Source organism: Enterobacter sp. K16B (assembly GCF_020216105.1).
Lineage (GTDB): Bacteria > Pseudomonadota > Gammaproteobacteria > Enterobacterales > Enterobacteriaceae > Enterobacter > Enterobacter sichuanensis.
This window is the reverse complement of the sequence record NZ_JAIWJZ010000024.1, coordinates 56,196-112,775: the sequence shown is the minus strand read 5'-3', so window position 1 is coordinate 112,775 and position 56,580 is coordinate 56,196. Positions and strand designations below refer to the sequence as shown.

Sequence of the window (56,580 nt, the reverse complement as noted above, 5' to 3'; positions counted from 1 at the left end):
GAAAGTACCTGATAAAATTTGCACGATAACATCACCAAATACGAAAATAATATAAATGAGTTGTATTGATACCCATCATAAAATTTAAATTGAATCATTTATTGCCGTAATAAATAACGGTGAAAAGGTTTATTTATTACATGAATGTATATTTAAATTACTCCATTGGTTTGAATTGCGCAGCCTTGCAATGTACATTGCTATAACCACAAAAATGATATGGATAAGTTATGCAGGCCGATGATTATTTAAAGATGAAGTTCCAGAGCGACAGACAGTTGGCTCTTTATGGACAGCAAGGTGTTGCCGGGACATGGAAAGCATTAAAGGGGATAGGTACTGATATATACTCAGGAATGGAGCGTGTAAGTTGGTACTCATCATGCTTAATCCCCAGCTATCACGATGTATGCGATGAGCTTCTTTCAGAGGAAAAGAGGATGTACCTCTCAATTCTCTCGCTGTACCGTTATCGCAATGTAATAGCATACATGCTTTATCTTTATTTTGAGACTATTATCGCCGACTCTGAAAATGGAAATGAGAACAATCGCGTTCGCGAGACGGACTCAAAAGTAACCGGATTAGTTAAAAACATCCCGACAAGCAAGGCAGCGCGTTTAGCGATAGCATGGGCGCTGGCTAAATACCTTTCGGAATCTGGCATGCTTTCAGAAATCGTCGTCGAGCGGCTTGCACGCCGTGTACCTAACATTGTCATGGCATTTCAACTGATTGGCACGGAACAGAAGTGCGCGCTTGCTGCCCGTCGCCTGAAAACGCTGGACCCTAAGTATTACGCCACTCTCTATGCTGCACAACTGGAGATGCTTTACTACTTTTTTGAACCTTTCCTGTCTGAACTCATTAAGAAGGTGCAAATGGGGTTCTATGAAGATTTCGATGCGATTTATAACGACTTAAAGGATTAATAAGATGTTTAAGAGTCTGCTATCAATTCTATTTACGGATATTTTATTTCCCGTTTATATTTTTGCGTGCGCCTCTTTGTTTCTGTGGTTGATGCCTGACCACTGGGTATTACTCACATTCATCGCTATAGTAGTATTTATTATTGTCCATCCGATAATATTCGGCCGCTTTGATAAATACGATTGAACGTTTTAAAAAGGAGTTTTTATGTCAAATCCGGCTTATTTATTTCTCACAGATGAAAATGGTTCACCTGTGGTTGGCCCTTGCCTTGTCTCAGGGCGTGAAGGTGCAATTGAACTCAAATCACTCACTCACAATGTCAACATCCCCGTCGACGGGAATACCGGGAAATTGACGGGCACGCGTATACACATGCCCATCATGTTTCAGAAAGAATTTGATCGCGTAACCCCACTTTTATTTCGCGCGCTGAGTACGGGAAGAACGCTCCAGTCAGCCACCATTAAGATGTATCAGATTAACGAGGCTGGTTTAGAACAGGAATATTTTAATATACACCTTGAGAATGTGAAAATAACTTCAATCACACCAGACCTGTATCCCGGCGCAAACACCGGAACACACCTTGAAACGGTTCTGATACGCTATGAGAAAATCACCTGGAAGCATTGCGACGGGAATGTCGTCTATAGTGACACCTGGAATGAGCGAGCAACATACTGAAACGTGATCCCTGACGCATTTTTGCGCAGATGAAAATATTTCCATTGTCACGCTGAAAAACCTGTGTTTGTATAAATCCACTCAATGATTCCAAACACAGGTCCCCAATGACTGCATCCATGAACACCGCGACCCTACTAAAAACTGCGCAACCAGCCGCAGTGGTCGTCGTGCGTGTGGTGGTGGTCGTCGGCAATGCGCCGTAGGGACTGGATCAACACACGAATCCAAAACCCCGCCGGCGCAAACCGGGCGGGGTTTTTCGTTTAGGACCCTCCCCGGAACGTCGGCCCAGAAGAAAAGGACTGGAGCATGGCAAGTTCGGGCACAACATCCACCAGGACGCGTTTTACTGGCGCGCAGTTAATCGTTCATTTACTGGAACGGCAGGGCATTACCACGGTTGCGGGCATCCCGGGCGGCACGGTGCTGCCGCTGTATGACGCGTTAAGCCAAAGCACGCAGATCCGCCACGTGCTGGCGCGCCACGAGCAGGGCGCAGGCTTTATCGCTCAGGGGATGGCGCGGACCCAGGGCAAACCGGCAGTCTGTATGGCCTGCAGCGGCCCGGGGGCGACTAACCTGGTGACCGCCATCGCCGACGCGCGTCTCGACTCCATTCCGCTGATCTGCATCACCGGCCAGGTGCCGTCTTCAATGATCGGTACCGATGCGTTCCAGGAAGTGGACACCTACGGCATCTCTATCCCCATCACCAAACATAACTATTTAGTTCGCGACATCACCGAGCTTCCTCAGGTTATCAGCGATGCGTTTCGTATCGCGCAGTCCGGCCGCCCGGGCCCGGTGTGGATAGACATTCCTAAGGATGTCCAGACCGCAGAAATTGAGATCGATGTTCTGCCGGAACCGGGCGTGCGTGCCCCCGCGCCGGAATTCAGCGCTGAGAGCGTGCGCGACGCCGCCGCCATGATCAATGCCGCCAAACGTCCGGTGCTCTATCTGGGTGGCGGGGCAATCAACGCCGCGGATGAAATCCGTCAGTTCGCTGAAAAAGCCAACCTGCCCACCACCATGACCCTGATGGCGCTCGGCATGCTGCCAAAAGCGCACCCGCTGTCCCTGGGCATGCTGGGGATGCACGGCGCACGCAGCACCAACTACATCCTGCAGGAGGCGGATTTATTGATTGTTATGGGCGCGCGTTTTGATGACCGGGCGATTGGCAAAACCGAGGAGTTCTGCCCGAATGCCAAAATTATCCACGTGGATATCGACCGCGCTGAGCTCGGCAAAATCAAACAGCCGCACGTGGCAATTCAGGGGGATGTGGCGGAAGTACTGACGCAGCTGATCCCGCAGACGGACGCAATCGACCGCGCCGACTGGCGTCAGATGGTGGCCGATTTGCAGCGCGAGTTCCCGGGTGCCATCCCAACCGAAGGTGACCCGCTGAGCCACTACGGGCTGATTAACGCCGTGGCCGCCTGCGTGGACGACAGCGCGATTATTACCACCGACGTTGGCCAGCATCAGATGTGGACCGCGCAGGCTTACCCGCTGAACCGTCCGCGCCAGTGGCTGACCTCTGGCGGCCTCGGCACCATGGGGTTCGGCCTGCCGGCGGCAGTCGGGGCGGCGCTGGCAAATCCGGACCGCAAGGTCATCTGTTTTTCCGGTGACGGCAGCCTGATGATGAACATTCAGGAGATGGCCACCGCCGCCGAAAACCAGTTAGACGTGAAAATTATCCTGATGAACAACGAGGCGCTGGGGCTGGTACACCAGCAGCAGAGTCTGTTCTACAAGCAGGGCGTGTTTGCCGCGACCTATCCGGGGATGATTAACTTTATGCAGATTGCCGCCGGTTTTGGCCTGCACACCTGCGATCTGAACGCCGAAGAAGATGCCCACGCAGCGCTGCAGGAGGCGATTTCGCGTCCGGGCCCGGCGCTGATCCACGTGCGTATCGACCCTGAACAAAAAGTGTATCCGATGGTGCCGCCAGGGGCGGCAAATACTGAGATGGTGGGGGAATAAGCCATGCAGAAACAACATGAAAACGTCATTCTGGAACTCACCGTCCGCAACCACCCTGGCGTCATGACCCACGTCTGCGGGCTGTTTGCCCGCCGGGCGTTTAACGTGGAAGGCATTCTTTGTCTGCCCATTCAGGGCAGCGAGCACAGCCGCATCTGGCTACTGGTTAATGACGACCAGCGTCTGGAGCAGATGATGGCGCAAATCGACAAACTGGAAGATGTCACCAAAGTGGCGCGCAACCAGTCCGATCCCACCATGTTTAACAAAATTGCGGTGTTTTTCGAATAGATCGCTTAAGGTAAGCCTCTTTCGCTCTTGTAGGCCGGATAAGCGCAGCGCCATCCGGCTTTTCAGACCGCAGGAATAGACATGACCACCATCGCTCTCATCGACGACCACCTTATCGTCCGCTCCGGATTTGCCCAGCTTTTAAACCTCGAACCGGATTTTCAGGTCGTGGCCGAGTTTGGCTCCGGTCGTGAAGCGCTGGCGGGCCTGCCGGGGCGCGGGGTGCAGGTGTGTATCTGCGATATCTCGATGCCGGATCTCTCGGGTCTTGAGCTGTTAAGCCAGCTGCCGAAAGGGATGGCGACGATCATGCTTTCGGTCCACGACAGCCCGGCGCTGGTGGAGCAGGCCCTTAACGCGGGGGCGCGCGGATTCCTCTCTAAACGCTGCAGCCCGGACGAGCTGATTGCCGCCGTGCGCACCGTTTCCACCGGCGGCTGCTATCTGACGCCGGATATCGCCATCAAGCTGGCGGCCGGACGCCAGGATCCGCTTACCCGGCGCGAACGTCAGGTGGCAGAGAAGCTTGCCCAGGGCATGTCGGTGAAAGAGATTGCCGCCGAGCTGGATCTGTCGCCGAAAACCGTCCACGTTCATCGCGCCAACCTGATGGAAAAACTCAACGTCAGCAACGACGTTGAGCTGGCCCGCCGCATGTTCGACAGCTGGCAATGAGTCCCGTCTTTTCGCGGCTGATCGCCGTCGTTGCCAGCTTCTTTATCTTCTCCGCCGCCTGGTTCTGCCTGTGGAGCATCAGCCTGCATCTGGTGGAACGCCCGGAGCTGGCGGTACTGCTCTTTCCCTTTGGCCTGCGTCTGGGGCTGATGCTGCAATGCCCGCGCGGCTACTGGCCTGTTCTGCTGGGCGCAGAGTGGCTGATGCTGGTCTGGCTGGCGCAGGAAGTCTCCCTCGCGCATCTGCCCTTATTGATGACCGGAAGCCTGCTCACGCTCCTCCCGGTTGCGCTTATCTCCCGCTATCGCTACCAGCGCGACTGGCGCACCCTGCTGCGCCAGGGGGCGGCGCTGATTGCCGCCGCGCTGCTGCAGTCCCTGCCGTGGGCGGGTGATAAGGAGATGCTTAACGCGCTGCTGCTGACCCTGACCGGTGGTCTGACCCTTGCCCCGACCTGCCTCGTCATCTGGCACTACCTCACCAGCACCGTCTGGCAGCCGCTTGGCCCGGCGCTGGTCTCACAACCGGTGAACTGGCGCGCCCGGCATCTCATCTGGTATCTGCTGCTGTTTGTGGTGAGCCTGTGGCTGCAGCTTGGCCTGCCCGCCGAACTTTCACGCTTTACGCCTTTTTGCCTGGCGCTGCCGATCATCGCCCTGGCCTGGCACTACGGCTGGCAGGGGGCATTGATCGCGACCCTGATGAACGCCATCGCCCTGATTGCCAGCCAGACCTGGCACGATCATCCCGTGGACCTGCTGCTCTCCCTGCTGGCCCAGAGCCTGACCGGATTGCTGCTGGGGGCGGGCATTCAGCGTCTGCGCGAGCTGAACCAGTCCCTGCAGACCGAGCTGGCACGCAACCGGCGTCTGGCGGAGCGCCTGCTGGAGACGGAAGAGAGCGTGCGGCAGGAGGTTGCCCGCGAGCTGCACGACGATATCGGCCAGACCATCACCGCCATCCGCACCCAGGCGGGCATTGTCCAGCGTCTGGCGGCGGAAAACGCAGGCGTGAAGCAGGGCGGAGCGCATATCGAACAACTCTCTCTTGGCGTGTACGACTCGGTGCGACGTCTGCTGGGCAGGTTGCGTCCGCGCCAGCTCGACGATCTCTCGCTGGAGCAGGCGGTACGCTCTCTGATGCGTGAGATGGAGCTGGAAAGCCGCGGCATTGTCAGCCATCTCGACTGGCGCATCAATGAAGCCACCCTGAGCGAAGGCCAGCGCGTGACGCTGTTCCGCGTCTGTCAGGAAGGGCTGAACAATATTGTCAAACACGCCAACGCCAGCGCGGTGACGCTGCAGGGCTGGCAGCAGGATGAGAATATCAGGCTGGTGATTGAAGACGACGGCTGCGGCCTGCCACCGGGCTCCGGCCAGCAGGGCTTTGGCCTGGCGGGCATGCGGGAGCGCGTGAAGGCGCTGGGCGGCACGCTGAGCATCTCCTGCACCCACGGGACGCGCGTCAGCGTCAGCCTGCCGCTAAGGAGCCACCATGTTTAAAACCCCGGCTAACGCCGCGCCGATAGGTAACAAAGCGGAAATCGACGCCCGCTACCGCTACTGGCGTCGCCATATCCTGATCACCATCTGGCTCGGCTACGCGCTGTTCTACTTCACCCGCAAAAGCTTCAACGCCGCCGCGCCGGAGATCCTCGCCAGCGGCGTAATGACCCGCACCGATATCGGCCTGCTGGCGACGCTGTTTTACATCACCTACGGCTTGTCGAAGTTCTTCTCCGGCATCGTCAGCGACCGCTCCAACGCCCGCTATTTCATGGGCGTTGGGCTGATTGCCACCGGCGTAGTGAATATCCTGTTTGGCTTCTCCACCTCGCTGTGGGCCTTTGCCCTGCTGTGGGCGCTGAACGCCTTTTTCCAGGGCTGGGGCGCGCCGGTCTGCGCCCGTCTGCTCACCGCCTGGTACTCGCGCAACGAGCGCGGCGGCTGGTGGGCTGTCTGGAACACCGCGCATAACGTCGGCGGGGCGCTGATCCCTATGGTGGTCGGCGCGGCGGCGCTACACTACGGCTGGCGCGCGGGGATGATGATTGCCGGCGGTCTGGCGATTGTCGCCGGGCTGTTCCTCTGCTGGCGGCTGCGCGACAGGCCGCAAACCGTCGGCCTGCCCGCGGTGGGCGACTGGCGGCACGACGAGATGGAAATGGCGCAACAGCAGGAGGGGGCGGGGCTGACGCGAAAAGAAATCCTCACCAAATACGTCTTGTTAAACCCCTATATCTGGCTGCTCTCGCTCTGCTACGTGCTGGTCTACGTGGTGCGTGCAGCCATCAACGACTGGGGCAATCTGTACATGTCCGAGACGCTCGGCGTGGACCTGGTCACCGCCAACTCCGCGGTGACGATGTTCGAACTGGGCGGGTTTATCGGCGCGCTGGTGGCGGGCTGGGGCTCGGATAAGCTATTCAACGGCAACCGCGGCCCGATGAACCTGATTTTCGCGGCCGGGATATTACTTTCCGTCGGCTCGCTGTGGCTGATGCCGTTCGCCAGCTACGTGATGCAGGCGGCGTGCTTCTTCACCACCGGTTTCTTCGTCTTCGGCCCGCAGATGCTGATCGGCATGGCGGCGGCTGAGTGTTCGCACAAAGAGGCGGCGGGTGCGGCGACGGGCTTTGTCGGGCTGTTTGCCTACCTCGGCGCGTCGCTCTCCGGCTGGCCGCTGGCGCGGGTGATCGACGTCTGGCACTGGAGCGGTTTCTTCGCGGTGATCGCTATCGCGGCAGGGATCTCTGCGCTGCTGCTGCTGCCGTTTTTGCACGCGCAGTCTCCGCGCGAGGCGAGCGAAGCGTGATGCGCCTCACTTTTTCGCCCCGAGTGGCGCAAAACTAGGAAATTTTCCCGGTTTTACCTGGACGCTGTCTCAGGCATCTCTCCCGGCTGATTTTTACAATGCCTGCCATTCGCAGGTAAAAATCAGCTCAGGAGCAAACCATGCTGGCCTTCCTCAATCAGGTGCGCAAGCCGACCCTGGATCTGCCGCTCGACGTGCGGCGCAAGATGTGGTTCAAACCGTTCATGCAGTCCTATCTGGTGGTCTTTATCGGCTACCTGACCATGTACCTGATCCGCAAAAACTTTAATATCGCGCAGAACGACATGATCTCGACCTACGGGCTGAGCATGACGCAGCTGGGGATGATCGGTCTGGGCTTCTCCATCACCTACGGCGTGGGGAAAACCGTTGTCTCCTACTACGCGGACGGCAAAAACACCAAGCAGTTCCTGCCGTTTATGCTGATTCTCTCCGCTATCTGTATGCTCGGCTTCAGCGCCAGCATGGGCGCAGGCTCCGTCAGCCTGTTCCTGATGATCGCCTTCTACGCCCTGAGCGGTTTCTTCCAGAGCACCGGCGGGTCGTGCAGCTACTCCACCATCACCAAATGGACCCCGCGGCGTAAGCGTGGCTCGTACCTCGGCATGTGGAACATCTCCCACAACCTCGGCGGGGCAGGTGCGGCTGGCGTGGCGCTGTTCGGTGCAAACTACCTGTTCGACGGCCACGTGATCGGCATGTTTATCTTCCCGTCGATTATCGCCCTGATTGTCGGCTTTATCGGCCTGCGCTTCGGCAGCGACTCCCCGGAATCTTACGGCCTTGGCAAAGCCGAAGAGCTGTTCGGCGAGGAGATCAGCGAAGAGGACAAAGAGACCGAAGAAAACGAGATGACCAAATGGCAGATCTTTGTTGAGTACGTGCTGAAAAACAAAGTGATCTGGCTGCTCTGCTTCTCGAATATCTTCCTGTACGTGGTGCGCATCGGTATCGACCAGTGGTCTACCGTGTATGCCTTCCAGGAGCTGAAGCTTTCTAAAGAGGTGGCGATTCAGGGCTTCACCCTGTTTGAAGTGGGCGCGCTGGTCGGCACGCTGCTCTGGGGCTGGCTCTCGGATCTCGCCAACGGTCGTCGTGCACTGGTGGCCTGCATCGCGCTGGCGCTGATTATTGCTACCCTGGGCGTTTACCAGCATGCCAGCAACCAGTACGTTTACCTCGCGTCCCTGTTCGCGCTCGGCTTCCTGGTGTTTGGTCCCCAGCTGCTGATCGGCGTGGCGGCAGTCGGCTTCGTTCCGAAAAAAGCGATCGGCGCCGCCGACGGGATTAAAGGCACCTTCGCCTACCTGATCGGCGACAGCTTCGCCAAGCTGGGTCTGGGGATGATCGCAGACGGCACGCCAATTTTCGGCCTCACCGGCTGGGCGGGCACCTTTGCCGCGCTGGATGCGGCAGCCATCGGCTGTATCGTCCTGATGGCGATGGTTGCGGTGCTGGAAGAACGTAAAATTCGCCGGGAAAATCGCGCGCAGAAATTAAAAATAGCCTGAGTGTGCAGGTAACGTCTTTGCCCGGTGTGTGATGCCGGGCTTTTTTGTATTAACGCCCCCGGCGTTAATGCCTTATATCCCCTTCTGCAAGGTCTTTTCTGTTCACTATTATGGCATCGCCCGCTGTTGACGCCCTGCGTTTCCCGCTATGATGAGCGGCTATTCTAAGGAGAACGCATGGTCTGGATAATGCTGGCAACGCTTGCCGTGGTGTTTGTGGTTGGGTTTCGTGTCCTGACCTCGGACTCCCGCCGCGCCATCAAACGCTTAAGCGAACGGCTGGGGATCACCCCGATGCCGGTAGAATCGATGATCGACCAGTTCGGTAAAACGCCCGGCAATGAGTTTATCCGCTACCTTGAACGTCCTGACGAGGCGCATCTGCAAAACGCGGCACAGGTGCTGCTGATCTGGCAGGTCTGCATCGTCGACGGCAGCGAAGAGAACCTGCACACCTGGCACCGCATGCTGCGTAAAGCCCGCCTGGCCGCGCCAATCACCGATGCACAAATCCGCCTGACGCTCGGCTTTATGCGCGAGATGGAGCCCGATCCGCAGGAGCTGAATGCCTTCCAGTTACGCTATAACCAGCTCTTTCTGCCGGAAGAGGGGGTGTTTTACCTGCATTAAGCCGTTTTTCCGCACAGGATATTTTGAGCGTTAAGAATCTTTTCTCTGTTTTCATTGAGGCGGGTGGCGGCATAGATATCTATGTTTAACCTTTTTGCCTCCGCGTCCGTGAGTTCACGGTAGCAAAGTCCTTCCTGATTAAAGGTGCATTTCGACTGAGGCAGCAGCGCAAATCCTTTCCCTCTTGCGATACGGCTTAGCATCACGAGGGTATCATCCGGTTCTTTTATCCGCTTCAGCGGCGTTTTCAGCGTATCAAAGTAGCTTTCGCATTTGTCGTAGAACGACGGGTTGGCACTTCTGGAAAACCAGAAAATGGGTAGATCGCTAATATCCTCCAGCGCGACTTTCTCTTTCAGGCTGGCAGGATGTAAAGAGGGCATTGCGATGAGCAACGGTTCCTGGCAGACCCATCGGTATTGAACAATGTCTTCATGACCCGTTCCTTTTTCACCGGTCAGCACCAGATCCAGCATATTTTTAGACAAACTTTGCAGCAGTTGGGCAGAAGTCAGGTCCGGCGTTTCGACATCATCTCCTGCGTTCATTTTTTGAAGCTGGGTATTCACGGGTTCAATATATTCAAAATTAAGCGTCCGCGTGAGTCCGATTCTCAGGCTCGTTTCAGAAGAGAGAGGATCTTCTTTTAGATTACTGATGTCTTTAAGTATTTTTTCTGCCTGAACAACCAGCGCACGACCTGCTTCAGTGAGGCTAACGTCATGCGTGCTGCGGCTGAACAACTGACGTTTCAGCACCGCTTCAAGGCACTTTATCTGACGCGTCAATGGCGGTTGAGTCATGCGTAGACGTTCGGCAGCCTTACGGAAATTCAGTTCATGTGCAACAGCGAGAAAGCATTGTAATTGTTTGATACTGGGCAGGTTATTGCTGATTAAATGTTCTGCTGTGGCCATACGTGAGTCCTGAATGCGAAAAGGTATTTAGTCTTTTTTCGATTTCGATATTACACGCTAAAAGCAGGCAGCAAAACCTGTTTTAACAGTAATACAAAAAATATATTACAAATTTAACAATTCCAATTGTTTCCTTTATTGATAAATTTCTATCCGAATCCTCACTCAATCAATATTCGGAGTAATTATGTCGTCTAAATATGTACTGGTATCACGCTTCCCGTTAAAAAATGCTTTTTCTGAAAAAGAATTCACTTCATTAAAAAGCAATGAAAACGTTCGCTACTATTCCTGTGAAGAAAACGGTGTTAATGAATTGCTGGAACTGCGCGCATTCAACGATATTAAAGAAATTGCGTGGGTTGAGAGTGAAATGGAATCCATGTTCCATCGTTTCTCTGACGTTCTTTCTGCCGATATTCGTCGCGAATTACTTAAGTTTGTTGAATCCCCGATCGATAATAAAAAGAACTTACCCGAATCAACTTATATCCAGCTTCGTCACGTTGAAGTGCCTGCACATAACTATCAGCAGTACCGTCAGTGGCGCGATGAAACCATTTTTAATGTGGTAAGAGATAACAAAGACAAGATTGAAAGTTTCGAAGCGTTTCATTCTCTGATCAGTGGCGTTCCGGGCGTAATGTTTATCTCCTCATTCAACGGCGATAAAGCAGCCTATAAAGAAGCATTTACCAATGCGCGTTACCAGGAAATCATTCAGCAGGCCGGCGACAACTTTATCACTGGCGGCAATGACGGCCTTTATACGCGCATCTACCGTGCTTGCTGTTGTTGAGGAACAATGCATGAACTGTAAAAAGTTGGTTGTTGTTGGCGATAAATTTAATGAATTTGCCAACGGTAAAGATGTACTGACTATATCTCAGCTTGAATTATTGACTCAGATCCCTGCGAATATCATTGATAAAGAACACGAAATTATTGTTGGGCAGGGCGTGCGCAAGGATTTTGCCGGGAAAGTAATTTCAAACCAGGCAAGAAACGCTATTCATGGCAATAAACTAAAAATGTGCTCTCTGGAAAAACTGGTTAGCGACAAAAAAAATGCACATTGCCATAAAAAACTGGAACAGAACATACTTATAGGACCTGCGGAACAGGCTGAACATAATCCCGACCTTTATGCGATGCCTCTGTTAATCGACGAGCGTTGCGAATTGATGGCGGATCACCAGACGGGCCAGCATATTCAGGGAATGCTGCTGGTTGAAGCCAGCCGCCAGGCCTTTATCGGCGTCACCGAAGAGTTTATTTACAAGCAGGAAAGTGGGCGCTATTACGTCATTAATAGCATGGCAATCAATTTTTCCAGTTTCCTGTTCCCTTTACCGGCGCTGGTCCATTTTGAATTTCTGGAAAAAGATATTAACGACCGCCGGGGGCGTTTCAAGGCTCAGGTACGCGTCACGCAGCACCAAACGCTTTGCGCGACAATGGATGTGTCGTTCACCGTCTATCCTTCCGCCCTGATTACAGAGAAAGAAAAATCTCTGGCTGAGGTTGCCATGCAGGCGGCCATCGTTCAGCAGCAAGGGGTGGCTCAGGGGGTAACGCATGCCTGAATTACGTAGCCAGAAATACCGTCTGGCTGCAACCACGCAGGGGCCGCTTTACCCCCCTGCGGAGGTCATGGACGGGAAGGGTAATTTTGTCGTGGTTGGCATGGTGCCCGGGGATAACGGTTTGCAGTGGCGAAGCGTCATTGTCTCACCGGACAGCGCGCTTCCGGCATTTGGGGAAATTGCGCCCTATAACATTCTGTGTGATATAGAGAAAATGCCCAAGGACGCGCTGAAGGACATCATTCTTCATACTCTTCCTTTACCCATTCCGATGAACAACTATCGGATGATTTTCTCACCGGAACAGCGGCCGCACGCCAACAAAGAAAAGAGGCCGAGCGTGCCGCTTCATGACGGCTATATCGCAGATTATCGCAGCAGCGATGGAAAGCGAGACATCCAGCCTGTCACCCTCGCTGCCTGGCTTGAGGCAGAGGGAATTTTTGACGTCACGTTGTCCGAAGATAAAAAACGAGCACGGTTCACGTTTTCGTTCCGGAGTCTTGTTCCGGATAGCGTTTATACCGTGATGAGTCTCAGGGAAAACGATTTAGCCTCTGAGGCGCCGAGCAGGCCTGGCCCGCTGGGTATACCCAACGTATTTATAACCGATAGCGAAGGTAATGCCGAATATTGGGCTGAGCTAACCGATCCTTTTCCGGCACCGGAGAGGAAAGGAAACAGAATTATTAACGTAGTCGTACTTTATATGAGCTCGCGTCAGAGCTACGGCGGTGCAATTGGTTTTTACGGTCTTGGGGGCGATATCCATGCCCATTTAAAACTCAAAGGCCGTTCCTTCGATGAATTTACAACTATAGAGTGAGAAAAGTATGCCGTTTGTTCATGTGATGACCTGGCCGACGAAAGATGAAAATCAAATCATCAGGCTTCAGGAAGATATTACGTTTGCCGTTCACAAAAATACAGGTGCACCGCTGGATAAAATTTCCGTGGTGGTTTCTGAAATTCCGCCTTCTCGCTGGGCGGATGCAGGCGTGCCTGGTACGGATAAAGAGTTCCCGGTTAAGAGTCGAAGAAAAAACTACGAGGAATAGGCTTTGCGTAAACACGCCGCATTTTTTGACGTTGATGAGACGCTTATAAATATTAAAAGTATGTTTGATTTCTATGATTTCTGGTGCAGGGAAAATAATCAACACGATCGTCTTCAACGCTTTATGTCTCGCTTTCGCGCCGATGTAAAAAACGGTGTGCCAAGGGAGACGCTGAACCGAGATTATTATCGCCAGTTTAAAGGTGTATCTCGTCGTTATCTGGACGAAATGGGTGAGGAATGGTTCAGGCATAAGCTGGAAAATGCGTTTTTTATTGATAGCGCCGTTGCAGCACTTAAAAAACATCAGCGCCAGAATATGTACACCGTATTTATATCTGGCTCTATGCTGCCGATTCTTTCACCCATTGCGAAATACCTTGGGGTAACGGATGTACTCTGTGCGCCGGTCATAATAAATGAAGCAGGTGATTTAACGGGTGAAATCGGCCTGCCGCAAACAATTGGAGCGGGTAAAAAAGACGCACTTATGACGTTTTGCCAGGATAAGGAGATTAACCCGGCGGATTGTTATGCCTACGGTGACGATCTTTCGGATATTCCAATGCTCGAAGCCATTGGGCATCCCGTGTGTGTGGGAGAGCATTCTGCGCTTACCAGATATGCAACAGAAAAAAATTGGCAAATTATTTAAACTATCATTGAGGTAAGTTGTATGACTTCAGAACTCTCTTTGCAAAATATGACGTTAAGGTCATGGCTTGCTTTATTCATTCTGGCTATTTCAACGTTTACTATTGTCACGACCGAACTGGCGCCGGTTGGATTATTAACGCCAATCGCAGAGGGGCTACAGTCTTCGGAATCCGCGGTGGGCATGACCGTGTCGCTTTATGCCTGGGTGGGGGCGTTGAGTGCGCTGTTTGCCTCCGTCTTTTTAGGCAATGTGGCCAAGAAACGCCTTTTACTCGTGCTCACCGTGGTGCTTCTGATCTCCAACATCATGGCCGCGACGGTAAACACCTACAGCATGCTGCTTAGCGCCCGAGTGCTGGGTGCGCTTGCTCACGGTGCATTCTGGGCGATGATCGGTGCAACAGCGGTTGCTATCGTTCCTGCCAGATATATTGGGGCGGCAACGTCAATCGTATTTGGTGGCGTCTCCGCAGCAAGCGTTTTTGGCGTGCCGGTATCCAACTACATTGGTATTCACTTCGGCTGGCGGCAGGCATTTTGGCTGATGGCCGCGCTGAGCGTAATTGCCTTTGTGGGTATTAGCGTGCTTGTTCCCCAGATCACCAGCAAAAGTGCGCTAGGCCTGGATGCGCTTAAAGGCGTGCTGAAATCGTCTACCTTGTGGAAAATTTACTCCGCTACCCTGCTGGCCGTTACGGCCCACTTTGCCGCCTTTACGTACATTGAACCCTGGCTACACACGCAGAGTTTACTGTCCACCGCGTTTATTCCCGCTGTGCTTTTTGTTTACGGCATCGCGGGTCTGGCCGGTAACTTTCTAACCGGCGTGTTGATTGATAAGTATCTCAAGCTGACGGTCTCTTTGTCTGTACTGCTGATCTGTGCAGTGCTGCTGTTCCTGGGCCTGTCAGGTTCTTCGCTCTCTGCTGCGTTGATATTCATCAGCATGATTGTCTGGGGCGTTGCCGTGTCAGGAATATTTGTCGGCTTCCAGACGTGGGTTTTACGTATGGCTGAAGATAAAGCTTTCCCGGCCTCCGCAATCTACGTTTCGTTTTTCAATACCGCCATTGGTATTGGCGCATCGGTCGGTGCCTGGATGGTTTCAGCATTTTCAATGCCGCTCCTGTATATCGTCGCCGGCACGGCCATCGGCCTGTCCGTTCTGCTTGTCGCGGTTATTCCTGCAACGTTGACCGCAAAACAGTCCCCACTGGAGAAATCTTATGAGTCAAATTAATGACCGTACGCGCTATGGCAGAGAGATTATGGACCGTCTTGAAGCGGGACTTGCGGATAAAGTCACCCGCCGCCTGAGCGAGCTGGACCCGGGGCTGCCCGCCCTGATTACCGACTATGCGTTCGGGGATGTGGTGGGGCGTCCGGGACTGGATCTCAAAACGCGCGAAATGCTGACCGTCGCCTCGCTTATGACGCTGGGTAATGCCATGCCGCAGCTGGAACTGCATATGAGAGGCGCGCTCAACACAGGCGTGACGCCGGAAGAGCTGCTTGAAATCGTGATACAGATGGCGGTGTATGCTGGCGTTCCCGCCTGTATGAATGGTCTTACTGCATACCGGGCGGCAATGGCCGCGACGGGTCATACCTTGCCAGGAATGAAGGGGGAAGACGCATGAGCGAGGTTGTCATTATTGCAGCCCGCCGCACGGCGACGGGCGCATTTCAGGGCGCGCTTGCGGAGCATTCCGCCTCTGACCTGGGAAGCCGGGTCATTCAGGCGCTCCTGAAAGAATCTGGCGTAGAGGCCAGTGATATCTCTCAGGTCATTATGGGGCAGGTTATTACTGCGGGATGCGGTCAGAATCCGGCCCGGCAGTCGGCCCTGAATGCCGGATTACCGGTAGAAACGCAATGTCTGACAATCAATAAAGTGTGTGGTTCCGGGCTTAAGGCGGTCCATCTGGGTATGCAGGCGCTTCAGACGGGTGAGGCTGAGTTTGTTATCGCCGGCGGTCAGGAGAGTATGTCCAACGCGCCGCATATCGCCATGACGTCGCGTAGCGGAACGCGGCTGGGTGATATCACTCTCAAAGATAGCCTGGTTTCTGACGGGCTCTGGGATGCCTTCAATGATTATCATATGGGTATCACCGCTGAGAATGTTGCAACGGAGTTTGGTATCAGCCGCGAAATGCAGGATGAGTATGCCCTTGTCTCTCACCACAATGCGCTTGAAGCGCAGGCGCGCGGCATTTTTGAGCGCGAAATTGTGCCGGTTGAGTGGCTGACGCGAAAAGGCGAAACGATTAGCGTGGAGAGGGATGAAGGGCCGCGTGCAACCAGTATTGAAAAATTGACGAAGCTGAGGCCTGTCTTCCGAAAAGAGGGAACGGTGACGGCGGGAAATGCGTCATCGCTTAATGACGGTGCCGCTGCGGTGCTGCTTTGTACGCGTGATACCGCTGAAGCGCGTGGCTTGCCGGTTCTGGCGTCGCTGGGCGTGTTTACCAATTCCGGTATCCAGCCGGCATTAATGGGGGCAGCCCCGATTCAAGCCATTGCCGACTGTCTATCCCGCTCGGGATGGAAGCCTGAGGATGTCGATCACCTTGAATCCAACGAAGCGTTTGCCGCCCAGGCGCTGGCGGTGATTCAGCAGGCTGGGATTTCCCCGGATCGTATCAATCCTTACGGCGGGGCCATCGCGCTTGGGCATGCGATAGGCGCATCTGGCTGCCGAATTTTGGTGACGCTGGTTCATTCCCTGGTGCGTAACGACAGCAAGCGCGGCGTCGCCGCATTGTGCGTAGGCGGTGGGGAAGGCGTTGCGTTGAGCGTTTATCGCTAACGGTACGGCGTATCTGTAGACATAAAAAAACCGGGGAAACCCGGTTTTTTTATGATGAGGTATCAGGCGTTCACGCCTTTCATACCCTCGGCGGAATAGCGATCGCCTTTGATCGCTATCCGGCGATGAAGGTTGTTCAATGATTCAATGTCATTCATATCAAGCACAATGTCGGCAGCTTGCGCATTCTCGGTCAGATAGTTGAGGTGCTTAGTGCCAGGAATGGGTACAAGCTTATCGTATTGCGCTAACAGCCAGGCAAGGGCAATCTGACCTGCGGTACAGCCGTACTTCGCCGCCAGCGGGTGGATGACATCGAGCAGCTGGCGATTATGATCGAGGCTGGACTGAATAAAACGTTCATTATTTCTACGGAAATCACCTTCTGCAAACTCGCTATTGTTCAGGTATTTTCCCGTCAGGAAGCCTCTGCCAAGAGGCGAGTAGGGCACCAGACCGATGCCTAACTCTTTCACGACCGGCAGAATGCTCTCCTCAATATCGCGTGTCCACAAAGAATATTCCGTTTGCAGCGCGGTGACCGGATGTACCGCATGGGCCCGTTGCAGCGTTGAAGCCGACACTTCGCAAAGGCCGATGTGGTTGATCTTGCCCTCTTTAACAAGGGTGCGCAGACAATCCATACTCTCTTCGACCGGGGTGGCGTTACTCAGTCTGTGAAGATAAAAGAGGTCGATTCGCTCCACGCCAAGCCGCTTGAGGGACTCATTACAGCAGCGGATGATATAGTCAGGCGTATTGTTGATGGTGCGGGCGTAAGACTCGTCAGGCGAGCGGTCGATGCCGCATTTCGTGGCTATTTTGAACTGCTCGCGAGTGCTTTTATCCAGCCCGGCAAGAAAATGACCGATTAGTCTTTCATTATGACCACGGCCATATAAATTTGCGGTATCAATAAACGTCACGTTCAGATCGATGAGGCTATGCAATACCTGCAGTGAGGCTTGGTCATTAGTCTGGCCATAAAATTCACTCAGACCCATGGCACCATAGCCGACGGCACTGACGGTAAGATTTTGAGATAAAGTACGTGTTTTCATAGTTTCTCCTTTTCAGACGCTATGATTGTTTCACCTCAAATGTGGTTACTGAATTTTCATTTTCGTTATGCAGAAAAGGTATCAGTCGACGACGCTCTCCCTCCTTGCTCATTAAAAACGTCAAAAGTTGTCTAAACGTTAAATTCATCACACTTTTGATGATAAACTGCGCGACTTTTCCGCACGTTTTAATCTTCAGGTGACGCCATGACAGAACATATCCAGCCCTCGACCAAACCGCAGGCCAAAGAGGTTACTCGCCCCAACTGGTCGGCGGTTTTTTCTGTGGCGTTCTGCGTCGCCTGTCTGATTACCGTTGAGTTTCTGCCGGTTAGCCTGCTGACGCCGATGGCGCAGGACCTGGGCATTTCTGAAGGCGTGGCGGGGCAGTCCGTTACCGTCACCGCGTTTGTGGCAATGTTCGCCAGCCTGTTTATCACGCAGGTGATTGGCGCGATTGACCGCCGTAAAGTGGTCATTCTGTTCAGCGTCCTGCTGACACTCTCCTGCCTGCTGGTCTCCTTCGCGGAAAGCTTCACCCTGCTGCTGCTGGGGCGCGCCTGTCTTGGCCTGGGGCTTGGCGGCTTCTGGGCGATGTCTGCCTCGCTCACCATGCGTCTGGTGCCGGCGCGCACCGTGCCGAAGGCCTTGTCCGTTATCTTTGGCGCGGTCTCCATCGCGCTGGTGATCGCTGCGCCGCTGGGCAGTTTTCTCGGCGGGATTATCGGCTGGCGTAATGTCTTTAACGCGGCGGCGGTAATGGGGCTGCTCTGCATCATTTGGGTATGGAAAGCGCTGCCGTCGCTGCCGGGCGAAGCGGCGCACCATAAGCAGAACATGTTCGCGCTGCTGAAGCGCCCTGGCGTGCTGGCGGGGATGACCGCCATCTTTATGGCTTTTGCCGGGCAGTTTGCCTTCTTCACCTATATCCGCCCGGTGTTTATGACCATGGCGGGTTTTGACGTCGATGGCCTGACGCTGGTGCTGCTGAGTTTCGGTATCGCCAGCTTTGTCGGCACCTCGCTGTCGTCCCAGTTCCTGAAACGCTCCCTGAAAGTGGCGCTGGCGGGTGCCCCGCTGGTGCTGGCTGTCAGTGCCGCGGTGCTGATTCTGTGGGGGAGCGACAAATGGGTCGCCTCGGCGATTGCGATTATCTGGGGCTTTGCCTTTGCGCTGGTGCCGGTGGGCTGGTCGACGTGGATCACCCGCTCGCTTGCCGATCAGGCGGAGAAAGCCGGGTCGATTCAGGTGGCGGTGATCCAGCTGGCAAACACCTGCGGCGCGGCGGTGGGCGGCGTTGCGCTCGACCATCTGGGGCTGACGTCACCGCTGGTGATTTCCGGTACGCTGATGCTGCTGACGGCGCTGCTGGTGGCGGGGAAGGTGAAGGCGAAGTAGTGGTTTTCTCCCTCTCCCGTGGGAGAGGGTTGGGGGGAGGGCATCAGGCTATGCCGATGTCTGAACCCGTCTTCTCGAATCCATCGAAATCAACACCACCGACGACACAATCAGCAGCGTCCCCAGCCAGTCGGGCAGGGTGAACGCCACGCCCAGCAGCATCACCGACAGTAACGCGCTGCTCAGCGGCTCGGCGCAGCTCAGAATGCTCGCCTTCGGCCCGCCGATCATCTGCGCGCCTTTCAGATACAGGCTGAACGTCAGCGCCGTGCCGATCACCACCAGGTAGAAAAACGCCAGCAGCAGGCTGCTGTCGATCACAAACGTGGTGCCGCGTCCGGCATAAAACGGCGTCAGCATTAACCCTGCAATCAACATACTCCAGCCGACAATCGGCAGCGTGCCGTAGCGGGCAATCAGCGTCGACGGGTAGGTGGTGTAAAACGCGGCGGCAAAGGCCGAGGCAATGCCGAAGAACAGCGCTGCAGGGGAGATGGAGAGCGAAGTGGGGTCGCCGTGGGTCACCAGCAGGAACGTTCCGACAAGCGAGGTCACGATCGCGGACAGGACAAACACGCCGGGGCGCTTTTTGCGTGCCAGCGCGAACCACGCGACGATAATCGTCGGCGACAGAAATTGCAGCACGGTGGCCGTAGCGGCGTTGGATTTTTCAATCGTCAGCAGGAAGGTGAGCTGTACGGTAAGGGCGCCAACCAGCGAGAAAAACAGCAGACTAAGGGCGTCTTTGCGATGTTTGATGACCGAGAAAATCTTGTCGCCGTGAACGAAGGAGAGGGTCAGCAGGATCACGCCGGTAAACAGCAGGCGAATCATCGTCAGGTAAGGCGAAGAGATCTGGCTTTTCTCCATGATGTACTGCGCGCACACCCCTGAACTGCCCCATAAAACGGCGGCGATCAGGACGTTTAACATCCCTTTACGTGTGGAACCCATGTTCTCCCCTGCTATGTTGGTTTTTTTGTAGCATAACATGGGATCTTGCCGGGTGGCGCTACGCTTACCCGGCCTACAAAACCTTGTAGGCCCGTGCAAGCGCAGCGCCGCCGGGCGAAACAAACGACGCTTTACTAGAACCACGCCTCCCACATTGCGCCGACGTTGAAGTCGTCAAGCGTCTCGTCTTTGGTGCCGTTCACGCGGGCGGTGCGTTCGTTATCCACTTTGCCGCCGGTTACGTAGAAGCGCAGCATCGGACGGAACTCAGGCCCCATGGCGATCGACATGTTCTGGGAGAGGGTCAGCTTCCAGCCCTTGTTATCGCCGCCGTTGTCGTAATCCACATGCTGCCAGCCCGCTTCCAGCCAGGTGGAGTGGACGTCGTTCCACCAGTGCATCGGACGCACAATGGCGTTGTAGTTCTTACGGTTGTCCGTTTTATCACGGCTGTTGTCGTAGTCGTGGAAGGCGAGGATATACTCCATCTGAGTCTGCGGAGTGAATTTGTGCAGCCCTTCGAAGCTGGCGTAAACCGTGGTCAGATCCTCGGTTTTGTTGAACACGCTGTTGTCCGCGTTATCAGAGTAACGGGCGATCACCTTGTTCACGCCGCTGTCGTTGGTGTGGCTCAGCACCACGCCGCCCTGCCAGGCGTTCAGCCGTTCGTCGCTCTCCACGGCTTTTGAGTCAAAGCCGTAGTTAGCGTACAGCTCCAGATCCAGCGGACCCACTTTCATGCCGTGAATTTTTGAGGTTGCCGCATAGTTGCCTTTGTCGCCCGTGCCGGAACCGCCGGTACAGGTGATGCGCGACGGGTTCGCTTCATCTTCCAGTACTTCCGGGCTACAGGATTCCACCGCCGCCACGGCGGCCACGTCGAACTGCACGCCGCCGATGTCGAAGTTCTTCACCCCGGCGCCCTGGCCGTCGTGGTTCATCCAGAAGTAATCGTTGATGCCCTGCTGCGGACGCTGGTGGAAGTCACGACCGGCCCAGAAATAGGCGTTCGGATTGGAGGCCATAATGTTGGTTACACCGGCGTAGGCTTTTTTCAGGTTAACTTCATCGCCCCAGTGGTCGATCATCACGTTGATGTCCCAGATGGCGCCGTTGTCGCCCTTGAAGGCTTTGGAGAGCTGGAATTCGCCGCCGTTGCCTTCGTTACCCAGACGACCAATGGCTGATGCCCCGTTATAGGAGCCGTCTACCGCCACATACTTCTGGTCAGCAGCCTGGAAGTGCGCACCGTAGCGGGCGTAACCGGTAAATTTAATGCCGAACGGAATCGCCATGTCCGGGGATTGCGCCGCGCTTTGCGGCTCGGTGACCACGTCGGCTTTTTTCGCCACGGCGGCATCCATTTTGGCCTGACGTTCGGCCAGGGCTTTATCTACCGCTTTTGCCACAATGGCGTCGATTTGCTCCTGCGTAAATTCCTGGGCGAGGACAGAAATTGGGCAAAGCGCGGCGATAACCGCCATGGTTAATGGAAGTTTTTTAATCGTATTCATGGTTATCTCAATATAGTTTAATTTTATTCAGATAATAACCATCCCGCTCCGATCTGACAGAGTATGTCGCTATCATCAGAACAAGTGGAATTCTATTTTAGGTACAGAGGTATTACATTAATTTATTTCGCCATAGATTATCTCTGATATAAATGAATTATTTCTTCAGACAATTCACGCGCTAATAGCGAATTCATTAAATGATCCTGGGCGTGAACCATAATTAAGGTCATCGGCTGACGGGCTTCACCCGCATCCTGCTCAATAAGTTTGGTCTGCATCTTGTGCGCCTGTCGCGCGTAGCCATCGGCTTCACGCAGCAGGCTTTTGGCTTCGTCAATGTTGCCCTGCCGCGCAGCGTGCAGTGCTTCAAAGCACAGGCTGCGCGACTGACCCGCATTGACGATGATTTCCATAACCGCTTCTTCTAAGGCAATCATCATCTCTCTCTTTAGATATCGAAACTATTATTTAATGAGGTGGCGGCAAACCACTCTCCGCTCTTTTTAAGGGTGCGCTGCTGCGTTTCCAAATCGAGCTGGATAAATCCATAGCGATTTTTATACGCATTGCACCACGACCAGTTATCAATAAAGGTCCACATATGATAACCAAGGCAATTGCACCCTTCGCTAATACCTTTATGCAGCCAGGTTAAATGCCCGGAAATAAAATCAATGCGGTATTGATCGTTTATCTGGCCATTTTCAATAAAGCGCTGCTCATTTTCGACGCCCATACCGTTTTCAGAAATAAAACAGCGTGGATTGCCGTAATTGTCGCGCAGGTTAACCAGAATATCGTAAATACCCGGTTCGTAGATTTCCCAGCCACGGTACGGGTTCATCTTGCGGCCTGGCATCTCGTAGTTTTCAAAGAACCACTCCGGCATAAACGGTGCCTGCGGGTTCACCGCGCTGTCACGACACTTCACGCGACGCGGCTGGTAGTAGTTAATGCCGAGCAGGTCGATTTTCCCTTCCGCAATCAGGAGACTGTCTTCCGGTTTACAGGCAGGCAGTTGATTGTGGGTTTTCAGCAACGCCACCAGGTCGGCCGGATACTCCCCGCGCAGAACCGGGTCGAGGAAGCTGCGGTTAAACATCAGGTCGGCCACGTGCGCCGCTTTGACGTCCGCCGGGTTTTGCGAGCGCGGGTACGACGGCGTCAGGTTCAACACGATACCGATCTCCCCGGCATAATGGCCCGCACGGTAGGCCTGAACGGCCTTCGCATGGGCCAGCACGGTGTGGTACGCCACGGTGGCCGCCCGGCGGAAATCCACCACGTTCGGGTAATGGAAGTCGTACAGATAACCGCCTTCCACCGGGACGATCGGCTCGTTGAAGGTAAACCAGTGCAGCACGCGATCGCCAAACAGGTCGAAGCAAACCTGCGCATAGCGGGCGTAAGCCTCCACCACGTCACGGTTTTCCCAGCCGCCGATCTCCTGCATCGCCATCGGCATGTCGAAGTGGAACAGGGTGATAAACGGCGTAATGCCCTGTTCGATCAGCTCATCAATGACCTGATTATAAAATTCGACTGCCTTCGGATTCACTTCACCGATACCGTCGGGGATCAGGCGCGCCCAGCTTATGGAAGTGCGAAAGCTGTTGTGATTCAGCTGCTTTAACAGCTGAATGTCCGTTTTCCAGTGTTGATAAAACGTGGAGGTCTGCTGTGGACCCACGCCGTTGTGAAAACGGTTCGGCTCGCGGGCAAACCAGTAATCCCATGTGGTTTCCCCCTCTCGTGTCCCTTCGGTCTGGAGAGCGGAGCTTGCGCTGCCCCACCAGAAATTATCGGGAAAGGTATATTTCATGACGCGTCCTCTTTGACTTAATGGCTTGCGGTCTCAGCGGCTCCGACGGTTGCCTGAGCCTTCTGCTCTTCGTTTTTCATCAACGTACGCTCGTAAGCGCGCAGGAACGGCAGGTACATCAGCGCTGACATCACCATACAAACGAGACACATCACCACCGGGCTCAGCGCCCAGTTGGCGGCCCATGAGGCGCCAATGGGCGCGGGAGTGGTCCACGGCGTGAGCGACACCACCTGTGCCAGCCAGCCCAGTCGGGTTGCCGCCCAGGCCAGGCAGGCGTTCACCAGTGGAACGCACACGAACGGAATAAACAGCATCGGGTTCATGATGATCGGCGCGCCGAACAGGATCGGCTCGTTGATGTTAAAGAAGCTTGGCACAACGCCCATTTTGCCGATAGTGCGTAAGTGCGTTACGCGGCTACGCAGCAGCAGGAAGGCCAGCGGCAGCGTAGAACCGACGCCGCCAATCAGCAGGTAGTGATCCCAGAAGCCCTGCAGGTAGACGTGCGGCAGCGCCGCGCCAGCCGCCAGCGCCGCCTGGTTGGCCGACAGATTCGCCATCCAGAACGGGTTCATGATGCCGGTGACAATCAGCGAGCCGTGAATACCGGCAAACCAGAAGATCTGACACAGCAGCACGGAGAGCAGAATGGCAGGCAGGGAATCAGACGCAGAGACCAGCGGCTCCAGCAGGTGCATTATCGCCTGCGGGATAATCATCCCGGTTTGCGCCTCAATAAACAGGTTCAGCGGATGCAGGGTACCGATCACCACCATCACCGGGATCAGGATCTCAAACGACCGCGCCACGCCGGTCGGGACTTCTTTCGGCAGACGAATGGTGACGTTGTTCTGCTTCAGCCACGCATAGACGCGAGTGGCGTAAATCGCGGTGATCAGCGCGGTAAAAATCCCCTGACCGGAAAGATACTGGGTGGAGATCTTACCGTCGGCATACGGCGCGGCGACCAGCAGGAAGGCCATGAAGGCCAGCAGGCCGGACATCACCGGGTCAAGGTTAAACTGACGTCCCAGGCTTGCCCCAATCCCCACCGAGATGAAAAAGGTCATGACGCCCATACTGAGGTTAAACGGCAGCATCAGCTGCTCGCGGTAGGTCTGGGAGAAATCCAGCCAGCCGCGGGCGAAGCTGTTGGTGGTGTCCGCCGAGAACGGCGGGAAGATGAACACCAGCATAAACGAGCCGATGATCATAAACGGCAGCGCGGCGGTAAAGCCGTCGCGGATGGCAATCACATACTTTTGCTGGCCGAGCTTCGCGGCCAGCGGAGTAATTGACTGCTCAATCACCGCGACCATGGATTGATATAACGAACTCATGAGAACACCTTTTAGTGTGCCGCTTCGATGAGCGACAGAGCATAGTCCAGTACCTTATCGCCACGTTGCATGCCGTAGTCCATCATATCGATGGGCTGGACGGGAATGCCTTTGGTGGCTGCCTTGTCTGAGAGTGTCTGTAACATGTATTTCACTTGCGGTCCGAGAAGGACAACCTGGTATTGCGGAAACTGCGTATCAAATTCGGAAACACCATACGCATCAATTTTTACCGGCAAACCTCGTTCTTTCGCGACATCGACCATTTTGCTGACCAGCAGGCTGGTGGACATCCCGGCAGAGCAGCAGAGCATAATCTTGAACATCGACAACCATCCTCAAAATGTAAATAGATATTGCGCTGATGATTGGATATCAGATGGAAACCGGTTTCCATTTATAAAAAGCAGAAGTGTGATACTCATCAAGATCCCTTACTTATGAGGCTAATTAACCCGATATGCGTCACACAATTTGGCTGTTTTGACATCATTTTGAGAGGAAACGGAAAATCGGTTTCCATGGAAAACGGAAACGGATATACTCCCTTCTGGCTATAATGTGAGCCGAAGCGGTCATGGAATTTGCAGGCGCGAGGTAAGCCTGTCAGGGGAAAGAGATGTCGACAATCAATGATGTATCACGTCTTGCCGGGGTGTCTAAAGCCACGGTATCGCGAGTGTTGAGTGGGTCGCGTGGCGTAAAGGAAGCCAGCCGTCAGGCGGTTCTGAAGGCAGTGGATGAACTTAACTACCGGCCTAATGTGATTGCGCAGTCGCTGCTGAGCCAGTCGACAGGGTGCATCGGGGTGATTTGTGCCCAGGAAAACATTAACCAGACCACCGGTTATCTCTACGCGCTGGAAAAACAGCTCAGTCAGCACCAGAAACACCTGCTGCTGCGCTTCGCGCATAGCAAAGCAGAAGTGATGCATGCTCTGGAAGAGCTCTCCTGCGGGCTGTGCGATGACATCCTGGTGATTGGCGCGCGTTTCCCGCTGGACGTCGACAGGGACAACGTTATCCTGGTTGACTGCATGGAGTCTGATAATTCCAACAGTATCCAGTTCGATCATGCCTTTGCCGCCGAAACCGCCTGTAACTATCTGACCAGCCAGGGGCGACGCCAGATTGCCCTCATCCACCCGCACGGCAGCGGTTTTGCTGACCAGGTTCTGCTTGGCTACAAGCATGCGCTGGAGAAAAATTTCCTGCCCTTTAATCGCAACCTTGTGTTTATGAACGCCACCTCCTCGTCCGTTGCGCTTCAGGAGCTGCTCAATAACGCCAGCACGCTGAATTTCAACGCGTTGCTGGTCGCAGACGAGCAGGAAGCCCAGCGGGTGATCCCGCAGCTGCAGGCGTTTAATAAATCCGTGCCGGAGGACATTATGGTCTTCAGTCTGGCCGGTTCGCTGCACCTGCCGGGTATTCCGGTGATCCCGGCCATTGAATATTCAATGGATGCCATGGCGGCGCGTATCGTGAGCTGGCTGACGGAAAAAACGCAGATGCTGGGCTCGTATGTGCTGCGCGGGGATTTAATTATTCCGGATGTGCGTAAGCGTTAAAAACGTTATCCAGGCCGGGTAAGCGCAGCGCCACCCGGCAAGCAGCATTCAATAATCTTCCATGCAATCCACCTGGCCAATCGCTGCCCAGTAGGCGTCCAGGTTGTCGCGCTTGACGGCGGTGATGGCATTCTTGATCAGCAGTTGATTGGCCTCAGATGACAAAATCATCTCCTGCCAGGCTTTATCGCTCTGTTTTTTCTGCGGCGTACAGGTTTTCTTCACATCCTTAAGGATCTGCTGTTTTATCTGGGCCTCTTTCGCCGGATCGTCCTTTTCCTGCGCATGGACAAACGCGGCGAACAGCAGACAAACCAGCAGGCAGACCAGGTGCGCAGCTTTCATCGAAACCCCCTTGAAGAGACGCATGCTTCCCATGAAATATATCGTTACATTCAGTGTAGCGACGCCAGCCGAAAGTATGAATTTTCTCCGTAAAGTATCTGTGCGATAGTCAAACAGCACACAAAAACAGGGAGAACGCCATGCAACTGAGCATCACCAATACGGTTACGCAGCAGGAAAAAGAAGAGTTATTCGTGGGGCTGCGTGCCTACAACGCGCAATTTTTGGATATGGCAAACTTTAGCGGCGATATTGGCGTTTACGTGCGTGACGATAAAGGCGTCATGCTGGGCGGGTTAATCGGCGTGCGCAAAGGCGACTGGCTGAATATTGATTACCTCTGGGTAAGCGACACCGTACGAGGAACTGGTGTAGGCAGCCAGCTCATCAAAGCGGCTGAAGAGGAAGCGAGACGCAAAGGCTGCAAGCACGCGCTGGTGGATACGGCCAGCTTCCAGGCGCGTCCGTTTTATGAAAAACAGGGGTATCAGCTGCAGATGTCTTTGCAGGACTATCCCTATCAGGGCATGCAGCGTCATTACCTGGCGAAAGCGCTTTAAGCCTGGTTCTGTCGTTAGGCATTCTGCTATTTATTGCGAGTCGCTTTCCGAATTTAAAGCGCGTTACTTGTCTTCTTTTCAGGCCCAGGCGCATGCTTTGGCCTGGTCAAGAAAACCATGGAGATGGCAATGGAACGTACAGCAAAACTCTTCAAAAAGGGGCGAAATCAGGCAGTGATGCTGCCTGCTGAATTCACGTTTGATACAAAGAGCGTATATATCCGACGAGATGAGGAGGGGAATGTCGTTTTGACTGCGCAACCTGTTCAGAAAAAGAGCTGGGATAATTTTTTCCGCATGTTAGCAAACACGGACGTACCCGATTCGTTTCTGAGCAAGGAGGAACGCAATCAGAGTGTTACTACAAGAGATCCTCTGGATGGAGCATGTTAATGAGCCATATGCTGGACACGAATATTGTCAGCCACTTGTTTAAACGGCACCCGGCGGTCATAAGCAGAATGGCATGAGTGACTAACGATCATGCGTTCAGAATGGTGCAGGAGCTTGCCGTCGAGGACTGGACGGCAGCGTCGTGATCTCTGATGCCAGGTGGCACGCCGCCACCCGGCGATATCCGCATATAACGTATCCTTCTTACTGATTCTTTTTCGGTTTTTATTTCACCGCCTCGTTGTCGATATAGTCCCTACACCATTTATCAAAAGGAACTGTCTTGTGAAACATCGATTAGGTGCTCTGGTTCTCGCGGGTCTGCTGCTGGCAGGATGCGATCAAAGTGGCAGCGATGCCAAACACATTAAAGTCGGCGTCATCAATGGCGCTGAACAGGACGTGGCGGAAGTCGCCAAAAAAGTGGCTAAAGAGAAATATGGCCTGGATGTGGAGCTGGTGGGCTTCAGCGGTTCGCTGCTGCCCAACGACGCCACCAACCAGGGGGAACTGGATGCCAACGTCTTCCAGCATCGTCCGTTCCTTGAAGAGGATAACAAGGCGCATAACTACAAGCTGGTCGCCGTGGCGAATACTTTTGTTTTCCCGATGGCGGGCTACTCCCGCAAAATCAAATCCGTGTCTGACCTGAAGGACGGCGCGACCATCGCCATTCCAAACGATCCGACCAACCTGGGACGCGCGTTGTTGCTGCTGCAAAAAGAGAAGCTCATTACCCTGAAGCCAGACACCGGTCTGCTGCCGACGGCGCTGGATATTACCGCGAATCCCAAACACCTGAAGATTATGGAGCTGGAAGGGGCGCAGCTGCCGCGCGTGCTGGATGACCCGAAAGTGGATGTCGCGATTATCAGCACCACCTATATTCAGCAAACCGGGCTGTCGCCGGTGCATGACAGCGTCTTTATTGAAGATAAAAACTCGCCGTACGTGAACATTGTGGTGACGCGCGAAGACAACAAAGACGCGGAGAACGTGAAGGAATTTATCCAGTCTTATCAGTCGCCTGAAGTGGCTAAAGCCGCTGAAACCATCTTTAACGGCGGGGCGGTACCGGGCTGGTAAGGGAACGGACAGAAAACGTGGCGCCTTAAATTGGCCCGATTCCATCGAACATCGCCCTTTAGCCCACAGTGTTAATCGTGGCCACGGGCTATTCTCTTACCACACTAACTGGAGAATAGCCCATGAACATCACCCACATTCGCAACGCCACGCAGCTGATTACCTACGCCGGTAAACGCCTTTTAATCGACCCGATGCTGGCCCCGAAGGGCGCATACCCAGGTTTTCCCGGCACGGCACGCGCCGATCTCCGCAACCCGATGGTCGAGCTTCCCGTTGACGTCAACACGCTGCTGGACGCCGACGCGGTGATCGTCACCCATACCCATGACGATCACTGGGATCGCACTGCGGCTGAACTGATCGCCAAAGACAAACCGATCTACGTGCAAAACGACAGTGATGCCGCGCTGCTGCGCAGCCAGGGGTTTAGCAACCTGACGGTGATGACCGATGCGACCCGTTTCGGCGATATTCAGATTGCGAAAACCCACGGCGGCCAGCACGGTACCGACCGCGCTTACGCCGTACCGGAGCTGGCGGCGCGGCTGGGCGAGGCCTGCGGCGTGGTGCTGCGTCATCCTGCTGAGAAGACGCTCTATCTGGCAGGGGATACCGTCTGGCGTGAAGAGGTGGCAGCCGATCTGCAAAAGCACCAGCCGGATGTGGTGGTCCTTAACGCTGGCTATGCTCACGTTATTGGTTTTGGCCCGATTATTATGGGCCAGCAAGACGTGCTCAACGTCCATTTCCTGCTGCCGCAGGCCCACATTGTGGCGAGCCACATGGAGGCCATCAACCACTGCCTGTTGACCCGCAGCGCGCTGCGTGAGTACGTTGAAGCCAACCAGGTGAGTGACGCTGTGAGCATTCCCCAGGACGGTGAAACCATTATATTCTGAGTGTTTTAAAGGGAAGGGAGAAACTGATGTCGCTCATCAACGTCGCCATTGTCGCGGTAGACGGGTTCAGCCCGTTCCACTACTCCGTTCCCTGCATTCTGTTTGGTGACTCGGTCTCCGGCGAAAAGCGCTTTAACGTGACGATTTGCGCCGAAACGCCCGGTTTCCTCACATCAAAAGACGGATTTGCCCTCAATGCTACGCAGGACTACTCTGCCATCGAACAGGCCGATATTGTCGTCGTTCCCTACTGGCAGCATGTCCTTGAACGCCCGCCTCAGACGCTGCTCGACAGCCTGATACGAGCAAGAGATCGCGGCGCGGAGATCGTCGGGCTGTGTCTGGGGTCGTTTGTGCTGGCTTATGCGGGGATCCTCGACGGCAAACGTGCGGCCACCCACTGGGAGTTCGAACGCCAGTTTCAGTCGCTCTTCCCGAACGTCCGGCTGGATATCAATGCCCTCTACGTGGATGACGGCAATATCATCACTTCCGCAGGCACTGCCGCCGCGCTGGACTGCTGCCTGTATATCATTCGTCAGCGCTTTGGCAGCGTGGTTGCTAACCAGATCGCCCGCCGGATGATTGTTCCGCCCCACCGCGATGGCGGACAGGCGCAATTCATTGCCCAGCCGGTGCCGAAAGATACCCGGGACGGGCGGATTAACGGCCTGATCGACTATCTTCAGCAGCACATCACCGAACCGCATAGCCTGGATTCGCTGGCGGAAGTGGTCTCCATGAGCCGCCGCACGCTGACCCGTCATTTTGTTAAGGCCACGGGGATGAGCGTCGCCGACTGGCTTACCGCCGAGCGCCTGCGGCGCAGCCAGATCTTGCTTGAAGCGGGAAATATGCCGATTGAAAGCGTGGCCGAGCTGGTGGGGTTTAATTCCGCTGTCACCTGGCGACAACAGTTTAAAGCGCGTTTTGGGGTCAGTCCGGCGGAGTGGCGAAAGACCTTTCGTGTTCACTCGTCTTTATAATTCTGTCTCGATGGAATAAAAAGGCGTGGGCGGCATCTTCTGGCTGACGGTTACGAGCGATCCTAACGAGAGTGCTTTAAACACCGTAATCTATTGTTTTCTACTTTGGCGCCAGTGTCTTTTTAGCGTGATCCTGTTATTTACTGTTTAATGCTGATGTATCCGACGGGTTACAAGATTTATCATTGTTTCAGCCCATGCACGGGTGTTCTGACCAGGGAAAAGTGCAATATCCATTTTAATTTTCTCATCTGATAACCAACGTTTACAGATTATCCTGCCAGCAGAAACTGGCGACAATAAATTGGATAATGTATCTCGAGCTCAGAATTCGCCAAAGGCATACCCGGCGGAAATCATCTTCGTCGTTGATGGCGACCTTGAAAGTGGTGACTGGAGAAAAGGAATGCAAGGAACAAAGCATTACCCCAGCCTCTCCACTCTCGTCTCTCCCTCCACCATCGACAGCTGATACAGCGAAAACGATCGATGTTTCTCAATCAAATGCGCCAGCTCCGGCGAGTGGCTGGTGAGCCAGATCTGCGAGTAGCGGCTCGCCTCGGCGATTAAGCTCGCCAGGGCGGGCAGCATCTGTGGGTGCAGGCTGTTTTCCGGTTCGTTCAACGCGATAAACGCCGGTGGGCGCGGGCTTAACAGCGCCACCGCCAGGCACAGGAAGCGGAGCGTACCGTCAGAGAATTCTGCGGGCTCCAGCGGTCTGCTCAGCCCTTCGCGCTGCATCATCATCCGGAACCGTCCGCCGGTGTTGTCGCTGTAAAATACGCAGCCGGGGAAGGCCTGGTCGAGAATGCGCATCAGCAGCAGTTCGTCGCCAATCTCGACAATGGTCTGAAACGCCGCCGCCAGGTTGGCGCCGTTGCTGGCCAGCACCGGGGAGCGGAAACCGACCTGCGGGGCACGCATCGCCGAGCCGGAGGAGACGGAAAACTCATGGTAAAAGCGCCAGTTACGCAGGGACTCGCGCATCTGCGACACTTCCGGGTAAAGATGCGGTTCACCGAGCTGACCGAACACCGATTCATTCTCATAGAGCGTGCCGCTGTGAGTCACTTTCTCGTGATGCACGTTATTCAGAAACACCGCCTGATTCCTGCGCTTCATCAGCTGCGACGAGGGGCGTCGGTGCTGGCCGCTCAGCCAGAGAGATTCTTCTTTGATCACCGGATCGAGCTGAAACTGCGAGGGATAGGGCAGCTTCTCCACAAACCCGACCTGCAGCTCGTATTCATAGGTCTCTGTTTCTACCGCCAGATTCATCCGCCGCAGCTGATCGCTGCGGGTTTTGCCTGCCCAGAACACCTTCAGGATGCCGCCCTCGTTTGCCAGCGCCTGGGAAAACTGCCCCTGCGCGGCGCTGTGCATCAGATGTATCGCCTTGTAGATATTCGATTTCCCGGTGCCGTTCGGCCCAAAGACGATGTTGAGCTGCTCCAGCTCCAGCGACATATCGCGGATGGAGCGGTAGTTTTGGATGTGCAGGGTGTTAATCACAGGCAGGCCCCTTTTGCAGAATAAGCCTGTATATAATCACAGTCTTTGAGATGAAATGCAAAAAAGAGACGACAGTGAGGATGTCGTCTAAACGGGCTACTGCTGCGGGCCTCTACGGGTCAATGGGGCCTTCGCGTCTTTATTTACTTAACGGCCAGACGCAGACCCAAATCATCAGGATAGGGATCAAAGTAGTTTTGCGTCATCAGATACCGGTCAGGATATTCGGCAAGGTAGTGCTTCAGCAGCGTGATCGGCGCGAGGATAGGTAACTGTCCGTTGCGATAGTGCAGGATCACATCGCGCAGTTCGCCGCGCTGGCGGCTGTTCAGCTGGTTACGGAAATAGCCCTGAATATGCATCAGTACGTTAGTGTGATTCTTCCGCGAGGCGGGTTTTTTCAGGATAGTCATCAGCTTCTCCCGGTACGCCACGAAGAACGCGTCCAGGTCTTCCCACTCGTGCAGCGAGGCGACGAACGGGCCGATTTCACGGTAACCCGCCTGATGGTGCGCCAGCAGCTGGAGCTTGTAGCGGCTGTGGAAGTCCAGCAGCGCGCGGCGCGTCAGGCCATTTTTTCGCAGTGTGTTCAGCTCGTGCAGCGCAAAAACACGCTCGACGAAGTTCTCCCGCAGCACCGGATCGTGCAGGCGTCCATCTTCCTCCACGGGCAGCCACGGCCAGGTTTCAAGGAGGGCAGCGGTGAACAGCCCGACCCCCTCCTTGCGGCCCCGGTTGCCGTTTTCATCATACAGCCGCACGCGTTCCATGCCGCAGCTGGGGGATTTCGCACAGACGATAAAGCCGGAGAGATCGCCAATTTTCGGCAAAAAGTCTGCCGTAAAGTCCGCCATTTTCTGCGTAACATCTTCATGAGGCGCATGGCTGAAGCGCATCTGCGTTTCACCGTTCGTCGTCACGATCAGGCGCAGCGCCGGGCGAGGCGTCGGCAGGCCGATGGCCATTTCCGGGCAGACGGGCCTGAAATTCACCCACTGGGCCAGCTCATCCATGACGAAGCCCATACGCTTATGTCCGCCGTCAAAGCGAACGGCGGATCCGGTCAAACATCCGCTAATACCGAGCACAGGTTTCGTTGTCATGGTGTGGTCCTCCCGTTCATATAACTAAAACTTACACAATATGACTAATTTGTCCAAGTATTCGCGGGACTATTTTTTTTATTCTTTTAAAATCAAGAGGTATTTGCTGCCCTTGCAGGACTGGCTCAGCAGCAGCGGGAAAATCGTCAGAGGATAATCACTTCAAGGGAAACCTGCTGCTGCCACTGTTCCACCTGTTTTTTCCGCCCGGCGGTGAGCTTGCCGCTGGTGACCAGCAGCCATTTGCGCTCCGGGAAAATTTCCGGTGCCAGCGCGTCAGGAGGCGAGGGGAGAATGTCAATCCGGTGGCCCTGCCCGGTGCGCGTCAGGGCTTCGAGCCAGATCTCGCAGGCGTCGTTCAGGTGCCAGCCGCTGAGCAGAATATTATCCCCTGGCGCTTTTTTATCGCCCTCGAGGCAAAACGAGGTGTAGGCGATGATGATGCCGTCAAGGATCGCGCGCAGGGTCATGGCGGCGGCGACGTTAGCTGAGACCTGGCTGCGCAGCGGGCGCAGCACGTTCGTGACCAGCTCGGGTCTTGGGTACTCGCGTCCGGCGTCGTAGATCATCTGGCGCAGGGACTCGATTTTGCCGTCCTGCAGACGTTGCAGCATGTTCTGTTGCAGGGTTTGCCAGTTGTTGGTCCGCCCCGGCGTCGGGCGTTCCAGCAGCGGTTTGACCTGGCCAATCGGGACACCTTTTTTAACCCAGTCGAGGATTTTAAGCGCCTGCTGGACGTCCTCATCGCTGTACTGGCGGTGGCCGCCTTCCGTGCGCTGTGGCTTGAGTAAACCGTAGCGACGCTGCCACGCCCGCAGGGTAGTGGCGGTGATGCCGCTGAGTCTGGCGAATTCGCCGATGGAGTAAGCCATGTCCGTGTCCAGAGTGGAGGAATACTCTCAATATACTACGAATTTTCCCGAACGGGATGAAGCGCCGAAACGGTGCACTACACTTAACATCCAACCGTGCAAATGAAAGGAATTCTCATGAAGCTATGGCCTGTTGTGACCGGTGTTGCCATTGCCCTGACGCTGGTCGCCTGTACATCCCCTACGCCACCGAAAGGCGTGCAGCCGATTTCCGGTTTTGACGCCAGCCGCTATCTCGGTAAATGGTACGAAGTCGCCCGCCTGGAAAACCGCTTTGAACGCGGGCTGGAGCAGGTGACCGCCACCTACGGCAAGCGCAGCGACGGCGGCATTAGCGTGCTTAACCGCGGTTACGACCCGGTGAAGAACAAGTGGAATGAGAGCGAAGGGAAGGCGTACTTTACCGGCGAACCGACCACGGCTGCGCTGAAGGTATCGTTCTTCGGACCGTTCTACGGCGGCTATAACGTGATCAAGCTGGACGACAAGTACCAGTACGCCCTGGTGAGCGGTCCAAACCGCGATTACCTGTGGATTTTGTCGCGCACGCCCACGATCCCGGATGCGGTAAAACAAGATTATCTGAACACTGCCCGCAGCCTGGGCTTCCGGGTTGACCAGCTGGTGTGGGTGAAACAGTAAAGATCGTGCTTTCTTCGTAGGGTATTACTGGCTCGCCTGGATAGACTTCCGTTAAAAGCCCTACGGAGGGAAGAGGACATGAACTGGCAGCCTTTTCGCGGCAATGCACCGGAAAACATGACCATTTTCAGTGCGTCATTTCCCGACGTCAGCGATCGGTGGCCGATGAAAGACGATGCTGTCCGTGAGATTGCCACCCTTGACCGGGCGCTGAAAGCTGAGCCTGCGCTCCGTCCCCCTCGGATTGAATACGAAGAGGGGGGAGAGGCGGTGCTTGTCCCGCAGAACCGCTATTCCGAACAGGCCTTTCGCAACCGACCGGCGCTGACCGCGTGGCGCACCCGGCTGGTGCCCTCCGCGCTGGCGCTGTTTGTGGTGCAAAACCCGCTGGAAGACCGCCTGCCAGACGGAACCAAAATGGACAGCGACAGCCGCCAGTGGTTTATCCACGCTAACGATGCGGTAGGCGTGCGTTCCCGCGCCCGGGTGCTGGCCGCGCTGGTGGATAAGTACATTCATAACGAGAGTGAGAACAACTGGGTCAGCCTGGCGAGCGGGGCTGCAATCCCGGTGCTGGAGGCGCTGCGCGAAGCAAAGCTCGACGGCCAGCAGGTGTATCTCACGCTGGTGGACAAAGACCCCGTGGCGCTCAGCTGGGCAGAAACCATGGCGGCCCAGGAGGGCATTGTGGTGGGCGAACAGCTGACCCTGCTTCGGCGCAACCTGCTTCATACGCTGGTGCGTAATGAGGACTTACTGCTGGAGCTGGGTGAGCATCAGGCTGAACTGGTCGATGCGCTGGGGATTTTCGAATACTTCAACGATACCGATGCGGTAATTTTCCTCCAGCGCGCGCTGCGGCTGGTAAAGCCCGGCGGGGCGGTGATTGTATCGAACATGCTGACCAGCAGCCCGCAGATTGACTTTGTGCTGCGCGGTATCGGCTGGGAGGATATTCACCCGCGGTCGTTACAGCAGCTGCAGGATATCCACATTGCGGCGGGCGTCCCGGTTGAAAACGTCACCGTGGTGGTGCCGAAGGATGGGGTGTATGCGGTGATGGAGGTGAGGGTTTAGCGCGATCGGTTCCCTTGAGGAGAGGGGGAACAGGCCGCACAGAGTGACTTGAATGAGTTTGGTTTTCCAGACATGATCTCCCCATGAAAATAGAAACCGTACACCCCTCACACTTCGAACGACTGGTCGCCATCTGGGAATCCTCCGTTCGCGCCACTCACCATTTTTTGCAGGAAAGCGATATTGCGGCGCTGCGTCCGTTATTGCTCAACGCCTATCTGCCAAACCTCACCGTCGTGATGGCCCGCGATGATGCAGGCGCTATTCATGGCTTTATAGGCGTGGATGAAAATCGTATTGAAATGCTGTTTGTTGACGATGCGAGCCGGGGAAAAGGCGTCGGGAAATTACTGCTGAAATATGCCATCGCAGAGTTTGACGTGAATGAAGTGGATGTCAATGAGCAAAACCCGCAGGGCGTTGAATTTTATCGCCATATGGGGTTTAAGCAGGTCGGACGCTCGGAAGTGGACGGGCAGGGGAACCCGTTTCCGTTGTTGCATATGCGGTTGGGTGAATGAATGCTAAATTAACGCAGATATCACGCTTGTTAGATATGAAATGCAACGCGTTTTCCTGTGGGAAGTTCAACGTCGATACGGAGTTTCCCACCCATTGCCTCAATGTAGCGCTTAAGCGTGGCAATTTTTAGTTCATTTCCCCGTTGCTCTAACTGTGTCACTGCGGGCTGGCTCACCCCCATCAGGTCGGCAACATTTTTTTGCGAAAGCCTGAGCTCTTCACGTAAAAGTTGCAGACCCGTTTCGAGGATCATTTCCTCTGCCATCTCTTTAATACGTTGTTGGCTTTCCGGTGAACGTGACGCAATCACTTCATTTAAGGTTTTCACTTGGCTGCCCCCAGGCTTGTCAGATGTAGAGAAAATTCGGCATCTGCAATGCGAATCATTTTTTCATAAAAGGCTTTGTCGTTACTCTTATCATCCGCGCAAAGCACAATGGCTTGACGGACAGGATCAAATGCGAAGAAAGCACGTATCGGCCGACCAGCATATTGAATACGTAATTCTTTCATATGTTTATACCTTGAACCTTTAACCGTATCTGCATAGGGACGAGGAAGATGTGGCCCATAGTTTTGCAGATTTAGCAGATCTGCCAGCACCTTATCCTGTAATCCTTCTTCCTGTGCAAGCAACCATTGCTCGAATACCTTTCCGAACAGAACCTTCCACATGCTTCGTCCATGATAAGCTGTAGCTTATAAAAATAATATAAGCTGTAGTTAATAAATGCAATGGCTGTCATCAATAGCCAGGCTGTTAGTGGCAGGAGTATGACAAAGAAGGGATATCAAACGGATCGCGCAATTAAGAAATTGCGAGGCGCTTTCCAGGAAGCTGATTCTGAATCGCGGCAAGGTCTTTCTCTATCTGCACGAGTTTTTCCTTCGTCCGTTTGTACTCATCCATGCAAGAGAAAAAGAAACCAAATTTGATCGCAGCGGAAGCACGATAAAGGACATCCAGTTTGAGGATGACTTTTAGACTGATGGGGGAGTAGCTACCAAAAATATTTATTATAATAACAAGGCAATAAATGATAAGTTAGGGATATATATTAAGAGCTTATCATTGCCCATCATAATAAATGTTACAGTTAAGTTTTAAAAAAATGAGAAAGATATTTTTAACCAAATCTGCTTTTAAATTTTTGTGAACTAACTCGACGTTGCTTTTTCCATTACAGTTCACTTCAATTTTTTAAATAAGTCAGACGATAACACTTCATATTTTAATAAATAAGTGATCATGTTCACATAAGATGGCTGAAATGAAAGAATCTATTTACAAGTGAAGTTATTTATTACTGAGGCGGATGACAATTTTGGCGGAAGATCACAGGAGTCGAACCTGCCCGGGAACGCTGGCGTCCCCAACTGGATTTGAAGTCCAGCCACCTCACCGGAGATGACGATCTTCCGCGCCTGCATTGCTACATGGAGGCGGGGCGCATTATAGCTACTTTCAGGCATTTACCACATACCCCGACACACTTTTTTCACCTCTCTTTTGACCTGAATACCCCCATTTCAGTTAATTCTTAAGAAAATCCTCATGTTAGCCCTGCGTGTCCCCCAACATTTACCCCGATCACAAAAAACAAGAAACGTAATTTGCTAACCAGAAAACGCAATACTCCCCCCTGAACCAATGGTTTAAAACCTCTGTAACCGGTCTCAGTGCCCGTGTCGCCACACGGCTGGCGCCTGACGGCCAGCAAAGGATTACAGAACCAGGAGGACGAAAGTATGAAAATCAGTGATGGAAACTGGCTTATTCAACCGGGGCTGAACGTGACGTATCCGGTGCAGGTGTTCGACGTGGAGCGGCAGGGCAATGACCTGGTGGTCTACGTGGCGCCGCGCGACGTGCGGGAACGCGCCTGGCAGCTTGATACGTTGATGTTCACCGTCCGGCTTTTCGCACCGCAGGAAGGGATTGTCGGGGTGCGCATCGAGCACTTCCAGGGGACGCAGGATAAAGGCCCGCACTACCCGCTCAACGTGCTGAACGAAGTGAAGGTTGAGATTGAAAACAACGCCGAGTTTGCCGAGCTGAAAAGCGGCAACATCAGCGTGCGCGTCACCAAAGGCGAGTTCTGGGCGCTGGATTTCCTGCGCGACGGTCAACGTATTACCGGCAGTCAGCTGAAAAACAACGGCTACGTGCAGGATACCCATACCGACCGTAATTACGTGTTTGAACGGCTGGATCTGGGCGTGGGAGAAACGGTCTACGGTCTCGGCGAGCGCTTTACCGCCCTGGTGCGCAACGGTCAGCGGGTCGATACCTGGAACTGCGACGGCGGCACCAGCACCGAGCAGTCCTACAAAAATATCCCGTTCTACCTGACCAATCGCGGCTACGGCGTGCTGGTCAACCATCCGGAAAACGTCTCTTTCGAAATTGGCTCGGAGAAAGTCTCCAAAGTGCAGTTCAGCGTTGAAGGGGAATACCTGGAGTACTTCGTGATCGACGGCCCGACGCCGAAAGAGGTGCTGAACCGCTATACCCGCTTCACCGGGCGTCCGGCGCTGCCGCCGGCGTGGTCGTTCGGCCTGTGGCTCACCACCTCGTTTACCACCAACTACGACGAAGCCACGGTAAATAGCTTTATCGACGGGATGGCCGAGCGCGACCTGCCGCTGCACGTCTTCCACTTCGACTGCTTCTGGATGAAGGCCTTCCAGTGGTGTGATTTTGAGTGGGACCCGGTGACCTTCCCGGACCCGCAAGGGATGATTCGGCGCCTGAAGGAGAAAGGGCTGAAGGTCTGCGTGTGGATCAACCCGTATATCGGCCAGAAGTCACCGGTCTTTCAGGAGCTGAAAGAGAAAGGCTACCTGCTCAAGCGCCCGGACGGTAGCGTATGGCAATGGGACAAATGGCAGCCAGGACTGGCGATTTATGACTTTACCAACCCGGACGCGTGTCGGTGGTATGCCGACAAGCTGAAAGGCCTGGTGGATATCGGCGTCGATTGCTTCAAGACCGACTTTGGCGAGCGTATCCCGACGGATGTGCAGTGGTTTGACGGATCCGATCCGCAGAAAATGCACAACCACTACGCCTTCATCTATAACGAGCTGGTGTGGAACGTGCTGAAAGAGACGGTGGGTGAGGAAGAGGCGGTGCTTTTTGCCCGCTCCGCGTCCGTCGGCGCGCAGCAGTTCCCGGTGCACTGGGGCGGCGACTGCTATGCCAACTACGAATCGATGGCGGAAAGCCTGCGCGGCGGGCTGTCGATCGGTCTCTCCGGTTTCGGATTCTGGAGCCACGATATCGGCGGGTTCGAAAACACCGCTCCGGCGCACGTCTACAAGCGCTGGTGCGCGTTTGGGCTGTTCTCCAGCCACAGCCGCCTGCACGGCAGCAAATCCTACCGCGTGCCGTGGGCGTACGATGACGAGTCTTGCGACGTGGTACGCCACTTCACCGAGGTGAAATGCCAGCTTATGCCGTATCTGTATCGTCAGGCGGCGCTAGCCCGCGAGTTCGGCACGCCGATGCTGCGGGCGATGATGCTGGAGTTCCCGGACGATCCGGCGTGTGATTACCTCGACCGTCAGTACATGCTGGGGGATGCGATGATGGTCGCGCCCGTCTTCTCTGAGACGGGTGACGTGCAGTTCTACCTGCCGCAAGGACGGTGGACGCACCTGTGGCTTAACGATGAAATCGAGGGCAGCCGCTGGCATAAACAGCAGCATGGCTTCATGAGCCTGCCGGTTTACGTGCGCGACAATACCCTGCTGGCGCTGGGCAACAATAAGCAGAAGCCGGACTATGCGTGGAATGAGGGGACAGCTTTCCAGCTGTTTAACCTGGGCGATGGCATCACGGCAGTGAGCGAGGTACCTGCGGTGGACGGTTCTGTGGCGTTTACGCTGAAGGCATCACGTCAGGGCGACACCGTGACCTTTACCGGTGCGGGTGACGCGCGAAACTGGTCGGTCTGCTTGCGCAACGTGCCGGAGGTGAGCGGCGTGAAAGGCGGTTCACCGGCGGGAAGCGAGTGGGGCGTGGTGGTGAAAGCCCAGGGGGATGAGGTGGTGGTTTACTTCTGAGCCGTAAAAATGCCCGGTGGCGCTTCGCTTACCGGGCCTACGGGATCGAGTAGGCCGGGTAAGGCATAGCCGCCACCCGGCTTGTTTATTGCACCGGTGTTGAAACTACACCACCCGTCATGGTCTGCTGCACCTGCTGTTTATCCATATTCACCGCGCTCAGCTTGCCATTCACTGTCGGCTTTAAGGGCGCACTGGCCTGCACGCTGCCGCTGGCGGTGAGCTGAACATTGCCGTCGCCCGCAATCGGCAGCGCCGGCCAGCCCCACTGCTGCAGAATGTTGAGCGGCACGCCGCGTCCGTTCAGGCTCACGGTCGTCTGTCGCTGGGGAAGTTGTGAAACCGTCGCGGTCGCCTCAAGTATCCCTTTCTCGGTAAACGCGCTCAGGTCGGTAATATTCACCGTGGCGGCGTTAGCGTTTAGCGCCAGCGATGGACGACGCACGTCCACACGGTTAAAGGTGGCCGCCGCGCCGTTGAGGGTTGCGCTGCCGCCCCAGACGCCCCACTGGCGATCTTTTACCAGCTGCAGGTTTGCGCCATAGCCATCCAGAGAGGTGATTTGCCACGGGAAGGCAGGATCGATGTCGATTACCAGGTTGCGGCTCAGGCCGAATTTTTGCAGCGTGACGCTGTTCAGCCATTCCGGCAGTGGCGCCATCCACAGCGTCTTCCAGTTTTGCGGCAGAGTGTACTCCAGCCCGGCGATGGCGACATCGTCCAGCACCAGCGCTTTGCCGTCGCGCAGCCAGTTACCGGAGGTTCGCACCATGCCGCCTTCCCAGCGGGAGGTGAACTGGCGTAGCGCCACGCCCTGTGGGGAGAATTCCGCATTCAGGATCGGGTCGAAGAGATGCAGAGAGCCGTAAATGAACTCGCTGGCGTTCATGGACAGGCGGCCTTCCTGGCTCTGCCAGTCGCCTTTGCTCAGCGTCAGGTTGCGCAGGCTTAAATCCAGGTCCGTTACCGCCCAGTCCGGGCCCTGCAGCCGGGCGTCAGTAACGTCCAGACGACCAATCTGCAGAGAAGGGATGGTCGTCAGCGGGGCGAAGAACACCATCAGCGTTTTATCGCTCTGCAGGCGGATCTCGTTCAGACGCAGGGTGTCGATAATCCAGCTGCCGTCGGCGTTGCGCAGGGCGGAGCCGGTGAGTGAACCGCGTGCCATATCGGCACCAATGGTGCTGAGCACCACCTCTTTGCCGTTAAGCTGGCCCTCGATCAACACGTTGGTGGCCGGCACGCCGTTCAGGGTCAGCGAGCCGGCGCTCATCTGGATCTGCGCGCTTTTACCCAGCACGTTGCCCGCTTCCGGCTGCCACGGGCTGACGCCCCCCGTCACCTTCTGCGCGCTCAGGTCCCATTCGGTATTGGGGCTGTTAAACGCCATATTGTTCAGCTGCAGACGGTCTGCCTGCAAGGGCAACGGCGCGGTTTGCGGGGAGAGATTCAGCGTACCGTCGAACAGGGTGATGGTGTCCATATGCAGCGGATCGGTGAGCTGGCGACTGCTCAGGCCAATATCGACTTTTTTGGCAACCAGGGTGGCGGGTTTACCGTCCCGACCGAAGGTGACGTTTTCCAGAATGATGTGGGAAGGCGACGAAAAGCGGTGGTTCATTTTGTCGAAACTGAGTTCGTAGTCGGTATTCACCGTCACCCAGCTGCTGACCTGAGTCGCGCCCCAGCGGGTCTGGAGGAGAATATAGAGCGCCAGCAGCACAATGAGCAGGGCTACCAGAAGATAGACGAGCAGCTTTCCAATAAATTTCATGGTCTTCCATCCCGCAAAACGCACATAGAGGAGTTATGCACGATTTATGCGCAATCCTCAAGGCGGGAATGGTGTAAAGAGATGTCACGGCAGGCATTGACAGCCTGCCGTGAGGACGATCAGTTTTTCTCAGGTGGGAAAACGAGGTTCAGCACGATAGCGGTGATACCGCCCGCAGCAATGCCGGAAGAGAGCAGGTTTTTCACCCAGTCCGGGGCAAACTGCAGGATCAGCGGCTGCTGAGAAACGCCCAGACCGACGGCCAGCGACAGGGCAATAATCATGATCGCGCGACGGTTCAGTGGCTCACGGGAGACGATGCGCACGCCGGAAGCCGCGATAGTGCCGAACATCACCAGCGTCGCGCCGCCCAGCACCGGCTCAGGGATGTGCTGCACAAAGCCACTGACTGCCGGGAACAGGCCGAGAACGATCAGCATCAGCGCCACCACGAAGCCGACGTAGCGGCTTGCCACGCCGGTGAGCTGGATCACGCCATTGTTCTGGCCGAAGCAGGAGTTAGGGAAGGTGTTGAACACCGCGGAGACAAACGAGTTCAGGCCGTTCGCCAGCACGCCGCCCTTCAGACGCTTCATATACAGCGGGCCGGAAACCGGCTGCTCGGAGACGTCGGAGGTGGCGGTGATATCGCCGATGGTCTCCAGAGAGGTGATCATAAAGACCAGCATCAGCGGCAGGAGCAGACCCCAGTCGATGCCCAGGCCGTAGTAGAGCGGTGTCGGGACGGTGATCAGCGCGCTGTTGGCTGGCGCGGTATTCTCCGGCAGCATGCCCAGCGCCCACGCCAGCAGATAGCCCGCCGCCATGGCGATCACCAGCGAGGCAACGCGCAGGTAAGGGTTACGCTGACGGTTAAGCAGAATAATGATGGCCAGTACGACGCCCGCCAGCAGCAGGTTTTTCGGTGCGCCAAAGGTGTGGTCGCTCATTGCGGCATAACCGCCGCCGATGGAGGTGAGGCCCACCTGAATCAGTGACAGGCCGATAATCATTACCACCACGCCGGAAACCAGCGGCGTGATGACGCGACGCGCCAGATGCAGCACGCGGGAGATCACCATCTCCGTGCAGCTTGCCAGCATCAGGGTGCCAAACAGCGCCGCCATCATGGTCGGGACATCCGCACCGCCGGTTTTCAGGGCTGTACCGCCCATGATCAGCGGCGCCACAAAGTTAAAGCTGGTGCCCTGAATCGACAGTAAACCCGACCCCACCGGCCCCCATGCTTTAATCTGAATAATCGAGGCCACGCCGGAGGCGAAGAGAGACATGCTGATGATGTGCTGCGTATCCTGCGCCGGTAAGCCGAGCGCCTGACAAATCAGTAGCGCCGGGGTGATCACCGCAACAAACATCGCCAGAAGATGCTGGCAGGCAGCGAAAAGCGTCTGCGGCAGCGGCGGGCGGTCTTCAAGGCGGTAAATCAGTTCGCTATTTTGCTTCTGCGCAATCGGTTGCGCATCAGGCGACTCTATGGTGTTAACGGACATCGGCGGCAATCCCACGGTGGAAAAGCGGGCATTTTATCTGACCACCTGGTAAAAGCAAACGATTGCCAGCAAAAAAAGACAAGAAAATCTGCCGCTGTGAGCAGGTTTTCTACATCCGATTAGGAAAAAAAATTACACTTTTTGCGCCGGGAGCTCATGAAGAGCGCAAACCGGCCCAGGATAACGCCGCGTGTGTATGGAACACGCGCAAAACAGGAGCCTTCTATGATTCATCTCGATACGTTGTCGACCCTTGTTGCCGCAACGCTGGTCTTGCTGCTTGGTCGTAAGCTGGTACATAGCGTTTCCCTTCTGAAAAAATACACCATCCCTGAACCTGTCGCCGGCGGCCTGCTGGTGGCGCTGGCCCTGCTGGTGCTGAAAAAAAGCATGGGCTGGGAAATCGACTTTGATATGTCCCTGAAAGATCCGCTGATGCTGGCCTTTTTTGCCACCATCGGCCTCAATGCCAACCTGGCGAGCCTGCGGGCGGGCGGCAAAGTGCTCGGCGTATTTTTGATTGTGGTGGTCGGGCTGCTGCTGATGCAAAACGCCATCGGTATCGGGATGGCGACGCTGCTGGGGCTGGATCCGCTGATGGGGCTGCTGGCAGGGTCAATTACGCTGTCTGGCGGCCACGGCACTGGGGCGGCATGGAGTAAATTGTTTATCGAGCGCTATGGCTTTGAAAACGCAACGGAAGTGGCGATGGCCTGTGCCACCTTTGGCCTGGTGCTGGGGGGCCTGATTGGCGGCCCGGTGGCGCGTTATCTGGTGAAGCACTCCACCACGCCGGACGGCAGACCGGACGATGAGCTGGTGCCGACCGCCTTTGAAAAGCCGGACGTCGGGCGCAGCATTACCTCACTGGTGTTGATTGAAACCATCGCGATGATTGCCATCTGCCTGACCGTGGGCAAAGTGGTTGCGCAAGGGCTGGCGGGCTCCGCGTTTGAGCTGCCGACGTTTGTCTGCGTGCTGTTTATCGGGGTGATCCTCAGCAACGGTCTGGCGCTGATGGGCTTCTACCGCGTGTTTGAACGGGCGGTCTCGGTGCTCGGCAACGTCTGTCTGTCGCTGTTCCTGGCGATGGCGCTGATGAGCCTCAAGCTGTGGGAGCTGGCCTCGCTGGCGCTGCCGATGGTGGCGATTCTGGCGGTGCAGGCCCTGTTTATGGCGCTCTATGCCATGTTCGTCACCTGGCGGATGATGGGTAAAAACTACGATGCGGCGGTGCTGGCGGCGGGGCATTGCGGGTTTGGGCTCGGGGCAACGCCAACGGCAATCGCCAATATGCAGGCGATCACCGAGCGATTCGGGCCATCGCACATGGCGTTTCTGGTGGTTCCGATGGTCGGGGCATTCTTTATTGATATCGTCAACGCGCTGGTGATTAAGCTGTACCTGATGTTGCCGATGTTCGCCTGAAGTCAGGCGTTGGAATAGCGTTCGGTTTCCGGCATCCAGCGTTCAATTAACGCTGCCGCCTGTTCGGGGTAGCGTTCATGAATATGGCGGGCGAGGCGCTGAACTTCCGGGATCATGGCCTGATCGCGCAGCAGGTCCGCAACTTTGAACTCCGCGTTCCCCGTCTGGCGGGTGCCCAGCAGTTCACCCGGGCCACGGATCTCCAGGTCTTTTTGCGCAATCACAAAACCGTCGTTGCTGTCGCGCAACACCTGCAACCGCATCTGGGCGGTTTTCGAGAGCGGGGCTTTGTAGAGCAGGACGCAGTGGGACGCCACCGCGCCGCGGCCAACGCGCCCGCGGAGCTGGTGAAGCTGGGCAAGGCCCAGACGCTCCGGGTTCTCGATGATCATCAGGCTGGAGTTTGGCACGTCCACGCCCACTTCAATGACCGTTGTTGCAACCAGTAAATGCAGTTCCCCCTGCTTAAACGACTGCATCACCGCCTGTTTTTCAGCAGGCTTCATTCGCCCGTGAACCAGACCCACGTTCAGTTCCGGCAGCGCCAGCTTTAACTCTTCCCACGTGGCTTCCGCAGCCTGCGCTTCCAGCAGTTCAGACTCTTCAATCAGCGTACACACCCAGTAGGCCTGACGTCCTTCATGAGTACAGGCATTGCGCACGCGGTCGATGATATCGCTGCGACGCGTATCAGGAATGGCGACCGTCGTCACCGGCGTACGACCCGGCGGCAGTTCGTCGATGGTGGAGGTATCCAGATCGGCGTAAGCCGTCATCGCCAGGGTGCGCGGAATCGGCGTGGCAGTCATGATCAACTGATGCGGGTGGAAACCCTGCTGCAGCCCTTTTTCCCACAGGGCCAGACGCTGATGCACGCCAAAGCGGTGCTGTTCATCGATAATCACCAGCGCAAGGCCGTTAAACTGCACCTGCTCCTGGAAGATCGCGTGGGTGCCAACAATCATGTGTACCTGACCGCTGGCAATCGCCTCCTGTTGCGCAAGGCGCGCTTTGCCTTTTTGCTTCCCGGCAAGCCAGCCCACTTCAATGCCCAGCGGCGCAAACCAGGCGCGGAAATTGTTCGCGTGCTGTTCGGCCAGCAGTTCGGTCGGGGCCATGAGCGCCACCTGTTTGCCATGGGCAATCGCGCGCAGGGCGGCCAAAGCGGCTACCAGCGTTTTACCGGATCCCACGTCACCCTGCACCAGGCGCATCATCGGTACGTCGAGCGCCATATCGCGTTCAATCTCGGCGGTGACGCGCGCCTGTGCGCCGGTGGGTTTAAACGGCAGTGAGGCCAGCAGCTTATCCTTGAGCTCATCACGCGGGCTTAACGGCTGGGCATGGAAACGCTGGGCACCGGCGCGAAGCGCCAGCATGCTCAGGTTATGGGCCAGTAATTCCTCAAGGATAAGACGCTGTTGGGCAGGGTGTTTGCCGCTTTCTAAATCGCTGAGCTGCAGCGTTGGCGGCGGACGGTGCAGGGTACGCAGCGCCTCGGGCAGACTCATCATCCCCTGCGCCAGCTCGGGTGGCAGCAGCTCGGTAATGGCGCAGGTATCCAGCAGCTCCAGCGCCTGATCGGTCAGCTTACGCAGCGTCGCCTGCTTGATGCCTTCGGTCGTCGGGTAAACCGGGGTGAGCGTCTCCTGCATCTCCGGCGTGCTGAGATCGCCCTGAACGCGGTACTCCGGGTGGATCATCTCTGCGCCGTATTTCCCGCGTTTGGCTTCGCCATAGGCCAGCACCCTGCGGCCCGTTGCCAGGCTGTTCTTCATTGCTGCGCTGAAGTTGAAAAATCGCATGGTGAGAATGCCGGTGCCGTCGCTTATCTGGCAGGTCATCATTCGGCGTCCGCCGAAGGTGATGTTGCAGTTCAGGATTTCGCCTTCAACGGTGGCATAAATGGCGGGCAGCAGATCGCCAATTTTGTACAGCTGGGTGCGGTCTTCATAACGCAGGGGAAGGTGGAGCAGGAGATCCTGCACCGTGTGCAGGCCGATTTTAGCCAGCTTATTGCTTTGCGCCGCGCCCACGCCCGTCAGGCTGTTGAGCGGGATGGCATCCAGCAGGCGGCCTTTCATCGGTTACCCTGCGTACTGCATGGTGGCCCACCACCCGGCATCGGCTTCGATCTCGCCCTGCGCGTTGACGTGGGGGTAAGGCAATTTTTTCTGCTTCGCAACGCGAGCCAGTACCGGATAACCACCTTCAAACAGCAGGCGCTGCTGTTCATCTTCCGGCAGCATACTGTTGCTGCGCTCGTACATCCCGGCGTTCTGACGCTGGCGCTGCGCCTCATACAGAATGAGCGCGGAGGCCACGGAGACGTTCAGGGACTGCACCATGCCGATCATCGGAATGATGATGTCCCGATCTGCCAGATCCAGCGCTTCCTGGGTGATCCCGGTTTTCTCCTGGCCCATCAGAATACAGGTCGGGCGGGTGTAGTCGATCTCACGGAAATCCACGGCTTTAGCAGACAGGTTGGTGGCAAGGATCTGCATACCGCGCCCTTTCAGGTGCGAGACGGCATCGCCAATCGTCTGGTGAGATTTGACGGACACCCAACTGTTGCTGCCTGCCGCCGCAGAAACCATGGTTCGCATCCGGTGACCTGGCCAGACGGCATGCACTTCATGCACGCCGACGGCATCTGCGGTACGGACGATAGCAGAGACGTTATGCGGTTTATGGACCTGCTCCATGCAGACCGTCAGGTCAGGCTGACGCCTGGCGAGCATTTCGCATATCCGCGCGTAACGTTGTGAATTCATGCCACTAGTTTCGGTTACGGGTGACTTTAATCACGTCCGGCATGACGCGGATCTTGCGCATAATGTTCGCCAGATGCACGCGGTCGCGGGCGGTCAGACGAATAAAGGCGCTGTACACGCGGCCATCTTTTTCTTCCGTGTTCAGGCTTTGAATATTGGAAGAGGCCGTGTTGATCGCTGCCGTCAGGTTCGCCAGGGCACCCTGGTGGTTGAACATATCCACCTTAATTTCGGTGATAAATTCCTGCGCGGTCTCTTTATCCCACTCGACCGCCATAAATTTCTCCGCCTCTTTTTGATAGCCGCGGATGTTACGACAGGATTCATGGTGGATAACCAGCCCTTTACCGGGGCTGACGTGCGCAATAATCGGGTCGCCAGGGATGGGACGGCAACATTTTGCGAAGGTGATAAGCACGCCGTCCGCGCCTTTAATCGGCAGGTGTCCGTGGCTTTGGGTTGTTGCAGGCACGGCTGTCGTGTCGCCTTGCTGCAGGTTCTTCGCCACCACCACGCTCATGGCGTTGCCGAGGCCGATTTCTGCCAGCAGATCGTCAAGGGAGGCGAGCTTCATGCGCTCCAGCTCACGCTGGATATTCTCCTGCGGGATTTCGGCCAGCTTGCGGCTGCCGCCCAACGCGTGGTTGAGAAGACGACGCCCGAGGCTCACGGAATCATCACGCTTGAGGTTTTTCAGCAGTTGACGAATTTTGGCGCGCGCTTTGGAGCTCACGACAAAGTTCAGCCAGGCCGCGTTCGGACGTGCACCCGGCGCGGTAATGATTTCCACCGTCTGGCCGCTGGCGAGCGGCTGAGACAGCGGATACGGTTGTCTGTCGACGCGCGCGCCCACGCAGGCGTGACCGATATCGGTGTGTACGGCATACGCGAAGTCGACTGGCGTCGCACCCGCAGGCAGTTCGACAATGCGACCTTCTGGGGTGAAAACGTAAATCTCATCCGGGAAGAGATCGGATTTCACGCTCTCGATAAATTCAAACGAGCTGCCCGCACTCTGCTGCAGCTCCAGCAGACTCTGCATCCAGCGCTGGGCGCGGATTTGTGCGGTGGTGCTGCTCTCGCCACCGTGCTCTTTATAGGCCCAGTGTGCGGCAACACCCATCTCCGCCATCTGGTCCATGTCTTCTGTGCGAATTTGCACTTCAACCGGCACGCCGTGTGGCCCGATCATCGAGGTGTGCAAAGATTGATAGCCGTTCGCTTTTGGAATGGCGATGTAATCTTTCATACGACCCGGACGCGGTTTATACAGGCTGTGCATCTGCCCCAGCACGCGATAGCAGGTGTCGGCGTCGTGGACGATCACGCGGAACGCGTAGATATCCATGATCGAGTGAAAACGCTGCTCTTTAAGCACCATTTTGCAGTAGATGGAGTAAAGATGTTTTTCGCGACCGCTGACCCGGCACGGGATCCCCGCTTCCTGTAAACGCCCGTCAATTTCAGAGAGGATCTTCTGAATCATCTCTTTACGGTTACCGCGAGCGGCTTTCACCACCTCTTTAATCACGCGATAGCGGTTCGGGTACAACGCTTCAAAACCCAGCTCTTCCAGCTCGGTTTTAATGTGATGAATACCTAAACGGTGCGCCAGCGGGCTGTAGATTTCGAGGGTTTCACGGGCAATGCGGCGACGTTTGTCCGGGCGAAGTGAGCCCAGCGTGCGCATGTTGTGGGTACGGTCAGCGAGTTTGATGAGAATGACGCGGATATCCTGCACCATCGCCATAATCATCTTGCGGAAGTTTTCGGCTTGCGCTTCTTTCTTGTCGCGGAAATTCAGCTTATCAAGCTTAGAGACCCCTTCCACCAGTTCGGCAACGCTTTTGCCAAACAGCTGCTCCATGTCCTGATAAGTGGCTGGGGTATCTTCTATCACGTCGTGCAGCAGCGCGGCCATCAGCGTTTCGTAGTCGAGTTTCATCTCGGCCAGAATACAGGCCACCGCTACCGGGTGCGTGATGTAGGGTTCACCGCTTGAACGTGTCTGGCCCTCGTGAGCGTCACGTGCAACGAGATACGCCTGCTGAAGACGCTTAATCTGGTCTTCAGGCAGGTAGGTTTGAATCAGTTGATTCAGGCTTTCAAACAGATACAAGGGCGACCCGCAGGTTTAATTAACGACGACCTTCAGCAATAGCGGTTACGGCCTGCAGTTCTGCGGCTTCCTGCTCTTGCTGCTCCTGGCGCTCACGCACGTCGAGGATCTGGTTGTTAATCAGACCTTCTTCGATTTCGCGAAGTGCAATAACGGTGGTTTTATCGTTTTCTTCCGGTACCAGCGGATCTTTACCGCCTACCTGCATCTGACGAGCGCGACGCGCGGCGACCAGCACCAGGTCAAAACGGTTACCAATTTTCTCTACAGCGTCCTGAACAGTTACGCGTGCCATACTTAAAATGCTCCACAGGTGAAGAAATGACTGGGCATGATACTGAAAGTGGGTTCAGTCTGCCAACAGTTTGGTGATTAATGCGTCATGTCGCTGCTTCTGGCGGCTCATACGCAGACGTTCTGCGCGAAGGATGGTTTTGAGATCGCTCAGTGCGGCATCAAAATCATCATTCACAATAAGGTAATCATATTCCGCGTAATGGCTCATTTCTGCAACAGCCTGTTCCATACGCTTTGCGATCACCTCTTCGCTGTCCTGACCGCGGCCACGCAGGCGGCGATCCAGCTCATCTTTCGATGGCGGTAAAATAAAGATACTGCGCGAGTCAGGCATTTTCTTGCGAATCTGCTGCGCGCCCTGCCAGTCGATATCCAGGAACACATTCACGCCCGTGGCCAGAACCTGCTCAATGGTCTCACGTGAGGTGCCGTAGTAATTACCGAACACTTCAGCATGTTCAAGAAACGCGTCTCTGCCGATCATCGCTCTGAATTCGTCGTGATCCACAAAGAAATAGTGTTCACCGTGCACTTCACCCGGACGCGGTTTACGCGTGGTGTGAGAAACAGAAACCTGTGTGTCGTACAACGGTTGGGTTTTTAACAGTGCCTGAATAAGGCTGGATTTACCCGCGCCACTAGGGGCAGAAACAATATAAAGCGTGCCTTGAGCCATGAGAGTCTTTTGTATGTGTTAGCGAAGAAGTCCTACATACGGGCTTATTATACACGTCACCGCCGTGTGACGTAGCCTTTGTCACACTTTTTCCCCTGGATTATTGAATTTTGCGTGCCGTTTTCAGGTTTTATCTGTGGTTTTCAGCAACAAAAAGAAAGACCGGATAGCGCCTCGCACAGTGAAACAAGGTGGTTAGCGTTGTTTTAGCCATCGCGGTATACCTCCTGCAACGTAAAGGAGGGATAGCGATGGGGCGATGGATAAGCGGGTTAATGCTGTTGTGGTGTGGCTATGGCGCGGCGGTGTGCCCGGTGTGGTCGCAGGCTAAAGCTGAAAAAGAGATCGCGTCGTTAAGCGCGCAAATCAAACGCTGGGATGACGCTTACTGGAAGCAGGGCGTGAGCGAGGTTAATGACGACGTTTATGACCAGCTGAACGCCCGCTTAACCCAGTGGCAGCGCTGTTTTGGCAACGATATTTCTGCAAACACCTTGCCTGCGCTGACGGGAAGCGTGACACATCCTGTTGCGCATACGGGGGTTCGTAAAGTTGCCAGCAAAGACGCGCTGGCTCAGTGGATGCACGGCCGAACCTCTCTCTGGATGCAGCCAAAAGTCGACGGCGTGGCGGTGACGCTGGTGTATCGCAACGGAATCCTCGCTCAGGCCATCAGCCGTGGCAATGGACTTAAAGGTGAGGACTGGACGGCACAAGTGCGTTTGATCCCGTCCGTGCCTAAGCACGTATCCGGGGAGCTGGCAAACAGCGTCTTACAGGGGGAGCTTTTCTGGTTGCGTGAGGGCCATGTTCAGCGGCAGATGGGCGGAATGAATGCCCGTGCAAAGGTAGCGGGCGCGATGATGCGACAAAAGGACAAAGCGCCTCTAAACCAGATTGGCGTTTTTATCTGGGCCTGGCCGGACGGTCCGCAGATGATGCAGAACGCGCTGACAGCGCTGTCACAGGCAGGATTTACCCTGACGGCGCGCTACACGGTGCCCGTACAGACGGTTGAAGCTGTTGAAAAACAGCGTCTGGCCTGGCAAAACGCGGCATTACCCTTTGCCACGGACGGCATTGTGGTTCGGTCTTCGGATGTTCCCCCTGGCGATAGCTGGCTACCCGGCGAAGGTAACTGGGTTGTGGCATGGAAGTATTCTCCTGCCGCCCAGGTCGCGGAAGTGAGAGATATTCGTTTTACCGTTGGGCGAACGGGCAAAATCTCCGTAGTGGCAACGCTGGGAGCGGTGCAACTGGATGATAAGCAGGTGCAGCGGGTGAGTCTGGGATCGGTCGCGCGCTGGCAAAGGCTGGATATTGCTCCCGGCGATCAGATACAGGTGAGCCTTGCCGGGCAGGGGATCCCCCGGTTTGATAAGGTTGTCTGGCGTGGGACGGACCGACAAAAGCCGGAACCGCCCGCCACGCGCTTTCATTCCCTGAGCTGCTTTTATGCTTCGCCTGAATGTATGGAGCAGTTCTTTGCCAGGCTGACATGGCTTAGTTCAAAGCAGGTGTTAAACATTGAAGGGTTAGGCGAGTCAGGCTGGCGCACGCTCTGGCAGGCGCATCAGTTTGAGCATCTCTTTTCATGGCTGTTATTAACTCAGGCGCAACTGCAGGCTACACCAGGGTTTTCCTCAGCGCGCGGGCTGGCGCTCTGGCATCAGTTTAATCTGGTGCGTGAGCTGCCGTTTATCCGCTGGCTCATGGCGCTGGGTGTTCCGCTGACGCAGGCTTCGCTGAAGGCTATGGGAGACGTAACGTGGCAAAAGCTGAGCGGACGTAACGCAAAGGACTGGCAAACCTTGCCGGGAACGGGCGAGGAGAAGGCGAGAAAAATTGTCGCATTCATTCACGACCCCGGCGTTGCTGGCCTGGCTGCGTGGCTCGGCCAGCAGGGCGTACCAGGATTTTAGAGCGAGCTTGCTTTAGCTTTGCGCCAGGGGGTATGTCTGTCTGGCGAACTGAAGGTATCGCGAAGCTGATCGTAATCATAGATGTGGCGGCCGCCATCTATCACCGGAATCAGTGTGGGAGCCTGATAGCACGCTTCAAGCACTGAGCTGCACTGATCAACACCCGTTGTGATGCCAAGCCACGTTAACATCAACTCATAATTGCTTGCTGTGGGCCACTGTTCATGTACCCATCCCACTGCTCTTTTTTGGGCATTCAGGGCTTGCTGGCTGTACCAGATAAACTGGGGGACCTGGTAAGCCTCTTTGCTTGGGTTGCGTGAGCCATGCATATAGAGGGAATTGAGTTGCGGGTTTTTTTCCAGCCCATGGTCTGAAAAATAGAGCAGAGAGGATGCGCTTCCCTGCAGACGTTTAACCACTTCGCCAATGAAAGCGTCGGTAAACAGAATCGCGTTATTGTAGCAATCTTCATATTTGTTACCGGTATGCAGAATATTTGCGGATGCGGGATACCGATCGCAGGCCATTTCATGGCTACCGTTAATATGCAGGAAAATTAATTTTTTGCCGGGGGTTTTAAGCGCCTCATCCAGAGCAGGTAAAAGCTCGGTGTCATAACGCGTGTCAATCCACTGGGCTTTCTGGCTGACAGAGGCAATCGCCACAATGTAATTGTTGCTTTTGCCAGTATTACCCTGGGCGCTAATCCATTCGGTGTGATAGCCCGTTTTTTTAGCAACGCTAACGATATTGTCAGCAAGCTTATCGGCGGTGAAGTGGTCCGGATCTGCTTTACTTAATATCATCGGCACGGAAAGAACGGTGGCTGACGCAGGAGCAATAGCATTGCTAAAAATGAGGGCGTCCTTCGCCAGCCCGGCTTCCACAGGCGTGGTATCCTGGTTAAATCCGTAGAGCTGCATATTGCTGCGACGCGCGGATTCACCCACGATAACAACGTAGTTTTCGATGCCCGTGTCCTGATACTGCAAGCCAGGATAATTGACGCTGTGCTGACTAATTTTCTGCGCCAGGGCGTTATCACGATGGGCAATAATAAACTCTGCACCCGTGTAAAACGGCGTATTGGTTAAAATTCGGGAGCTTAGCGGATAATAAACTTCAAGGTCGTGGCGTTTTTTTAGCCAGTTTGCCGTTGAGTACCAACCTAAATAAACGGCAAGCAGAACGAAGCCGATAGCTTTCACCCGGGAAGAAGCATGCTCGCTAGCGGATTTGATTGCATACCAGGTGACAATAAAGTAAGCCACCACGGCGGGTAAACAGTTCAGGTATAAACCCGACATGGTTTTCACTTCGGCGACGTGAGTACCGAGAATACTCATCGCAAAGACGGTGTTAAATTCGCTCTGGTAGACGCTCCATGTACTGTAGGCAATCGCAAAATTCAACGTGAGCAGGGTAGTTAAAACGAATGCGACGATCTTACCGGGAAGCGAGCGATAGACAGCAGCGGCGCAAACCAGTAACAACGCATTACAAATCGCGATGCGCACTGCGAACCGGGCCGGTTGCGTTAAAAATACTGGCCATAATTGAATCAGCACGGAAACGAGCAGCAAAATCAAAAAATGGCTGCTGAGTTTTTTATTAATAATCAGTGCTGACGTTTTGGCAAAAGACATTGTTTAACGCAAATCATTGGGGCAAAGGTGCGATAGTTTATCGCGTTTACCCCGGTAATATGAGATGACAAAAAGTGCTTTTTACTACTTTGTTGTGGTTTTGTTGAGAATTCAATGGGTGTCCTGCGTGTAATGAAAAACAGGCAATCCCAGCTTTAAGCGCAGCGCCAGCAAGCGGGCCGTAAAGCCAAATAATAACGTGGCAATGACCACAACATCATGGCTCGAAACATAATGTTGTAAAGCGATATACAGAACGGCAGAGGCAAAGGATATTCCGGCGTAAAGCTCTTTCTGAAAAACCAGCGGAATACGCTTGCAGAACATATCGCGCAGTACGCCGCCAAATACACCCGTTACGACCGCGGCGATAGTGGCAATGACCGGGCTTTCACCCATATCCAGCGCGATTTGCGCCCCGATAATGGAGAAAACCACCAGACCCAAAGCATCAAGGACTAAAAACAGACGGCGAAGATGGGGCATAACCGGCGCAACGATGGTGGTCAGCACGGCGGCAATCGCGACAATAACAATGTATTCAGGGTTTTTTACCCAGCCAAGCGGATAATGTCCCAGCAGGATATCGCGTACCGATCCGCCTCCCAGGGCTGTGGCGGTAGCAATAATGATCACCCCAAACGTATCCATACGACGGCGACCAGCGGCAAGTGCCCCAGTCATGGCTTCAGCCGTGATCCCAACGAGATAAAGAATATGTAGCAGCATGTCTTCCCCCAGCATGTAGGGCGGCAGAGTAGCGTTTTGTGCAGCAGGTCACTATTTAGTTTTTTTTGTGTGAGCAAGTAAGGACTACTTATTCTAATCCTAAAGCAGGCTTTTTGCCGTTTTCATGGCGTTATTTTGTGTGTTTACGGATTACTTTTTCTCATGAATCAGGGGCGTTGAGTGAAAATCTGACGAAACATTGGCACAAGCGCTTTATTGCCCGTCTCGCTGAGATGGTTATCGTCGAAATAGTGCGGTTCAAGGTTTTTACTTCCCATACACCGCCCAGCGCTGCACAGATAAGGCGTAGGGTCCAGTACCCTCACGCCGCAGGTTTTTGCTGCCTGAGATTGCGCATGCAGTATTGCGCTGTTTCGACTTTGATACTCCGCCAGAGGAATGGAGATATCCTGCGCTTTTTTAGACGTCATTAAGCGATGGGAGAGCGTACGAGGCACGTTTACATCCATTTCGGGAACAGGATTGACCAGCACCACCGGATGTTCGCGATTAAGCGTACAGGCCATCTTTACGATGGACGCCGCATACTGCTGTAAATAGTCTTTACCGTCCAGGGAGCCTGTGTTGAATTTCACCTGCTTTTGCTCAGCATAGTGAGTCAGGCGGTTAACAATGACAACCGGGACGTTGGCCGGGTAGGCTTTTAATTTTTCACTCAGCGAGCGGTTAAATTTGCCGCAGCGTTTACTTTCAAGCAGCGTGGCATCAGCCAGCGTAGGGCAACCGGAATAGGTTACGCCGACCACCGAACCACGATCCGCGGCGGCTGCAGCGAGGGCAGTGGCTGCGGCTTCGGCGTGGCTGTCGCCGATAATAATGGCTGCCGGTGTTCCGGTACCGTAAAAACTCATGTGCGTTTTTGGGTCGGCGGCATAGTTTTTATTGTTCGCTTCGGCGGCTATGCGATCGACCTGCGCATCAGGACGGCTGGCAATCATGTCGTTTTTAACCAGATAACTATATCCCCAGGCCGCCCCGACACTGCTAAACAGAATTATCCAGAATGCGGCAATGCTTCGCTGGTTTAAAAAGCGTTTGGCGGGTTGCTCAATCAATACCCATGAGATCCATCCGAGTAAAAAAGAGAGGGCAATGGCACCGACCACCCAGAGTCCGTTGTGCTGCTGCCCGGCATAAATGAGATACACCGCAACAGGCCAGTGCCACAAATAGACTGAATAAGAACTTAAACCCACCCAGCGAAGGTTACGGTCTGCAAGGCTAATCAGTGAGCTGTCGTTGCTGTAGATGACCAGCATGGTACCGAGGATGGGCAGCAGGGTTAATCCGCCCGGCCAGGCGCTTTCAGTGCTAATGCAAAAAACAGAAGCCGCGATGAGCGTATATCCCAT

55 protein-coding genes and 1 tRNA gene (1 of these 56 cut by a window edge) are annotated in these 56,580 nt (G+C 55.1%); 31 read left to right on the top strand and 25 right to left on the bottom strand.

The window, feature by feature from the left end; translation table 11 throughout:
* The first annotated feature begins 230 nt into the window (after nt 1-230).
* The 10 genes from LDK53_RS06320 to LDK53_RS06275 all read left to right on the top strand — a co-directional run bounded on the left by LDK53_RS06320 (nt 231) and on the right by LDK53_RS06275 (nt 9,563).
* A complete protein-coding gene (locus LDK53_RS06320) occupies nt 231-932 on the top strand; it encodes a hypothetical protein (protein ID WP_225284993.1) in 702 nt (233 codons plus the stop codon).
* Nucleotides 933-1,140: 208 nt separating this feature from the next.
* Entirely contained in the window at nt 1,141-1,620 is a 480-nt protein-coding gene (locus tag LDK53_RS06315; RefSeq protein ID WP_225284992.1) for an Hcp family type VI secretion system effector, read from the top strand.
* 107 nt (nt 1,621-1,727) lie between these two features.
* Nucleotides 1,728-1,826 carry an ilvB operon leader peptide IvbL gene (gene ivbL / locus LDK53_RS06310; RefSeq protein WP_071830013.1) on the top strand — a complete coding sequence of 33 codons (99 nt, stop codon included), beginning with the start codon at nt 1,728-1,730 and terminating at the stop codon, nt 1,824-1,826.
* Between the two features lie 106 nt (nt 1,827-1,932).
* The gene (ilvB, locus tag LDK53_RS06305; protein ID WP_225284991.1) at nt 1,933-3,621 is read left to right on the top strand and encodes an acetolactate synthase large subunit; all 1,689 of its coding nucleotides are present in this window, start codon (nt 1,933-1,935) and stop codon (nt 3,619-3,621) included.
* Between the two features lie 3 nt (nt 3,622-3,624).
* On the top strand, nt 3,625-3,912 hold the full coding sequence (gene ilvN / locus LDK53_RS06300; RefSeq protein ID WP_006808802.1) for an acetolactate synthase small subunit: 288 nt from the start codon (nt 3,625-3,627) through the stop codon (nt 3,910-3,912).
* Nucleotides 3,913-3,993: 81 nt separating this feature from the next.
* A complete protein-coding gene (gene uhpA, locus LDK53_RS06295; RefSeq protein ID WP_022646555.1) occupies nt 3,994-4,587 on the top strand; it encodes a transcriptional regulator UhpA in 594 nt (197 codons plus the stop codon).
* Complete coding sequence (gene uhpB, locus LDK53_RS06290; protein ID WP_225284989.1) at nt 4,584-6,089, top strand: signal transduction histidine-protein kinase/phosphatase UhpB; 1,506 nt, start codon at nt 4,584-4,586, stop codon at nt 6,087-6,089. The genes uhpA and uhpB overlap by 4 nt, the downstream gene beginning before the upstream one ends.
* A complete protein-coding gene (locus LDK53_RS06285) occupies nt 6,082-7,401 on the top strand; it encodes an MFS transporter (protein ID WP_225284987.1) in 1,320 nt (439 codons plus the stop codon). The genes uhpB and LDK53_RS06285 overlap by 8 nt, the downstream gene beginning before the upstream one ends.
* 140 nt (nt 7,402-7,541) lie before the next feature.
* A complete protein-coding gene (uhpT, locus tag LDK53_RS06280; RefSeq protein ID WP_025757000.1) occupies nt 7,542-8,933 on the top strand; it encodes a hexose-6-phosphate:phosphate antiporter in 1,392 nt (463 codons plus the stop codon).
* A gap of 177 nt (nt 8,934-9,110) precedes the next feature.
* Nucleotides 9,111-9,563 (top strand): DUF1198 domain-containing protein, encoded by a 453-nt coding sequence (locus LDK53_RS06275; RefSeq protein ID WP_047957414.1) that lies wholly within the window; start codon nt 9,111-9,113, stop codon nt 9,561-9,563.
* On the opposite strand, the gene LDK53_RS06270 is transcribed toward LDK53_RS06275, so the two are convergent.
* Nucleotides 9,560-10,480, bottom strand: coding sequence for a LysR family transcriptional regulator (locus tag LDK53_RS06270; protein WP_225284986.1), 921 nt, complete (start codon nt 10,478-10,480; stop codon nt 9,560-9,562). The genes LDK53_RS06275 and LDK53_RS06270 overlap by 4 nt on opposite strands.
* A 187-nt stretch (nt 10,481-10,667) precedes the next feature.
* Here LDK53_RS06270 and LDK53_RS06265 point away from each other — a divergent pair, with 187 nt between their 5' ends.
* From LDK53_RS06265 to LDK53_RS06230, 8 genes are read left to right on the top strand one after another with little or no spacing between them, the layout of a single operon-like run.
* A complete protein-coding gene (locus LDK53_RS06265) occupies nt 10,668-11,279 on the top strand; it encodes a hypothetical protein (RefSeq protein WP_063430882.1) in 612 nt (203 codons plus the stop codon).
* 10 nt (nt 11,280-11,289) lie between these two features.
* A complete protein-coding gene (locus tag LDK53_RS06260; protein ID WP_225284985.1) occupies nt 11,290-12,066 on the top strand; it encodes an AfsA-related hotdog domain-containing protein in 777 nt (258 codons plus the stop codon).
* Complete coding sequence (locus tag LDK53_RS06255; RefSeq protein WP_225284984.1) at nt 12,059-12,892, top strand: hypothetical protein; 834 nt, start codon at nt 12,059-12,061, stop codon at nt 12,890-12,892. The genes LDK53_RS06260 and LDK53_RS06255 overlap by 8 nt, the downstream gene beginning before the upstream one ends.
* A gap of 7 nt (nt 12,893-12,899) precedes the next feature.
* Nucleotides 12,900-13,124: a tautomerase family protein gene (locus LDK53_RS06250; protein ID WP_045285312.1), complete on the top strand. Its 225-nt coding sequence runs from the start codon at nt 12,900-12,902 to the stop codon at nt 13,122-13,124.
* Nucleotides 13,125-13,127: 3 nt separating this feature from the next.
* On the top strand, nt 13,128-13,778 hold the full coding sequence (locus LDK53_RS06245) for an HAD family hydrolase (protein WP_225284983.1): 651 nt from the start codon (nt 13,128-13,130) through the stop codon (nt 13,776-13,778).
* 21 nt (nt 13,779-13,799) lie between these two features.
* Nucleotides 13,800-15,020, top strand: a complete 1,221-nt coding sequence (locus LDK53_RS06240; RefSeq protein WP_045285310.1) for an MFS transporter — start codon at nt 13,800-13,802, stop codon at nt 15,018-15,020.
* Nucleotides 15,007-15,420 (top strand): carboxymuconolactone decarboxylase family protein, encoded by a 414-nt coding sequence (locus tag LDK53_RS06235; protein WP_225284981.1) that lies wholly within the window; start codon nt 15,007-15,009, stop codon nt 15,418-15,420. Before LDK53_RS06240 ends, LDK53_RS06235 begins: the two co-directional genes overlap by 14 nt.
* Nucleotides 15,417-16,592 carry an acetyl-CoA C-acetyltransferase gene (locus LDK53_RS06230; protein WP_225284979.1) on the top strand — a complete coding sequence of 392 codons (1,176 nt, stop codon included), beginning with the start codon at nt 15,417-15,419 and terminating at the stop codon, nt 16,590-16,592. Before LDK53_RS06235 ends, LDK53_RS06230 begins: the two co-directional genes overlap by 4 nt.
* A gap of 62 nt (nt 16,593-16,654) precedes the next feature.
* On the opposite strand, the gene LDK53_RS06225 is transcribed toward LDK53_RS06230, so the two are convergent.
* The gene (locus LDK53_RS06225; protein ID WP_225284978.1) at nt 16,655-17,653 is read right to left on the bottom strand and encodes an aldo/keto reductase; all 999 of its coding nucleotides are present in this window, start codon (nt 17,651-17,653) and stop codon (nt 16,655-16,657) included.
* Nucleotides 17,654-17,860: 207 nt separating this feature from the next.
* Here LDK53_RS06225 and nepI point away from each other — a divergent pair, with 207 nt between their 5' ends.
* On the top strand, nt 17,861-19,051 hold the full coding sequence (nepI, locus tag LDK53_RS06220; protein ID WP_225284974.1) for a purine ribonucleoside efflux pump NepI: 1,191 nt from the start codon (nt 17,861-17,863) through the stop codon (nt 19,049-19,051).
* A 48-nt stretch (nt 19,052-19,099) separates the two neighbouring features.
* Here nepI and LDK53_RS06215 read toward each other — a convergent pair whose 3' ends face one another.
* The 6 genes from LDK53_RS06215 to LDK53_RS06190 all read right to left on the bottom strand — a co-directional run bounded on the left by LDK53_RS06215 (nt 19,100) and on the right by LDK53_RS06190 (nt 25,013).
* A complete protein-coding gene (locus LDK53_RS06215) occupies nt 19,100-20,005 on the bottom strand; it encodes a DMT family transporter (protein WP_045285305.1) in 906 nt (301 codons plus the stop codon).
* 134 nt (nt 20,006-20,139) lie between these two features.
* Nucleotides 20,140-21,519, bottom strand: a complete 1,380-nt coding sequence (locus LDK53_RS06210) for a carbohydrate porin (RefSeq protein ID WP_225284970.1) — start codon at nt 21,517-21,519, stop codon at nt 20,140-20,142.
* 137 nt (nt 21,520-21,656) lie between these two features.
* Nucleotides 21,657-21,959 (bottom strand): PTS lactose/cellobiose transporter subunit IIA, encoded by a 303-nt coding sequence (locus tag LDK53_RS06205; protein ID WP_008500136.1) that lies wholly within the window; start codon nt 21,957-21,959, stop codon nt 21,657-21,659.
* A gap of 11 nt (nt 21,960-21,970) precedes the next feature.
* Nucleotides 21,971-23,344: a glycoside hydrolase family 1 protein gene (locus tag LDK53_RS06200; RefSeq protein ID WP_025757007.1), complete on the bottom strand. Its 1,374-nt coding sequence runs from the start codon at nt 23,342-23,344 to the stop codon at nt 21,971-21,973.
* Between the two features lie 17 nt (nt 23,345-23,361).
* On the bottom strand, nt 23,362-24,687 hold the full coding sequence (locus LDK53_RS06195) for a PTS sugar transporter subunit IIC (protein WP_045286460.1): 1,326 nt from the start codon (nt 24,685-24,687) through the stop codon (nt 23,362-23,364).
* Nucleotides 24,688-24,698: 11 nt separating this feature from the next.
* A complete protein-coding gene (locus tag LDK53_RS06190) occupies nt 24,699-25,013 on the bottom strand; it encodes a PTS sugar transporter subunit IIB (protein WP_014830072.1) in 315 nt (104 codons plus the stop codon).
* A 293-nt stretch (nt 25,014-25,306) separates the two neighbouring features.
* Between LDK53_RS06190 and LDK53_RS06185 the strand changes: the two genes are divergently transcribed.
* Entirely contained in the window at nt 25,307-26,257 is a 951-nt protein-coding gene (locus LDK53_RS06185; protein ID WP_225284968.1) for a LacI family DNA-binding transcriptional regulator, read from the top strand.
* Between the two features lie 48 nt (nt 26,258-26,305).
* Here the strand turns inward: LDK53_RS06185 and LDK53_RS06180 are convergent, their stop codons facing one another.
* Nucleotides 26,306-26,602: a YicS family protein gene (locus LDK53_RS06180; RefSeq protein WP_045286461.1), complete on the bottom strand. Its 297-nt coding sequence runs from the start codon at nt 26,600-26,602 to the stop codon at nt 26,306-26,308.
* Between the two features lie 140 nt (nt 26,603-26,742).
* On the opposite strand from LDK53_RS06180, the gene LDK53_RS06175 reads away from it, so the two are divergent.
* The 5 genes from LDK53_RS06175 to LDK53_RS06155 all read left to right on the top strand — a co-directional run bounded on the left by LDK53_RS06175 (nt 26,743) and on the right by LDK53_RS06155 (nt 30,529).
* Nucleotides 26,743-27,162 carry a GNAT family N-acetyltransferase gene (locus LDK53_RS06175; protein WP_225284966.1) on the top strand — a complete coding sequence of 140 codons (420 nt, stop codon included), beginning with the start codon at nt 26,743-26,745 and terminating at the stop codon, nt 27,160-27,162.
* Between the two features lie 129 nt (nt 27,163-27,291).
* Nucleotides 27,292-27,555 carry an antitoxin gene (locus tag LDK53_RS06170; protein WP_225284964.1) on the top strand — a complete coding sequence of 88 codons (264 nt, stop codon included), beginning with the start codon at nt 27,292-27,294 and terminating at the stop codon, nt 27,553-27,555.
* A 285-nt stretch (nt 27,556-27,840) separates the two neighbouring features.
* Nucleotides 27,841-28,641 carry a lipoprotein NlpA gene (gene nlpA / locus LDK53_RS06165; protein ID WP_225284962.1) on the top strand — a complete coding sequence of 267 codons (801 nt, stop codon included), beginning with the start codon at nt 27,841-27,843 and terminating at the stop codon, nt 28,639-28,641.
* 122 nt (nt 28,642-28,763) lie between these two features.
* Entirely contained in the window at nt 28,764-29,543 is a 780-nt protein-coding gene (locus tag LDK53_RS06160; RefSeq protein WP_095452048.1) for an MBL fold metallo-hydrolase, read from the top strand.
* Nucleotides 29,544-29,569: 26 nt separating this feature from the next.
* Nucleotides 29,570-30,529: a GlxA family transcriptional regulator gene (locus LDK53_RS06155; protein WP_225284960.1), complete on the top strand. Its 960-nt coding sequence runs from the start codon at nt 29,570-29,572 to the stop codon at nt 30,527-30,529.
* Nucleotides 30,530-30,952: 423 nt separating this feature from the next.
* Here LDK53_RS06155 and LDK53_RS06150 read toward each other — a convergent pair whose 3' ends face one another.
* The 3 genes from LDK53_RS06150 to LDK53_RS06140 form a co-directional block, all read right to left on the bottom strand.
* The gene (locus LDK53_RS06150) at nt 30,953-32,041 is read right to left on the bottom strand and encodes an AAA family ATPase (RefSeq protein WP_045286462.1); all 1,089 of its coding nucleotides are present in this window, start codon (nt 32,039-32,041) and stop codon (nt 30,953-30,955) included.
* A gap of 143 nt (nt 32,042-32,184) precedes the next feature.
* Nucleotides 32,185-33,144, bottom strand: a complete 960-nt coding sequence (locus tag LDK53_RS06145; RefSeq protein WP_059386624.1) for a YbgA family protein — start codon at nt 33,142-33,144, stop codon at nt 32,185-32,187.
* Nucleotides 33,145-33,290: 146 nt separating this feature from the next.
* Nucleotides 33,291-34,016 (bottom strand): MerR family transcriptional regulator, encoded by a 726-nt coding sequence (locus tag LDK53_RS06140; RefSeq protein WP_059386623.1) that lies wholly within the window; start codon nt 34,014-34,016, stop codon nt 33,291-33,293.
* Between the two features lie 117 nt (nt 34,017-34,133).
* On the opposite strand from LDK53_RS06140, the gene LDK53_RS06135 reads away from it, so the two are divergent.
* From LDK53_RS06135 to LDK53_RS06125, 3 genes are all read left to right on the top strand, one after another.
* Nucleotides 34,134-34,658: a lipocalin family protein gene (locus LDK53_RS06135; RefSeq protein ID WP_025757018.1), complete on the top strand. Its 525-nt coding sequence runs from the start codon at nt 34,134-34,136 to the stop codon at nt 34,656-34,658.
* Between the two features lie 78 nt (nt 34,659-34,736).
* On the top strand, nt 34,737-35,735 hold the full coding sequence (locus tag LDK53_RS06130; RefSeq protein ID WP_095441447.1) for a class I SAM-dependent methyltransferase: 999 nt from the start codon (nt 34,737-34,739) through the stop codon (nt 35,733-35,735).
* Between the two features lie 83 nt (nt 35,736-35,818).
* Nucleotides 35,819-36,256: an acetyltransferase gene (locus LDK53_RS06125; protein ID WP_225284958.1), complete on the top strand. Its 438-nt coding sequence runs from the start codon at nt 35,819-35,821 to the stop codon at nt 36,254-36,256.
* Between the two features lie 29 nt (nt 36,257-36,285).
* On the opposite strand, the gene LDK53_RS06120 is transcribed toward LDK53_RS06125, so the two are convergent.
* From LDK53_RS06120 to LDK53_RS06110, 3 genes are all read right to left on the bottom strand, one after another.
* Entirely contained in the window at nt 36,286-36,585 is a 300-nt protein-coding gene (locus tag LDK53_RS06120) for a helix-turn-helix domain-containing protein (RefSeq protein WP_025757021.1), read from the bottom strand.
* A complete protein-coding gene (locus LDK53_RS06115; RefSeq protein ID WP_225284956.1) occupies nt 36,582-36,932 on the bottom strand; it encodes a type II toxin-antitoxin system RelE/ParE family toxin in 351 nt (116 codons plus the stop codon). Before LDK53_RS06115 ends, LDK53_RS06120 begins: the two co-directional genes overlap by 4 nt.
* 651 nt (nt 36,933-37,583) lie before the next feature.
* A tRNA-Sec gene (locus LDK53_RS06110) sits at nt 37,584-37,678 on the bottom strand.
* 328 nt (nt 37,679-38,006) lie between these two features.
* On the opposite strand from LDK53_RS06110, the gene yicI reads away from it, so the two are divergent.
* Nucleotides 38,007-40,325, top strand: coding sequence for an alpha-xylosidase (yicI, locus tag LDK53_RS06105; RefSeq protein ID WP_225284953.1), 2,319 nt, complete (start codon nt 38,007-38,009; stop codon nt 40,323-40,325).
* Nucleotides 40,326-40,410: 85 nt separating this feature from the next.
* Here yicI and LDK53_RS06100 read toward each other — a convergent pair whose 3' ends face one another.
* Together LDK53_RS06100 and xanP are read right to left on the bottom strand one after the other, a co-directional pair.
* A complete protein-coding gene (locus tag LDK53_RS06100; protein WP_225284952.1) occupies nt 40,411-42,099 on the bottom strand; it encodes an AsmA family protein in 1,689 nt (562 codons plus the stop codon).
* Between the two features lie 119 nt (nt 42,100-42,218).
* Nucleotides 42,219-43,610 (bottom strand): xanthine/proton symporter XanP, encoded by a 1,392-nt coding sequence (xanP, locus tag LDK53_RS06095; protein ID WP_008502668.1) that lies wholly within the window; start codon nt 43,608-43,610, stop codon nt 42,219-42,221.
* A 225-nt stretch (nt 43,611-43,835) separates the two neighbouring features.
* Here xanP and gltS point away from each other — a divergent pair, with 225 nt between their 5' ends.
* A complete protein-coding gene (gltS, locus tag LDK53_RS06090) occupies nt 43,836-45,038 on the top strand; it encodes a sodium/glutamate symporter (RefSeq protein WP_025757025.1) in 1,203 nt (400 codons plus the stop codon).
* Between the two features lie 2 nt (nt 45,039-45,040).
* Here gltS and recG read toward each other — a convergent pair whose 3' ends face one another.
* Genes recG through gmk form a run of 5 tightly spaced genes read right to left on the bottom strand, consistent with a single transcriptional unit; the run spans nt 45,041 to nt 50,907 of the window.
* Nucleotides 45,041-47,122, bottom strand: coding sequence for an ATP-dependent DNA helicase RecG (gene recG, locus LDK53_RS06085; RefSeq protein WP_047957436.1), 2,082 nt, complete (start codon nt 47,120-47,122; stop codon nt 45,041-45,043).
* A gap of 3 nt (nt 47,123-47,125) precedes the next feature.
* A complete protein-coding gene (gene trmH / locus LDK53_RS06080) occupies nt 47,126-47,815 on the bottom strand; it encodes a tRNA (guanosine(18)-2'-O)-methyltransferase TrmH (RefSeq protein ID WP_047957437.1) in 690 nt (229 codons plus the stop codon).
* Between the two features lie 4 nt (nt 47,816-47,819).
* Nucleotides 47,820-49,934, bottom strand: a complete 2,115-nt coding sequence (spoT, locus tag LDK53_RS06075) for a bifunctional GTP diphosphokinase/guanosine-3',5'-bis pyrophosphate 3'-pyrophosphohydrolase (protein ID WP_025757028.1) — start codon at nt 49,932-49,934, stop codon at nt 47,820-47,822.
* Nucleotides 49,935-49,953: 19 nt separating this feature from the next.
* On the bottom strand, nt 49,954-50,229 hold the full coding sequence (rpoZ, locus tag LDK53_RS06070) for a DNA-directed RNA polymerase subunit omega (protein WP_000135058.1): 276 nt from the start codon (nt 50,227-50,229) through the stop codon (nt 49,954-49,956).
* Nucleotides 50,230-50,283: 54 nt separating this feature from the next.
* Nucleotides 50,284-50,907 carry a guanylate kinase gene (gmk, locus tag LDK53_RS06065; RefSeq protein WP_025757029.1) on the bottom strand — a complete coding sequence of 208 codons (624 nt, stop codon included), beginning with the start codon at nt 50,905-50,907 and terminating at the stop codon, nt 50,284-50,286.
* 251 nt (nt 50,908-51,158) lie between these two features.
* Here gmk and ligB point away from each other — a divergent pair, with 251 nt between their 5' ends.
* Complete coding sequence (gene ligB, locus LDK53_RS06060) at nt 51,159-52,829, top strand: NAD-dependent DNA ligase LigB (protein ID WP_225284951.1); 1,671 nt, start codon at nt 51,159-51,161, stop codon at nt 52,827-52,829.
* On the opposite strand, the gene LDK53_RS06055 is transcribed toward ligB, so the two are convergent.
* From LDK53_RS06055 to LDK53_RS06045, 3 genes are all read right to left on the bottom strand, one after another.
* Nucleotides 52,826-54,478 (bottom strand): phosphoethanolamine transferase, encoded by a 1,653-nt coding sequence (locus tag LDK53_RS06055; RefSeq protein ID WP_225284949.1) that lies wholly within the window; start codon nt 54,476-54,478, stop codon nt 52,826-52,828. The two genes, ligB and LDK53_RS06055, sit on opposite strands and share 4 nt — an antisense overlap.
* A 111-nt stretch (nt 54,479-54,589) precedes the next feature.
* On the bottom strand, nt 54,590-55,207 hold the full coding sequence (locus LDK53_RS06050) for a trimeric intracellular cation channel family protein (RefSeq protein ID WP_025757032.1): 618 nt from the start codon (nt 55,205-55,207) through the stop codon (nt 54,590-54,592).
* A 167-nt stretch (nt 55,208-55,374) separates the two neighbouring features.
* Nucleotides 55,375-56,580: the 3' portion of an acyltransferase family protein gene (locus tag LDK53_RS06045; RefSeq protein ID WP_225284947.1), read on the bottom strand. The gene runs 726 nt beyond the window's last position; 1,206 of the gene's 1,932 nt are visible here — the last part of the coding sequence; the start codon falls outside the window, past its right edge; it ends in the stop codon at nt 55,375-55,377.

Bases quoted from the DNA above. Each gene is read 5' to 3' on its own strand.
- LDK53_RS06315 (WP_225284992.1), top strand. From the start codon at position 1,141: ATGTCAAATCCGGCTTATTTATTTCTCACAGATGAAAATGGTTCACCT.
- LDK53_RS06055 (WP_225284949.1), bottom strand. From the start codon at position 54,478: ATGTCTTTTGCCAAAACGTCAGCACTGATTATTAATAAAAAACTCAGC.
- LDK53_RS06140 (WP_059386623.1), bottom strand. From the start codon at position 34,016: ATGGCTTACTCCATCGGCGAATTCGCCAGACTCAGCGGCATCACCGCC.
- LDK53_RS06175 (WP_225284966.1), top strand. From the start codon at position 26,743: ATGCAACTGAGCATCACCAATACGGTTACGCAGCAGGAAAAAGAAGAG.
- uhpT (WP_025757000.1), top strand. From the start codon at position 7,542: ATGCTGGCCTTCCTCAATCAGGTGCGCAAGCCGACCCTGGATCTGCCG.
- LDK53_RS06235 (WP_225284981.1), top strand. From the start codon at position 15,007: ATGAGTCAAATTAATGACCGTACGCGCTATGGCAGAGAGATTATGGAC.
- LDK53_RS06200 (WP_025757007.1), bottom strand. From the start codon at position 23,344: ATGAAATATACCTTTCCCGATAATTTCTGGTGGGGCAGCGCAAGCTCC.
- LDK53_RS06320 (WP_225284993.1), top strand. From the start codon at position 231: ATGCAGGCCGATGATTATTTAAAGATGAAGTTCCAGAGCGACAGACAG.
- LDK53_RS06195 (WP_045286460.1), bottom strand. From the start codon at position 24,687: ATGAGTTCGTTATATCAATCCATGGTCGCGGTGATTGAGCAGTCAATT.
- LDK53_RS06215 (WP_045285305.1), bottom strand. From the start codon at position 20,005: ATGGGTTCCACACGTAAAGGGATGTTAAACGTCCTGATCGCCGCCGTT.
- LDK53_RS06180 (WP_045286461.1), bottom strand. From the start codon at position 26,602: ATGAAAGCTGCGCACCTGGTCTGCCTGCTGGTTTGTCTGCTGTTCGCC.
- LDK53_RS06115 (WP_225284956.1), bottom strand. From the start codon at position 36,932: ATGTGGAAGGTTCTGTTCGGAAAGGTATTCGAGCAATGGTTGCTTGCA.
- ivbL (WP_071830013.1), top strand. From the start codon at position 1,728: ATGACTGCATCCATGAACACCGCGACCCTACTAAAAACTGCGCAACCA.
- LDK53_RS06260 (WP_225284985.1), top strand. From the start codon at position 11,290: ATGAACTGTAAAAAGTTGGTTGTTGTTGGCGATAAATTTAATGAATTT.
- ligB (WP_225284951.1), top strand. From the start codon at position 51,159: ATGGGGCGATGGATAAGCGGGTTAATGCTGTTGTGGTGTGGCTATGGC.
- LDK53_RS06135 (WP_025757018.1), top strand. From the start codon at position 34,134: ATGAAGCTATGGCCTGTTGTGACCGGTGTTGCCATTGCCCTGACGCTG.
- LDK53_RS06255 (WP_225284984.1), top strand. From the start codon at position 12,059: ATGCCTGAATTACGTAGCCAGAAATACCGTCTGGCTGCAACCACGCAG.
- LDK53_RS06225 (WP_225284978.1), bottom strand. From the start codon at position 17,653: ATGAAAACACGTACTTTATCTCAAAATCTTACCGTCAGTGCCGTCGGC.
- LDK53_RS06130 (WP_095441447.1), top strand. From the start codon at position 34,737: ATGAACTGGCAGCCTTTTCGCGGCAATGCACCGGAAAACATGACCATT.
- rpoZ (WP_000135058.1), bottom strand. From the start codon at position 50,229: ATGGCACGCGTAACTGTTCAGGACGCTGTAGAGAAAATTGGTAACCGT.
- uhpA (WP_022646555.1), top strand. From the start codon at position 3,994: ATGACCACCATCGCTCTCATCGACGACCACCTTATCGTCCGCTCCGGA.
- recG (WP_047957436.1), bottom strand. From the start codon at position 47,122: ATGAAAGGCCGCCTGCTGGATGCCATCCCGCTCAACAGCCTGACGGGC.
- LDK53_RS06190 (WP_014830072.1), bottom strand. From the start codon at position 25,013: ATGTTCAAGATTATGCTCTGCTGCTCTGCCGGGATGTCCACCAGCCTG.
- ilvB (WP_225284991.1), top strand. From the start codon at position 1,933: ATGGCAAGTTCGGGCACAACATCCACCAGGACGCGTTTTACTGGCGCG.
- LDK53_RS06270 (WP_225284986.1), bottom strand. From the start codon at position 10,480: ATGGCCACAGCAGAACATTTAATCAGCAATAACCTGCCCAGTATCAAA.
- LDK53_RS06125 (WP_225284958.1), top strand. From the start codon at position 35,819: ATGAAAATAGAAACCGTACACCCCTCACACTTCGAACGACTGGTCGCC.
- LDK53_RS06240 (WP_045285310.1), top strand. From the start codon at position 13,800: ATGACTTCAGAACTCTCTTTGCAAAATATGACGTTAAGGTCATGGCTT.
- LDK53_RS06210 (WP_225284970.1), bottom strand. From the start codon at position 21,519: ATGAATACGATTAAAAAACTTCCATTAACCATGGCGGTTATCGCCGCG.
- LDK53_RS06205 (WP_008500136.1), bottom strand. From the start codon at position 21,959: ATGATTGCCTTAGAAGAAGCGGTTATGGAAATCATCGTCAATGCGGGT.
- LDK53_RS06265 (WP_063430882.1), top strand. From the start codon at position 10,668: ATGTCGTCTAAATATGTACTGGTATCACGCTTCCCGTTAAAAAATGCT.
- LDK53_RS06275 (WP_047957414.1), top strand. From the start codon at position 9,111: ATGGTCTGGATAATGCTGGCAACGCTTGCCGTGGTGTTTGTGGTTGGG.
- LDK53_RS06185 (WP_225284968.1), top strand. From the start codon at position 25,307: ATGTCGACAATCAATGATGTATCACGTCTTGCCGGGGTGTCTAAAGCC.
- trmH (WP_047957437.1), bottom strand. From the start codon at position 47,815: ATGAATTCACAACGTTACGCGCGGATATGCGAAATGCTCGCCAGGCGT.
- ilvN (WP_006808802.1), top strand. From the start codon at position 3,625: ATGCAGAAACAACATGAAAACGTCATTCTGGAACTCACCGTCCGCAAC.
- yicI (WP_225284953.1), top strand. From the start codon at position 38,007: ATGAAAATCAGTGATGGAAACTGGCTTATTCAACCGGGGCTGAACGTG.
- LDK53_RS06250 (WP_045285312.1), top strand. From the start codon at position 12,900: ATGCCGTTTGTTCATGTGATGACCTGGCCGACGAAAGATGAAAATCAA.
- nepI (WP_225284974.1), top strand. From the start codon at position 17,861: ATGACAGAACATATCCAGCCCTCGACCAAACCGCAGGCCAAAGAGGTT.
- LDK53_RS06285 (WP_225284987.1), top strand. From the start codon at position 6,082: ATGTTTAAAACCCCGGCTAACGCCGCGCCGATAGGTAACAAAGCGGAA.
- LDK53_RS06170 (WP_225284964.1), top strand. From the start codon at position 27,292: ATGGAACGTACAGCAAAACTCTTCAAAAAGGGGCGAAATCAGGCAGTG.
- uhpB (WP_225284989.1), top strand. From the start codon at position 4,584: ATGAGTCCCGTCTTTTCGCGGCTGATCGCCGTCGTTGCCAGCTTCTTT.
- LDK53_RS06160 (WP_095452048.1), top strand. From the start codon at position 28,764: ATGAACATCACCCACATTCGCAACGCCACGCAGCTGATTACCTACGCC.
- LDK53_RS06230 (WP_225284979.1), top strand. From the start codon at position 15,417: ATGAGCGAGGTTGTCATTATTGCAGCCCGCCGCACGGCGACGGGCGCA.
- gltS (WP_025757025.1), top strand. From the start codon at position 43,836: ATGATTCATCTCGATACGTTGTCGACCCTTGTTGCCGCAACGCTGGTC.
- LDK53_RS06155 (WP_225284960.1), top strand. From the start codon at position 29,570: ATGTCGCTCATCAACGTCGCCATTGTCGCGGTAGACGGGTTCAGCCCG.
- LDK53_RS06145 (WP_059386624.1), bottom strand. From the start codon at position 33,144: ATGACAACGAAACCTGTGCTCGGTATTAGCGGATGTTTGACCGGATCC.
- gmk (WP_025757029.1), bottom strand. From the start codon at position 50,907: ATGGCTCAAGGCACGCTTTATATTGTTTCTGCCCCTAGTGGCGCGGGT.
- LDK53_RS06100 (WP_225284952.1), bottom strand. From the start codon at position 42,099: ATGAAATTTATTGGAAAGCTGCTCGTCTATCTTCTGGTAGCCCTGCTC.
- LDK53_RS06050 (WP_025757032.1), bottom strand. From the start codon at position 55,207: ATGCTGCTACATATTCTTTATCTCGTTGGGATCACGGCTGAAGCCATG.
- xanP (WP_008502668.1), bottom strand. From the start codon at position 43,610: ATGTCCGTTAACACCATAGAGTCGCCTGATGCGCAACCGATTGCGCAG.